Raw genomic sequence first — 57,671 nt, forward strand, 5'->3', positions numbered from 1 at the left:
GCATCGGCGCGGCCCGGGACGTCATCCAGAACCACCTGCTGCAGCTCCTGGCCCTCACGGCGATGGAGGAGCCGATCTCCTTCGAGGCGGCCGACCTCCGCGCCGAGAAGGAGAAGATCCTCGCCGCGGTGCGCCTGCCCGAGGATCTCGCGACGGGCACCGCCCGCGGCCAGTACGCGGGCGGCTGGCAGGGCGGCGAGCAGGTCGTCGGCTTCCTCGACGAGGACGGCATGAACCCCGAGTCGACGACCGAGACCTACGCGGCCGTGAAGCTCACGATCGGCACGCGCCGCTGGGCCGGCGTGCCGTTCTACCTGCGCGCCGGCAAGCGGCTCGGCCGCCGGGTCACCGAGATCGCCGTGGTCTTCAAGCGCGCGCCGCAGCAGGTGTTCGCCGACAGCCAGACCTCGGAGCTCGGCCAGAACGCCCTCGTGATCCGGGTGCAGCCCGACGAGGGCGTGACGATCCGATTCGGCTCGAAGGTGCCGGGTGCCGGCATGCAGGTGCGCGACGTAACGATGGACTTCGGCTACGGTCACGCCTTCACGGAGGCGAGCCCCGAGGCGTACGAGCGGCTCATCCTCGACGTGCTGCTCGGCGACCCGCCGCTCTTCCCCCGCCAGGAGGAGGTCGAGCTCTCCTGGAAGATCCTCGACCCGATCGAGCGCTTCTGGGCGACCCAGGGTCGCCCCGAGCAGTACCGACCCGGTTCCTGGGGCCCGAGCTCGGCCGACGAGCTGCTCGCCCGCGACGGACGCAGCTGGAGGCGCCCATGATCGTCGATCTGCCCGACACCACGACCAGCCAGGTCTCCAAGGCGCTCGTGAAGATCCGCGAAGAGGGTGGCGTCGTCGCGCTCGGCCGGGTGCTCACCCTCATCATCGCGACCCAGGCCGGGCGCGAGGAGGAGGCGATCGAGGCGGCGAACGACGCCTCCCGCGAGCACCCGATGCGCGTCATCGTCGTCGCTTCGGAGCCGGGCGCCGACGGCGCGGGCGTCGCCCCGCGGCTGGATGCCGAGATCCGCGTCGGCGGCGACGCCGGTGCGAGCGAGGTCATCGTGCTGCACGCCTTCGGCGAGGTCGCGAGCGACGAGGAGAGCCTCGTGATGGCGCTGCTGCTGCCCGACGCGCCCGTCGTCACCTGGTGGCCGGGCAAGGCCCCGGAGATCCCGGCGCTCGCCCCGCTCGGTCGCATCGCGCACCGGCGGATCACGGATGCCTCGGCCCAGCCCGACCCGCAGGCGGCCCTCGCGGCGCTGGAGCGCAGCTACCGCCCGGGCGACGCCGATTTCGCCTGGACCAGGCTCACCCTGTGGCGTGCGCAGCTCGCCGCCGTGCTCGATCAGCCGCCCTACGAGTCCGTGACCCGCGTGCACGTCTCCGGCGCGGTCGACTCCCCCTCGACGACGCTGCTCGCCGCGTGGCTGAAGCTCCAGCTGCAGGCCGAGACGAGCTGCACGCTCGCGGGTCCGGACAGCGGACTGCACGGCATCCACGGCGTCGAGCTCGAACGGGCCAGCGGCGGCATCGAGCTCATCCGCGACGTCCCCGGGGTCGCGACCCTGCGGCAGCCCGGGCAGCCGGTGCACGACCTCGCACTCCCCCGGCGGAGCCTGCGCGACTGCCTCGCCGACGAGCTGCGCCGGCTCGACCCGGACGAACTCTACGGCGACGTGATCACCGTCGGCCTGCCGCTGCTCGCCGACGGAACGGAAGGTGGACGAGGATGACCAACGACCGACGGGTGCTCGTGCACCCGGACAAGCCCGCGCTCGCGGCCGCCGTGGCCGCGCGGTTCATGACGAAGCTGCTCGACATCCTCGACGAGCAGGCGGTCGCGCACATCGTGCTCACGGGCGGCTCCATGGGCGGCGCCGTGCTCGAGTCCGTCGCGGCATCACCCGCGCGCACGAGCATCGACTGGACGCGCGTGCACTTCTGGTGGGGCGACGAGCGCTGGGTGCCCGAGCGGGATGCCGAGCGCAACGACACCCAGTCCTTCGAGGCGCTCCTCGACGCGCTCGAGCTGCCGGAGGGGAACGTGCACCCGTTCCCGGCCTCGGACTCCGGGCTGGAGCTCGATGTCGCGGCCGAGGTCTACGCCGCGGAGCTCGCCGCCCACGGCGTCGACGGCCAGCCCTACCCGATCTTCGACATCACGTTCCTCGGCGTCGGGCCGGACGGGCACATCGCTTCGCTCTTCCCGCACCGCTCCGGCATCCAGGTGACGGACCGCACCGTGATCGCGGTGCGGAACTCGCCCAAGCCCCCGCCCGAGCGACTCAGCCTCACCCGACCGGTGCTGAACTCCTCGCAGCGCGTCTGGTTCGTGCTCGCGGGGGCCGACAAAGCCTCCGCGCTCGGCCTGGCCCTCGCCGGCGCCAGCCGTGACGAGGTACCCGTCGCGGGCATCAAGGGCCGCCGCCGCACCGTGTTCTTCGTCGACCGCGACGCGGCCGCCGAGGTGCCGGAGCAGCTCATCGCGCCCGAGTACTGAACGGCGCCACGGAAACGCGAAACGGCGGGCGGATCCGAATGGATCCGCCCGCCGCTTCGTCGTGTGCGGGAGTCTGCCGGAATTACTCCGGCGCGCTCGTGCCGCGTCGCGCACGGAGCTGCTGGAGGGCCTCCTCGAGGAGGGCCGCCGCCTCTTCCTCGGTGCGCCGCTCCTTCACGTAGGCGAGGTGCGTCTTGTAGGGCTCGGTCTTCGACAGCGACGGCGGGTTCGCCTTGTCGCGGCCGGCCGGGAGTCCCGTCGAGGGGCTGTCGATGACCTCGGGGATCTCCTCGTCGGGGAGGTTCGCCGCGAAGTAGCGGATCGTCTCGTTGCCCTGCGCGTCCCAGTAGCTGATGGCGACGCGGTCGGCGTGGAAGCCCCGGTCCTGCTCGCCCATGGGGCCGGCGCCGACGCGCGAGCCGCGGATTGCACTGTTGCCCGAGACCATCAGATCCCCGCTTCGAACTTGGTGATGAGGCCGAGCACCACGATGCAGGTCACCCAGACGAGGCCGAGGATGATCGTGATCCGGTTGAGGTTGCGCTCCGCGACGCCGGACGCGCCGAGGTTGGAGGTCACGCCGCCGCCGAACATGTCGGAGAGGCCGCCGCCGCGACCCTTGTGCAGCAGGATGAGCAGGGTCAGCAGCAGGCTCGTGAGGCCGAGCAGGACCTGCAGGACGACCTGGAGAATCTCCACGGTGAAACCTTTCCGGGCACGACGGACTGGTCGGTGCCGACAATCGAGTATAGCCGGGCGGCGGCCCGGGAACGCGTCGGCGCCCCGGGCCGGGCCCGATCAGGCGCCGACGTGCTTCTTGAAGCGCACGATCGCCGAGAACTCGTCGATGTCGAGGCTCGCGCCGCCGACGAGGGCGCCGTCGACGTTCGGCTCGCGCAGGAACGCGGCGATGTTCGCCGCCTTCACGGAGCCGCCGTAGAGGATGCGCGTGGACTGCGCGACCTCGTCGCCGGCGAGCTCCGCCAGCACCGAGCGGAGCGCCGCGGCCACCTGCTCGGCCTGCGCCGGGGTCGCCGCCTGTCCGGACCCGATGGCCCAGACCGGCTCGTATGCGACGACGAGCCCCTTCGTGGCATCCACGCCCTCGAGCGCACGACGGAGCTGCGCGACCGGCACGGCGCTCGCGCCGTGGGCCTCCAGGTCTTCCGCCGTCTCGCCGACGCAGAGCACCGGCACGAGGCCGTGGCGGTGCGCGGCGATCACCTTGGCGTTCACGTCCTCGTCGGTCTCGGCGTGCAGGGTGCGACGCTCCGAGTGCCCGATGATGACGTAGCCGCAGTCGAGCTGCTTGAGGAATGCGCCCGAGATCTCGCCCGTGTACGCGCCGGAGTCGTGCTTCGACAGGTCCTGCGCGCCGTAGCCGATCGGCAGGGAGTCGGCCGTGACGAGCGTCTGCACCGAGCGGAGGTCGGTGAACGGCGGGAACACCGCCACCTCGGCATCCGCGTAGTCGTGCTTCGCGTCGGCGAGGCTCCAGGCGAGCTTCTGGACGAACGCGATCGCCTGCAGGTGATCGAGGTTCATTTTCCAGTTGCCCGCGATGAACGGGGTGCGCTTCACTGCCATCCGAGGACCTCCAGTCCGGGGAGTTGCTTGCCTTCCAGGAACTCGAGGCTCGCGCCCCCGCCCGTGGAGATGTGACCGAACTGAGCGTCGTCGAAGCCCAGCTGCCTGACCGCGGCCGCCGAGTCGCCGCCGCCGACGACGCTCAGCCCGTCGACCTCGGTGAGCGCCTCGGCCACGGCACGCGTGCCGGCGGCGAAGGGCGCCAGTTCGAACACGCCCATCGGGCCGTTCCAGAACACCGTCTTCGAGGCGCGGATGCGGGCGGCGAAGTCGGCCGCCGTGGCGGGGCCGATGTCGAGGCCGAGGCCCGCGGCGCCGAACGGCGTCTGCTCGATGGCGTCCGCCGCGGTCACCACGTGCTCGGCGTCGGCCGAGAAGGAGGCCGCCACGACGACATCGCTCGGCAGCACGAGTTCGACGCCGCGCTCGGCGGCCTCGGCGAGGTAGCCGCGGACCGTGTCGAGCTGGTCGGCCTCGAGCAGGCTCGAGGCGACCTGGTGCCCCTGGGCCGCGAGGAACGTGAACAGCATGCCGCCGCCGACGAGGAGCGTGTCGACTCGCGGCAGCAGGTGCGCGATCACGCCGAGCTTGTCGGACACCTTCGAGCCGCCGAGCACGACCGTGTACGGGCGCTCGGGCGTCTCGGTGAGCCGGTCGAGCACGTCGAGCTCCGCGGCGATCAGGAGGCCGGCGGCGCTCGGCCGCAGCTGCTCGAGCTCATAGACGCTCGCCTGCTTGCGGTGCACGACGCCGAAGCCGTCGGAGACGACGACGTCGGCGAAGGCCGCGAGCTGCTCAGCGAAGGCGCGGCGCTCCGCGTCGTCCTTCGCGGCCTCGCCCGGGTTGAAGCGGAGGTTCTCGAGCACGAGCACCTCGCCCTCGCCGAGGGCGGCGACCTTGGCCTGGGCGTCGTCGCCGACCGTGTCGGCGGCGAAGCCGACCGGCGCGTCGAGGAGCTCGCCGAGGCGGGCGGCCACGGGTCCGAGGCTGTACTTCGCCTCGGGCTCCCCCTTCGGCCGGCCCAGGTGGGAGATCACGACGACGCGGGCACCCTGCGCGAGCAGGGCGTTCAGCGTCGGCAGCGAGGCCCGCACGCGGCCGTCGTCCGTGATGGTCTCGCCGTCCAGGGGGACGTTGAGATCGCATCGGACGACGACGCGCTTGCCGGCGAGCTCACCGAGGGAATCGATGGTTCGCAGAGTCACTGTGCTCCGTTTCGGTCGCCGGCGGTTCGCCGGATCAGAGACGCTCGCCGACGTACTCGGCGAGGTCGACGAGGCGGTTGGAGTAGCCCCACTCGTTGTCGTACCAGCTGGAGAGCTTCACCTGGTCGCCGATGACGCGCACGAGGCCGGCATCGAAGATCGACGAGTGCGGGTCGGAGACGATGTCGCTCGAGACGATCTCGTCTTCCGTGTACTTCAGGATGCCCTTCATGGGCCCCTCGGCGGCGGCCTTGTACGCGGCCTTCACCTCGTCGACCGTGACCGGGCGCGACGCGGTGACCGTGAGGTCGGTGATGGAGCCGGTGGGCACCGGCACGCGGAGCGCGAAGCCGTCGAGCTTGCCGACGAGTTCGGGCAGCACGAGGCCGATGGCCTTCGCGGCGCCGGTCGAGGTCGGCACGATGTTGATCGCGGCGGCGCGGGCGCGGCGCAGGTCCTTGTGCGGGCCGTCCTGCAGGTTCTGGTCGGCCGTGTAGGCGTGGACCGTGGTCATCAGCCCGCGCTCGATGCCGAAGGCGTCGTTGAAGACCTTGGCGAGCGGGGCGAGGCAGTTGGTCGTGCACGACGCGTTGGAGATGATGTGCTGCGTCTCGGGGTCGTAGTCCTGCTCGTTCACGCCGATCACGAAGGTGGCGTCCTCGTCGGTCGCGGGCGCCGAGATCAGTACCTTCTTGGCACCGGCCTCGAGGTGCTTGCGCGCATCGGCGGCCTTGGTGAAGAAGCCGGTCGACTCGATGACGATGTCGACGCCGAGCTCGCCCCAGGGCAGGTTCGCGGGGTCGCGCTCCGAGAAGGCCTTGATCTTGGTGCCGTTGACGATGAGGTTCTCGTCGTCGTACTCGACGGTGGCGTCGAGGCGCCCGGTGATCGAGTCGTACTTCAGCAGGTGGGCGAGGGTCTTGTTGTCGGTGAGGTCGTTGACCGCGACGATCTCGAGGTCTGCGCCCTGGGCGAGCGCTGCGCGGAAGAAGTTGCGGCCGATGCGGCCGAATCCATTGATGCCGATCTTGACGGACACGGGAAGGTCTCCTGATTGGACTGGGCGCGAACGCGCCGTTTGGGAAGGATGAGGCACGGACGGCGGTGTCCCCGGACCAGGTCCGGGGACACCCATCCGCTACGACAGTAGCAGCAGGCCCGCGGTCTTCTCGGTGGCCGCCTGCCAGCGCTTCTGCACGTTCGCCCAGTCCACGATGGTCCAGAACGCCTTGACGTAGTCGGCGCGCACGTTCTGGTAGTCGAGGTAGTAGGCGTGCTCCCACACGTCGAGCATGAGCAGCGGCACGATGCCCGCCGGGAAGTTCGCCTGCTGGTCGAAGAACTGCACGATGATCAGGCGCTGCCCGATCGAGTCCCACGCGAGCACGGCCCAGCCGGAGCCCTGGACGCCGAGCGCCGTGGCGGTGAAGTGCTTCTGGAATCCGTCGAAGGAGCCGAAGTGATCGTCGATCGCCGCGGCGAGCTCGCCGGTCGGCTTGTCGCCGCCCTCGGGCGAGAGGTTCGTCCAGAAGATCGAGTGGTTGACGTGACCGCCGAGGTTGAACGCGAGGTCCTTCTCGAGCTTGTTCACGTTGGCGAGGTTGTCCGTCTCGCGCGCCTCGGCGAGCTGCGCGAGCGCGGTGTTCGCGCCCGTCACGTACGCCTGGTGGTGCTTCGAGTGGTGCAGCTCCATGATGCGACCGCTGATCGCCGGCTCGAGCGCCGCGTAGTCGTACGGAAGATCGGGGAGGGTGTAGTCAGCCATTGCTTCTCCTTGTCAGATGCCGGGGTCGTCCGGGCCTCTGCCTGGTCCAACCTCGGCCTCTCCGAGTCTATGCCCGAAGGCCCGGCCGGGGCCGGGCCTTGACGTCACACCTCGTCGAGGTCGGCGGGCAGGCTCGCCTCGGTGCCGGGCACGCCGAGATCGGCCGCACGCTTGTCGGCCATGGCCAGGAGACGGCGGATGCGGCCGGCGACGGCGTCCTTCGTCATCGGCGGATCGGCGTGGTGGCCGAGCTCGTCGAGGCTCGCGTCGCGGTGCGCGAGGCGCAGCTCGCCTGCGTACTTCAGGTGGTCGGGGATGTCGTCGCCGAGCAGCTCCATGGCGCGCTCGACCCGCGCGCACGCGGCGACCGCGGCCTGCGCGGAGCGCCTGAGGTTCGCGTCGTCGAAGTTGACGAGCCGGTTGGCGGTGGCGCGCACTTCACGCCGCTGGCGGAGCTCCTCCCAGTTGCGCACGGTGCCGCTCGCGCCCATCACCTGCAGCATGGCGCTGATCGCCTCGCCGTCGCGGACCACGACCCGGTGCACGCCGCGCACCTCACGGGCCTTCGCGGCGATGCCGAGGCGTCCGGCCGCGCCCACGAGCGCCATCGCGGTCTCGTTGCCGGGGCAGGTGATCTCGAGGGCCGCCGAGCGGCCGGGGTCGGTGAGGCTGCCGCTCGCGAGGAACGCCCCGCGCCAGACCGCCGCGACCTCGTCGCGTGAGCCCGTGGTGAGCCGGTTCGGCAGCCCGCGCACCGGCCGGCGCCGGGCGTCGAGGAGCCCGGTCTGCCTCGCGAGCGTCTCCCCGCCCTCGAGCACCCGGACGAGGTACTGGTTGCCGCGGCGCACGCCGCCGGCCGCCGAGACCGAGACGTCGGGGCGCACGCCGTAGAGCTCGGCGAGGTCGCGGGTGACCCGGCGCACGAGCGTCGGCGAGTCGAGCTCCGCCTCGATCGCGATGCGACCCGAGATGATGTGCAGCCCGCCCGCGAAGCGCAGGATCGTGGCGAGCTCAGCGGCCCTGACGCTCGTCTTCGCGACTTCGACGCGAGCCAGCTCTTCCTTCACATCAGCCTTCAATGCCACGTGGTTCCCAATCTTCCGTTGTTGCCGCCGCTCCCCCGAGGATCATTCTCGTCCGAGGTCGCGGTCTTTGATACTGACGGCGACCCCTGGCAGTTGCCCGAGCCGCCCGGCGATCTCCCGCACGATCGCGACCGAGCGGTGCTTGCCGCCGGTGCAGCCGATCGCGACCGTCGCGTGTCGCTTGTTCTCGCGCTGATACCCCGCCATGACGGGCGCGAGCGCCGCCGCGTAGGCGTCGATGAACTCCATGGCCCCCGGCTGGCCGAGCACGTAGCCCGACACCCGCTCGTCCTCCCCCGTGAGCGCCCGCAGCTCGGGCTCCCAGAACGGGTTCGGCAGGAAGCGCGCGTCGGCCACGTGGTCGGCGTCGGTCGGGATGCCGTACTTGAAGCCGAAGCTCAGCACCGTGACCCGGAGCCCGGCCCGATCGGCCTCGGCGAAGGTGTCGGTGACGAGCGTCGCGAGCTGGTGGATGTTCAAGTCGGAGGTGTCGACGACGAAGTCGCTCGACTCCCGGATCGCCGCGACCCTCGCCCGCTCCGCGCCGATGCCGTCGAGCAGCGTGCCGTCGCCCTGCAGCGGGTGCGGGCGGCGGACGGCCTCGAAGCGCCGGACGAGCGCGGCGTCGGTGGCGTCGAGGAACATCACCCGCACGTTCACGCCCGTGCGGAGCGCCTGGATGATCTCCTGCAGCTCCGAGAAGAAGTCGCGGCCGCGGATGTCCACGACCGCGGCGATGCGGGGAAGCGAGTTGCCGGCCCGCTCGACGAGCTCGACCAGCGGCCGGAGCATCTGCGGCGGGAGGTTGTCGACGACGTACCAGCCGAGGTCTTCGAGGGCGTTCGCGGCGGTGGATCGACCGGCTCCGCTCATCCCGGTGACGATGAGCATCTCCTGGTGCTCCGTCTCGTCTGCCATCAGCCGGCCGCCCCCTTCGTTTCTGAAGCTCCAGCCTACCGGGGTGCGGGGGCGCGCACGGTCTGCAGATGGCCGTGCACGGTCTCGGCGAGGACCGGTCCGATGCCCTTCACCTCGGCGATCTCGCTCGGCGTCGCTCCCTTCAGGCGCGCCACCGAGCCGAAGTGCCGCAGCAGCTCCTTCACGCGGGCGGGCCCGAGCCCCGGGATCTCGGCGAGCACCGTGCCGATGTCGCGCTTGCGGCGCTGGCGCTGGTGCGTGATCGCGAAGCGGTGCGCCTCGTCACGGATGCGCTGGAACAGGAAGAGCGCGTCGCTGTTGCGGGGCAGGATCACCGGGAAGTCGGACTCGGGGGTCCAGATCTCCTCCAGGCGCTTCGCGATGCCGCAGAGGTAGATGCCCTCCACGCCCGACTCGCGCAGCGCCCGCTCGGCGGCGGCCACCTGGGGCTGCCCGCCGTCGACGACGAGCAGATTCGGCGGGTACGCGAACTTCTTGCGCCGCGCGGGCTCGACGACGGCCTCGGCATCCGTCGGATCGGCGGCGACCCCGGCGCCGGAGCCGGCGACGACGACGGACGGATCGTCTGCGGCATCCGCCGTCGGCTCCCCCGTGTCGCGCAGGTAGGCGAGGCGGCGGGTGAGCACCTGGTGGATCGAGTCGGTGTCGTCGGTCGAGCTCGGGATCGTGAAGCGCCGGTACTGGTCTTTGCGCGGCAGCCCGTCTTCGAACACGACCATCGAGGCGACGATGTTCGTGCCGCTCAGGTGCGAGACGTCGTAGCACTCGATGCGGAGCGGGGCATCCGCCATGCCCAGCGCCTCCTGGATGTCCTCCAGCGCACGCGAGCGCGTCGTGAAGTCGGCGCTGCGACGCGTCTTGTAGAGCATGAGGTTCTGCTTGGCGTTCTGCTCGGCGGTCGCCAGCAGCGCGGCCTTGTCGCCGCGCTGCGCGGCACGCAGGCGCACCTTGCGGCCGGCGTGCTCGGCGAGCCATGCCTCGACCGCCTCGGCGTCGTCGGGCAGCACCGGCACCACGACCTCGCCCGGCGGACGGAGGTCGTCGGCGTAGGCGTTCTGGAGGACGACATCGACGAGTTCGCCGAGCGGCACGTCGAGTTCCTTGTCGACGGTCCACGAGCGCACGCCGCGCACGCGTCCCCCGCGCACCGCGAACATCTGCACGGCCGCCTGCAGCTCGTCGTGATCGATGCCGAAGACGTCGAGGTCGACCTTCTCGCCGAGCACCATCGCGCTCTTCTCGAAGAACTCCCGCGCCGCCTGCAGCTGATCCCGTCGACGCGCGGCGGTCTCGTAGTCCTGCGCGGCGGCGGCCTCGCGCATCTCCCGCTCGAGATCGCCGAGGATCGCCGTGTCCTGGTTCTGCATGAAGGCGACGAAGCGGTCGACGTTCTGCCGGTGCTCCTCGATCGTGACCTTGCCGGAGCAGGGCCCGAAGCAGCGGCCGATCTGGCCGGCGAAGCAGGGCTTGCCGCTCGCCATGGCGCGGCGGTAGTCGCTGTCCTTGCACGTGCGGATCGGGAACAGCTTCGTGAGGATCTCGAGCGTCTCGCTCACGGCCCAGACCTTGGGGTACGGACCGAAGTACTTGGCACCCGGGATGCCTCGCTTGCGCGAGACCATCGCCCGCGGCGCCTCGTCGCCGAGCGTCACCACGAGGTAGGGGTAGGACTTGTCGTCCTTGAAGCGCACGTTGAACGGCGGCTTCCACTCATTGATCCAGGTGATCTCGAGCTGCAGCGCCTCGACGTCGCTGCGGACCACGGTCCACTCGACCGAGGCCGCCGTCGTCACCATGCGCCGGGTGCGCTCGTGCAGGGTGTGCAGCGGCGCGAAGTAGTTCGACAGCCGCGCTCGCAGGTTCTTGGCCTTGCCGACGTAGAGCACGCGCCGCTCGGCATCGCGGAAGCGGTACACGCCCGGCGAGGTTGGGATCTCCCCGGCCTTCGGCCGGTACGGGACGGTGCCGGACATCGCCTAGCCGGCCACCCGCCGAGCCGCGGGCTGCTCGGCCGCGGCCTGCGCGTCGAAGATCTCGCGCAGGAAGAAGCCGGTGTGGCTCTCCTCGACGTCGGCGACCTGCTCGGGCGTGCCCGTGGCGACGATCTGGCCGCCGCCGGAGCCGCCCTCGGGGCCGAGATCGATGATCCAGTCGGCGGACTTGATGACGTCGAGGGAGTGCTCGATGACGATCACCGAGTTGCCCTTGTCGACGAGCTTGCCGAGCACCTTCAGCAGCTTGCGCACGTCTTCGAAGTGCAGGCCTGTGGTCGGCTCGTCGAGGACGTACACGCTGCGGCCGTTGGAGCGGCGCTGGAGCTCGGTGGCGAGCTTCACGCGCTGCGCCTCGCCGCCGGAGAGGGTCGTCGCGCTCTGGCCGAGCTGCACGTAGCCGAGGCCGACGTCGACGAGGGTCTTCAGGTAGCGGTGGATCGCCGAGATCGGCTCGAAGAACTCGGCCGCTTCGCTGATCGGCATCTCGAGCACCTCGGCGATGTTCTTGCCCTTGTAGTGCACCTGCAGCGTCTCGCGGTTGTAGCGCTTGCCGCCGCAGACCTCGCACGCGACGTAGACGTCGGGCAGGAAGTTCATCTCGATCTTGATGGTGCCGTCGCCCGAGCACGCCTCGCAGCGCCCGCCCTTGACGTTGAAGCTGAACCGGCCGGGCAGGTAGCCGCGGGCCTTGGCCTCGGCCGTCTCGGAGAACAGCGTGCGGATGCGGTCGAACACGCCGGTGTAGGTGGCGGGGTTGGACCGGGGGGTGCGCCCGATCGGCGCCTGGTCGACGTGGACGACCTTGTCGAGGTGCTCGAGCCCGCTCACCCGGCGGTGCTTGCCCGGCACCTTGCGCGCCCCGTTCAGTCGGTTCGCGAGCACCCGGTAGAGGATGTCGTTGACGAGCGAGGACTTGCCGGAGCCGCTGACGCCGGTGACCGCGGTCAGCGTGCCGAGCGGGAAGCGCACGTCGACGTTGCGAAGGTTGTTCGCCGCGGCGCCCTCGACCGTGATCATGTGCTCGGGGTCGACCGGCCGGCGGGACTCGGGGATCGCGATCTCCTTGCGGCCCGAGAGGTAGTCGCCCGTCAGCGAGTCAGTGTTCGCGAGCAGCTCGGCGTAGCTGCCGGAGTGCACGACCGTGCCGCCGTTGACGCCGGCGCCGGGGCCGATGTCGACGATCCAGTCGGCCGTGCGGATGGTGTCCTCGTCGTGCTCGACGACGATGAGCGTGTTGCCGAGGTCGCGGAGCGCGATGAGCGTGTCGATGAGTCGTCGGTTGTCGCGCTGGTGCAGGCCGATGCTCGGTTCGTCGAGCACGTAGAGCACGCCCGTCAGGCCGGAGCCGATCTGCGTCGCGAGCCGGATGCGCTGCGCCTCGCCGCCGGAGAGCGTGCCCGCGGCGCGAGCCAGGTCGAGGTAGCTCAGCCCGACCCGGATCAGGAAGTCGAGGCGGAGCTTGATCTCACGGAGCACCTGCGCGGCGATCGCCTGCTCACGGTCGGTGAGCTCGAGCTTGTCCATGAAGGCGCGCGCGTCGGTGAGGCTCAGCCGGCACACCTCGGCGATGCTGCGCTCGTGGATGTGCACGGCGAGCACCTCGGGCTTCAGCCGGTTGCCGTCGCAGACGGGGCACGGCACCTCGCGGAGGTACTCGGCCCAGCGGGCGCGCTGCTGATCGGTCTCGGCCTGCACGTACTGCCGCTCGATGTAGGGCACCACGCCCTCGAAGCCCGAGGTGTAGCTCATCTCGCGGCCGTAGCGGTTGCGCCAGCGCACCTTGACCTCGAAGTTGTCGCCCCGCAGCACCGCGGCGCGCGCCTCGGGCGCCAGCTCCTCCCACGGGGTGTCGAGCGAGAAGTCGAGGTCTCGGGCGAGGCCGGACAGCAGCTTCTCGTAGTAGTTGTAGAGGCTCTTGCCCTGCGAGGTCCACGGCAGGATGACGCCCTCGGCGATGGAGAGCGCCGGGTCGCCGAGCAGCAGCTCTTCGTCGACCGACATGCGGGTGCCGAGGCCGGAGCACTCGGGGCAGGCGCCGAACGGTGCGTTGAACGAGAAGGTGCGCGGCTCGATCTCGGTCAGCTGGATCGGGTGCTGGTTGGGGCAGGAGAGCTTCTCGGAGAACGTCTGCCAGGCCTCGGGCCCGTCCTCGTCGACGTAATTGACCTGCACGAGCCCGTCGGTCAGCCGCAGCGCGGTCTCGAGCGAGTCGGTGAGCCGGCCCAGGATGTCGGGCGAGGAGACGAGCCGGTCGACGACGACCGAGATGTCGTGCTTGATCTGCTTCTTGAGCTTCGGCGGCTCGTCGAGGCGGATGACCTCGCCATCGACGACCGCGCGCGAGAAGCCCTGTGCGGCCAGCTCGCGGAACAGGTCGACGAACTCGCCCTTCTTCTTCGACACGACCGGGCTCAGCACCTGGAAGCGCGTGCCGTCGGCGAGCTCCATGAGCTGGTCGGCGATCTGCTGCACGGTCTGACGCTGGATGCGCTCACCGCAGACGGGGCAGTGCGGCACGCCGATGCGCGCCCACAGCAGCCGCATGTAGTCGTAGATCTCGGTGATCGTGCCGACGGTGGACCGCGGGTTGCGGTTGGTCGACTTCTGATCGATGGAGACGGCCGGGCTCAGCCCCTCGATGAAGTCGACATCGGGCCGGTCGACCTGCCCCAGGAACTGGCGGGCGTACGCGGACAGCGACTCGACGTAGCGGCGCTGCCCCTCGGCGAAGATCGTGTCGAACGCGAGCGACGACTTGCCCGAGCCGGAGAGCCCGGTGAAGACGACCATGGCGTCGCGCGGGATCTCGACATCGACGTCGTGGAGATTGTGCACGCGGGCACCACGAACGCTCAGTCGGGAGTGGGCATCGAGACGTGAAACTGGCACCCTACGAGTCTAGGGACGCCCACCGACACTCCTCCCCCGAGGGCTGCGCTGTGGGCGAACACACGTTCGAATCCCGCGCGGGTGGGCCGCGCACTCAGCCGAGATGCCCGGCCTTCTCCATCTGCCGCAGCTCGCGCTTCAGCTCGGAGACCTCGTCGCGCAAGCGTGCGGCGAGCTCGAACTTCAGCTCCCCCGCGGCCTCGAGCATCTGCCCGTTCAGATCGCGGATCAGGCTCTCGAGGTCGTTCGCGCCCTCGGCGGCGATGCCCTCCCGACGCAGGTTCGGCACAGGCGAGGTCTTCTTCGCGTCACGGCCGGCGAGGAGGGCCGCGGTGTCGGCCTCTTCGCGCGCGAGCACCTGGGTGATGTCGGCGATGCGCTTGCGGAGCGGTGTGGGGTCGATGCCGTTGACCCGGTTGTACTCGATCTGCTTCTCGCGGCGCCGGTTGGTCTCTTCGATGGCGTTCGTCATGGAGTCGGTCATGACGTCGGCGTACATGTGCACCTGGCCGGAGACGTTGCGCGCCGCGCGGCCGATCGTCTGGATGAGCGAGGTCGACGAGCGCAGGAAGCCCTCCTTGTCGGCGTCGAGGATCGCCACGAGGGAGACCTCGGGAAGGTCGAGGCCCTCGCGCAGCAGGTTGATACCGACGAGCACGTCGTAGACGCCGGCCCGCAGTTCGGTGAGCAGCTCGACGCGCCGGAGCGTGTCGACGTCGGAGTGCAGATAGCGCACCCGCACCCCGGCTTCGGTGAGGAAGTCGGTGAGCTCTTCCGCCATCTTCTTCGTGAGCGTTGTGACCAGCACGCGCTCGTCGCGTTCGGCGCGCACCCGGATCTCTTCGAGCAGGTCGTCGATCTGCCCCTTCGAGGGCTTCACCACGATCTCGGGGTCGACGAGGCCGGTCGGGCGGATGATCTGCTCGACCACGCCGTCGGCGATGCCGAGCTCGTAGCGCCCCGGCGTCGCGGAGAGGTAGACCGACTGGCCGATGCGGTGCTTGAACTCGTCCCACTTCAGCGGGCGGTTGTCGAGCGCGCTCGGGAGACGGAAGCCGTGCTCGACGAGTGTGCGCTTGCGCGAGGAGTCGCCCTCGTACATGGCGCCGATCTGCGGAACGGTCACGTGCGATTCGTCGATCACGACGAGGAAGTCGTCGGGGAAGTAGTCGAGCAGGCAGTGCGGCGGTTCGCCCGCCGCGCGCCCGTCGATATGCCGCGAGTAGTTCTCGATGCCCGAGCAGAAGCCGATCTGCTCCATCATCTCGAGGTCGAAGGTGGTGCGCATGCGCAGCCGCTGCGCCTCGAGCAGCTTGCCCTCGCGCTCGAGTTCGGCGAGTCGCTCGTCGAGCTCGTCTCGGATCGTGCCGATCGCCCGTTGCATCACGTCGGTCGAGGCGACGTAGTGCGAGCCGGGGAACACGGGCACCGCGTCGAGCTTCTGGATGACCTGCCCCGTCAGCGGGTGCAGGCTGTAGAGCGCCTCGATCTCGTCACCGAACATCTCGATGCGGATCGCGTGCTCTTCGTAGACCGGGATGATCTCGATCGTGTCGCCGCGCACCCGGAAGTTGCCCCTGGAGAAGTCGACGTCGTTGCGCTGGTACTGCATCGAGACGAACTTGCGGATCAGCCAGTCGCGGTCGACCCGCTGGCCGACCTGCAGCGGCATCATCGCGTTGAGGTACTCCTCGGGCGTGCCGAGGCCGTAGATGCACGACACGGTGGAGACCACGACCACGTCGCGCCGCGAGAGCAGCGAGTTGGTCGTGGAGTGGCGCAGCCGCTCGACCTCGGCGTTGATCGAGGAGTCCTTCTCGATGAAGGTGTCGGTCTGCGGCACGTAGGCCTCGGGCTGGTAGTAGTCGTAGTAGGAGACGAAGTACTCGACCGCGTTGTGCGGCATGAGCTCGCGGAACTCGTTCGCCAGCTGCGCGGCCAGGGTCTTGTTGTGCGCGAGCACGAGCGTCGGCCGCTGCACCTGCTCGATCAGCCAGGCGGTCGTCGCCGACTTGCCGGTGCCCGTGGCGCCGAGGAGTACGACGTCGGTCTCACCGGCGTTGATGCGGGCCGCGAGCTCGGCGATCGCCTGCGGCTGGTCGCCGCTCGGCTGGTATTCGCTGACGACCTCGAACGGGCGCACGGAGCGGGTGGATTCCATGCCGTCAAGTCTAGGTTCGGCCACCGACACGACGGCCGGCTCGAGGCATCCCTTCGCGCAGGGCGAACCCGGTCAGCGCGCCGCGAGCTCCGAGGCGACCCGCGACCAGAGCGCGTCCGCCTGACTCATCGTGTGGCCGAGCGAGCCGTCGGTGTCGATCACGACGTCGGCGACCTTCAGCCGCGCCTCGCGGTCGATCTGCGCGTCGACGCGGGCCTCGGCCTGGAGCGGGTCGAGGCCCCGCTGCTCGACGAGACGCTTGACCTGCGTGCGCTTCGGCGCGTCGGTCACGACGATGAGGTCGAAGGGGTGGTCCACGTTCGCCTCGACGAGGAGCGGCACGTCGTAGACCACGACGGCATCGGGGTTCTCGGCCTCGGCCTTCGCGATGAGGCGGCCCGACAGCTCGCGCACCGCGGGGTGCACGATGGCGTTCAGCTTCGCCCGCGCGGCGTCGTCGCCGAAGACGATGCGGCCGAGACGCTCGCGGTCGAGCGAGCCGTCGGCGCGGAGCACCTCGGCACCGAAGGTCTCGACGATCGCCGCGAGCGCCGGAGTGCCGGGCTCCACGACCTTGCGCGCGAGCTGGTCGGCGTCGAGATGCACGGCGCCGTGCTCGTAGAGACGCCGGGCGACGGTGGACTTGCCGGACGCGATGCCGCCGGTGAGGCCGATCAGGTACACAGCCTCACTCTAGCCGTGCGAGACTCGTGCCGGCGGAAGGAGCCCGCATGCTGGAACTGCTGACGGCCACGGGGCTGGCGCTCGCGGCCGGCCTCAACGCGTGGATCCCGCTCGTGCTCCTCGGCGCCCTCGACCGGTTCACGGGCCTCGTCGAGCTCCCACCCGGCTGGACCTGGCTGGCGAACGAGTGGGTGCTGCTCATCCTCGTGGTCCTGCTCGTCGTGGAGTTCCTGGCCGACAAGGTGCCGGGACTGGACACGGTCAACGACGTCGTGCAGACCGTCGTGCGCCCCACCGCGGGCGGGATCGCCTTCGGCTCGGGCCTGGGCGCGACCACCGTCGCCGTCACCGACCCCGAGACCTTCTTCGCCACGCAGCAGTGGGTGCCGATCGCGGTGGGCGTCGCGCTCGCGCTGCTCGTGCATCTGCTGAAGGCCGGGGCCCGCCCGATCCTGAACGCGGCGACCGCGGGGGTCGCCGCGCCGATCGCGAGCACGGCCGAGGACGCCGGCAGCGTGCTCATCGTCGTCGCGGCCGTGCTGGCGCCGATCCTCGTGCTGCTGGCGATCGCGGCCGCAGTCGCCGCGACGGTCTGGCTCCTCCGCCGTCGGCGTCGTCGACGCGCGGTGGCGGCACCCGACGCATCCACCTGAACCAGGCCCGAAACGGCGGAAGGCCGGCTCCCTCGGGAGCCGGCCTTCCGGTGATCGCAGGAGCGATCAGTTGTTGCTCGAGAGCTTCTCGCGGAGCGCCGCGAGCGAAGCGTCGTCGGCGAGGGTGCCCGCGCCGGCGGTCTCGCTCGAGTAGGACGCGCCACCGGCCGAGAACGAGTCGTCGGCGGCCTGAGCGGCGAGCGAAGCAGCAACCTGCTTCTTGTGCGCCTCCCAGCGAGCCTGGGCGGCAGCGTAGTCCTGCTCCCACTTCTCGCGCTGGGCCTCGAAGCCTTCCTTCCACTCGTTCGTCTCGGGGTCGAAGCCCTCCGGGAACTTGTAGTTGCCCTGCTCGTCGTACTCGGTGAGCATGCCGTAGAGCGCCGGGTCGAACTCGGTGCCCTCGGGGTCGACGCCCTCGTTCGCCTGCTTCAGCGAGAGCGAGATGCGGCGACGCTCGAGGTCGATGTCGATGACCTTGACGAAGACCTCTTCGCCCACCGAGACGACCTGCTCGGCCAGCTCGACGTGCTTGCCCGACAGCTCCGAGATGTGCACGAGGCCCTCGATGCCGTCGGCGACGCGAACGAACGCACCGAACGGAACCAGCTTCGTGACCTTGCCCGGTGCGACCTGACCGATCGCGTGCGTGCGGGCGAAGACCTGCCAGGGGTCTTCCTGCGTCGCCTTGAGCGAGAGCGAGACGCGCTCGCGGTCGAGCTCGACGGAGAGCACCTCGACGGTGACCTCCTGGCCGACCTCGACGACCTCGCTGGCGTGCTCGATGTGCTTCCACGAGAGCTCGGAGACGTGCACGAGGCCGTCCACGCCACCCAGGTCGACGAACGCACCGAAGTTGACGATCGAGGAGATGACACCCTTGCGGATCTGGCCCGGGTGCAGGTTGGCGAGGAAGGTCGAGCGCGACTCCGACTGGGTCTGCTCGAGCAGCGCACGGCGCGACAGGACCACGTTGTTGCGGTTCTTGTCGAGCTCGAGGATCTTCGCCTCGAGCTCCTGGCCGAGGTACGGGGTGAGGTCGCGCACACGGCGGAGCTCGATGAGCGACGCCGGGAGGAAGCCGCGGAGGCCGATGTCGACGATCAGGCCACCCTTGACGACCTCGATGACCGAACCGGTCACCACGCCGTCGGACTCCTTGATCTTCTCCACGTCGCCCCACGCGCGCTCGTACTGCGCACGCTTCTTCGACAGGATCAGGCGGCCTTCCTTGTCCTCCTTCTGGAGAACGAGGGCCTCGACGGTGTCGCCGACCTCGACGACCTCGCTGGGGTCGACGTCGTGCTTGATGGAAAGCTCACGGGAGGGGATGACACCCTCGGTCTTGTACCCGACGTCGAGGAGGACCTCGTCGCGGTCGATCTTGACGACAGTGCCCTCGATGAGGTCGCCGTCGTTGAAGAACTTGAGCGTCTTCTCGACCGCGGCGAGGAAATCGTCAGCAGATCCGATGTCGTTGATCGCGACCTGCTTGGGCGCCTTGGTCGTTGCGGTTGTCATGAAGTAAATGCTCCGAATGGACAATATCGGGCCCGTCGCGAAGGTAGAGCGTGTGTGTGTTCCGCGATGGGCATGCGGACAGGAATGTCACACGAGTGACATCCCATCCTAACCGATTTCGGAGGAGCGGGGCAATGCGACCGTCTCGCTCCCGGCCGAGGAAGCCGGACGCTCCCCCGATCACGCCGCGGCCGCCGCGGCCGGGCTCGGTCGTCACCCGAGCAGCGCCGAACGCAGGGTGTCGAGCCCGACGCCGCCGAGCGCGAGCGCCCGGCTGTGGAAGCGGCGGATGTCGAAGTCGGCGCCCTCCCGGCGGCGCAGCTCGTCGCGCAGCTGCTCCCAGATGCGTTGGCCCACCTTGTAGGACGGCGCCTGCCCCGGCCAGCCGAGGTAGCGGTTCACCTCGAAGGTGACGAAGCCGTCGTTCATCGCGACGTTGCGCCCCATGAACTCGAAGGCGTACTCGCCGGTCCACACGCCCTGGCCGTCCGGGCGCTGCTTGCCGAGGTGCACGCCGATGTCGAGCACGACCCGGGCCGCGCGCATCCGCTGCCCGTCGAGCATGCCCAGCCGGTCGGCCGGGTCGTCGAGGTAGCCGAGCTCCTCCATGAGGCGCTCCGCGTAGAGCGCCCAGCCCTCGGCGTGCCCGGAGGTGCCGGCCAGCTGCCGGCGCCAGAGGTTCAGCGTGCCCCGGTTCACGACCGCCTGACCGATCTGCAGGTGGTGTCCGGGGACGCCCTCGTGGTAGACGGTCGTGAGTTCGCGCCAGGTGTCGAACTCGGTGACGCCCTCGGGCACCGACCACCACATCCGCCCGGGCCTGGAGAAGTCGTCGGTGGGACCCGTGTAGTAGATGCCGCCCTCCTGGGTCGGCGCGATCATGCACTCGAGGGTGCGGATCTCCTCGGGGATGTCGAACTGGCTCGCGCCGAGCTCCGCCACGGCGCGGTCGCTCGTCTCCTGCATCCAGCGCTGCAGCGCCTCGGTGCCGACGAGCTTGCGGCTCGGGTCGGCCTCGAGCGCGGCGATCGCCTCGCGCACCCCGCCGCCCGGCACGATCTCGCGGGCGATCGACTCCTGCTCGGCGACCATGCGAGCGAGTTCCTCGATACCCCACTCGTACGTCTCGTCGAGGTCGACGACTGCGCCGAGGAACTGCCGGGACTGCAGCGCGTAGATCTCGCGGCCCACCCCGTCGGCCTGGCCGGCGGCAGGGGCGAGCTCGCCCTCGAGGAACTCCGCGAGCCCGCGGTACGCCTCGGCCGCGGCGCCCGCCGCTCGCTCGAGGTCCTGCTGCAGGGAGGCCGGCAATGTGGCACCGTCGGCGTTCGCCGAGGACGCGAAGTCCGCGAAGAAGCCGTCGCTCGCCGCGGTGCGGCGCGCCTGCGCGGCGACCTCCCGCACCTGGCGCACGGCGGGCACCACCCCACGGCGGATGCCCTCGCGCAGCGTCTCGGCGTAGCCGCCGATCGCCTCGGGCACCGCGGCGAGGCGGGTCGCGATGCGCGACCAGTCGTCGACGGATGCGGTCGGCATCAGGTCGAACACCTCGCGGATCTCCTGCGCCGGGCTCGCGATGACGTTGAGGTCGCGAAGGTGCAGCTCGGCGGCGTCGCGCTCGAGCGAGAGCTCCAGCTCGCTGCCCAGGTCGTCGCGGGTGACCCGGTCCACTTCGTCGACGACGGGCGCGGCCCGCAGCGCGGACAGCGCGGCCCGCGTCGCCTCGCTCGCCCGCTCGTGGCCCGCGGGCGAGTAGTCGGGCAGCCGGTCGTCGGCCTCAGTGCGGCCGATGTAGGTGCCGACGGTCGGGTCGAGGTCGACGAGCGTGTCGACCCAGCCCTCAGCGAGGCGATCGATCTCGGTCTGCGCGCGTTCTGCCATGGGCCGAGCCTAGCCGCCGCCCGGCCGCCCGCGCAGGCAGCGACACCCGGGCGAGGGCCCGGCTGCCGCTGCGCGGCGGTCAGTGCGCGGCGTCGTCCCAGTTCGCGCCGCGCCCGACCTGCACGTCGAGCGGGACGAGCAGCTCGGCCGCGTTCGCCATGCGGGCGCGCACGATGCCCTCGAGCTCGTCGCTCTCGCCGGCCGCAACCTCGAAGATGAGCTCGTCGTGCACCTGCAGCAGCATGCGCGAGGCGAGCCCGCGCTCGCGTGCGTCGCGCTCGATGCCCGTCATCGCGACCTTGATGATGTCGGCGGCGGAGCCCTGGATCGGCGAGTTGAGCGCGGCCCGCTCGGCGTTCTCGCGCAGCACCCGGTTCGGGCTGTTCAGATCGGGGAACGGCCGGCGACGACCGAAGATCGTCTCGGTGTAGCCGTCGATCTTCGCCTGCTCGACGACGCCGCGGAGGTAGTCGCGCACGGCGCCGAAGCGCTCGAAGTAGTCCTTCATCAGCTGAGTCGCCTCGGCGCGGTCGATGCGAAGCTGCTTGGAGAGGCCGAAGGCGCTGAGGCCGTACGCGAGCCCGTAGGACATCGCCTTGACCTTGGTACGCATGAGCGGGGTGACGTCGGCCGGGTCGACGGAGAAGATGCGCGCGCCGACGAAGCGGTGCAGGTCTTCGCCCGCGTTGAACGCCTCGATCAGCCCGGCGTCGCCGGAGAGGTGGGCCATGATGCGCATCTCGATCTGCGAGTAATCGGCCGTCAGCAGCTCGGTGTACTCGGCGCCGTGACGGAACGCGACGCGGATGCGCCGGCCGTCTTCGGTGCGGATCGGGATGTTCTGCAGGTTCGGGTCGTTCGACGACATGCGACCGGTCGCCGCGCCGATCTGGCCGTAGGTGGTGTGGATGCGCGCGTCCGCGGCGATCGACTTGTCGAGCGACTCGACGATCTGCCGGAGCTTCGTGGCGTCGCGGTGTTCGAGCAACAGGCCGAGGAACGGATGCGGGTTGGACTCCTGGAGGTCGGCGAGGGCGCCGGCGTCGGTCGTGTAGCCCGTCTTCGTGGCGCGGGTCTTCGGCATGCCCAGCTGGTCGAAGAGCACCTCCTGCAGCTGCTTCGGCGAGCCGAGGTTCACCTCGCGGCCGATCTCGGCGTAGGCCGCTGCGGCGAGCCCGGCGGCCCGCTCCCCCAGCTCGGCCGACAGGGCGGCGAGGGCCTCGTGGTCGACCGCGACGCCGCGGAGCTCCATCGCGGCGAGCACCGGCACGAGGGGCATCTCGATCTCGGCGAGCACCCGGCGCGGGCCTTCGTCGAGCGCCGCGAGCACGAGCGGGGCGAGGCGCACCGTGTACCAGGCGAACTCGGGCGCACCGGAGTCGCTGCCCTCTTCGGGGACGAGCTGAGAGGGGTCGCCGACGGGCACCGTCTCGCCGAGATAGCGGTCGACGAGCTCGATCAGGTTCTTCTCGGTGAGGTTCGGCCGCACGAGCCAGGCGGCGAGCAGGGGGTCGACGACGAGTCCGTCGACGGAGAGCCCGCCGCGGATGAGCGCTTTCAGCTGCGCCTTCGCGTCGGTCATGATCTTGGGCGCGTCGCTCGCGAGCCAGGCCTCGAACGGGGCGAACTCGGCGCGACCCGCCTGCCACGGCAGCTCGATCGACGCCTCGGCCGTGGCGATGCCGATCGTCGCCACCTCGCCGCCGACGGTCTCGACGTGCAGCCCGAGACCCGCTGGCGCAGCCTGCTGCGCCTGCTGCAGCCAGGCCGCCAGCTCCTCACCGACGGGTCGCGTGGGTGTCGGCGCCGCGACGGCGGCCTCGCGCTCGACGGGCGCGGCGGCGCGCGCGCCACCGTTCGCCTCGCCGCGGGCGATCTTCATGACCCGGTCGAGCAGGGTCTTGAACTCGAGCCGGCCGAACAGCTCGTGCACGGCGTCCTCGTCGATCGGCCGGGCTGCGAGATCGGCCAGCTCGAGCTCGAGCTCGACGTCGGTGACGAGTCGGTTGAGCTTGCGGTTGCGAATCGCGTTCTCGCGCTCGCGGCGCAGGTTGTCGCCGACGACGCCCTTGATCTCGTCGATGTGGTCGAAGATGCCCTGCAGGTCGCCGTAGAGCTTCAGCCACTTGACCGCGGTCTTCTCGCCGACCTTCGTGATGCCGGGCAGGTTGTCGCTCGTCTCGCCGACGAGCGCGGCGATCTCGGGGTACTGCTGGGGCGGCACGCCGTAGCGCTCGATGACCGCCTCGGGGTCGTAGCGCTTCAGCTGCGACACGCCCTGGGTGTTCGGGTACAGCAGGGTGACGTCGTCGTTGACCAGCTGGATCGTGTCGCGGTCGCCGGAGACGAGCAGCACGCGGTAACCCTCGGCCTGGCCGCGTGCGGCGAGCGTCGCGAGGATGTCGTCGGCCTCGAAGTCGTCCTTCTCGAGCGTCGTGATGTTGAGCGCCTTCAGCGCCTCCTGCAGGATCGGCACCTGCCCCTTGAACTCGACCGGCGTCTCGCCGCGGTTGCCCTTGTACTCCTCGTACTCGCGGGTGCGGAACGAGACCCGCGACTTGTCGAAGGCGACGGCGAGGTGCGTGGGCTTCTCGTTCTGCAGCAGCAGGAGCAGCATCGAGAGGAAGCCGTGGATGGCGTTCGTGTGCTGCCCGTCACGGGTCTGGAAGCTGTCGACCGGCAGGGCGTAGAAGGCTCGGAAGGCCAGCGAGTGGCCGTCGACGACGAGGAGGGTGGGCTTTGCTGCGTCCGTCACTCGGACAGCCTACAAGCGGCCACCGACACCCGAGGTCCGGGGTCGTGCGGCGAAGCCGCGATCACGGGGAGACGGCGGATGCCCCGTCGGCGCACGGCCGGCGGGGCATCCTGAGTCGGAGGGAACGACCGGCCGTCGACCGGCGCTCCGGCGTCACTTCTTGGCGGAGAGCTGCTCGATGATCGCCTGCGAGACGTCGCGCATGGTGAGGCGGCGGTCCATCGAGGCCTTCTGGATCCAGCGGAACGCCTCGGGCTCGGTGAGGCCCATCTTCTCGTTCAGCAGGCCCTTCGCACGGTCGACGAGCTTGCGGGTCTCGAAGCGCTCGACGAGGTCGCCGACCTCGGCCTCGAGCGCGATGATCTGCGCGTGGCGGGCCAGGGCGATCTCGATCGCGGGCAGCAGGTCGTTCGGGGTGAACGGCTTCACGACGTAGGCGAGGGCACCGGCCTCGCTGGCGCGCTCGACGAGCTCCTTCTGGCTGAACGCGGTGAGCAGCACGACCGGGGCGATGTGCCCCTTCGAGAGCCGCTCGGCGGCCGAGATGCCGTCCAGCTGCGGCATCTTCACGTCCATGATGACCAGGTCGGGCCGCAGCTCCGTGGCGAGCTGCACGGCGGTCTCGCCGTCACCCGCCTCGCCGACGACCTCGTAGCCGTTGTCCCGCAGGATCTCGACGATGTCGAGGCGGATGAGCGACTCGTCTTCGGCCACGACCACGCGACGCGGTGCGGGCTGGGTTGATTCGGTGTCAGTCACGCCAGAAAGCCTACGGTATTCTGAGCGAGGCCTCTGGCCGGTGTGGCGGAATGGCAGACGCGGAGCACTCAAAATGCTTTGCCCGAAAGGGCGTGTGGGTTCGACCCCCACCACCGGCACCAGTGCGCGGTCGCCCGCCCGCCGGGCGCGTCGCGCGGCTCAGCCGAGGTCCCCGGCGGCCCGTTCCGCGGCGGCGGCGACGTGCCGGTTGCGCTCCTCGAAAAGCCGCAGCAGATGCCGGCGGAGCACGGGCTCGGCGAGGCGCCCGAGCGGCCCCCGGAACACCACGTGGTCGCGCATCAGCGTGCCGCCGTCGAGCGGCTCGAAGCGGTGCTCGTGGCGGAAGAGCGCGAACGGTCCGCGCAGCTGCTCGTCGACGAATCGGCTCGGCCGCTCGAGCGCATCGATTCGAGGTGCAGGTCGATGTCGCACGAGGCGTCGAACGCCGCCGCGGGCGGGGCCGCGATGCGGGTGGCGCACTCGAACTCGACGGTCACGGCGCCATCCTCGCACGGCCCGCGGACCGATCGCCGCCGCGCACATGCAGCGGCGGCCCGATCCGAGGGATCGGGCCGCCGCAGCGCCGTCGGGGTTAGAGGACCTCGCCGACCTTGTGCACGCGCACGTCGTTCGTGGTGCCGGGGATGCCGGGAGGGGAACCGGAGACGATGACGACCGTCTCGCCCTCTTCCGCCCGACCCGACTTCGCCAGCGCCTCGTCGACCTGCTCGACCATCTGGTCGGTGTGGGTGACGCGCTCGACGACGAAGGTGTCGACGCCCCAGTAGAGCGCCATGCGACGGCGGATGGCCTGATCCGGCGTGAACGCGAGGATCGGGATGTCGCTGCGCAGGCGCGCCATGCGGCGGGCGGAATCGCCCGACTCGGTGAAGACGCACAGGTACTTCGCGTCGACGAAGTCGGCCACCTCGACCGCGGCCGCCGTGATGGCGCCGGACTGGGTGCGCGGCTTCGTGCCGAGCGGGGGCACGCGCTCGAGCCCGTGCTTCTCGGTCGACTCGACGATGCGCGCCATGGTCTGCACCGTGATGACGGGGTACTCGCCCACGCTCGTCTCGCCCGACAACATGACCGCGTCGGCGCCGTCGAGCACGGCGTTCGCGACGTCGCTCGTCTCCGCGCGCGTCGGCACGGGGCTGTGGATCATCGACTCGAGCATCTGCGTCGCGACGATCACCGGCTTCGCGAGACGACGGGCGATCTCGACCGCCCGCTTCTGCACGATCGGCACGGCCTCGAGGGGCAGCTCGACGCCGAGGTCGCCGCGGGCGACCATGATGGCGTCGAAGGCCTCGATGATGCCTTCGAGGTGATCGACCGCCTGCGGCTTCTCGATCTTCGCGATGACGGGCACGCGCCGGCCGACCTCGTCCATGATCTCGTGCACGCGGACGATGTCGTCGGCGTTGCGCACGAAGGAGAGGGCGATCAGGTCGGCGCCGAGCTCGAGGCCCCAGCGCAGGTCGGCCTCGTCCTTCTCGGACAGCGCCGGCACGTTCACAGCGACGCCGGGAAGGTTGATGCCCTTGTTGTTCGACACCGGACCGGCGACGACGACCTTGGTCGTCACGACCACGCCGTCGGTCTCGACGACCTGCACCCGGACCTTGCCGTCGTCGATCAGCAGGAAGTCGCCGGGGGCCACGTCCTGCGGCAGGCCCTTGAACGTCGTGCCGACGAGCTCCTTCGTGCCCACGACGTCCTCCGTCGTGATCTTGAAGATGTCGCCCTCGGCGAGCTCGTAGGGTCCGCCCTCGAACTTGCCGAGTCGGATCTTCGGGCCCTGGAGGTCGACCAGCACCGCCACGGCGCGACCGGAGTCGTTGGCCGCCTTGCGGACGTTCTGGTAGACGGCCTCGTGCACGTCGTACGTGCCGTGGCTCAGGTTCATGCGGGCGACGTCGACGCCCGCATCGATGATCGCTCGGATCTGTTCATAGCTCGATGTCGCCGGCCCGAGGGTGGCGACGATCTTCGCTCGTCTCATATTCGTATGTGCTCCCAGGTGTTCCGCGCGAACGCGGTGCGGTGCCGGCGGCTCGCGCCGCCGACGCTCAGACGGAGAAGGCGCGGGCCGTCGCAGCGATCGGGCTCGGCAATCTCGTGTCCCCTTCAAGGTACCGGTCGACGGCCGCCGCCGCCGCCCGGCCCTCGGCGATCGCCCACACGATGAGCGACTGCCCGCGACCCGCGTCGCCGGCGACGAAGACGCCCGGCTGCTCGGTCGCATACTGCGCGTCGCGGGCGAGGGCGCCGCGATCGGTGACGTCGAGCTCGAGCTGCGGCTGGATGGTCTCCGTCTCGGGACCGGTGAAGCCGAGGGCGAGCAGCACGAGGTCGGCCGGGATCTCGCGTTCGGTGCCCGACTTCGGCACGCGGCGCCCGTCGACGAACTCGGTCTCGGCCACCCGCACCGCGCGGAGCTCGCCAGCGTCGTTCGCGAGGAACTCGACGGTCGACACGAGGTACTCGCGCGTGCCGCCCTCCTCGTGCGCGCTCTGCATCTCGAAGAGCGTCGGATGCATCGGCCAGGGCTGACTCGAGCTGCGCACCTCGCCCGGCTGACGGCCGATCGCGAGGTTCGTGACGCTCAGCGCGCCCTGACGGTGGGCCGTGCCGATGCAGTCGGCGCCGGTGTCGCCGCCGCCGAGGACGACGACGTGCTTGCCCTCGGCGCTGATCTGGTCGAAGACCGGGTCGCCGGCGACCGCGCGGTTGCCCTGCACGAGGTACTCCATGGCGAAGTGCACGCCCGGAAGGTCGCGACCGGGGATCGGCAGGTCGCGGGGCACCATCGCGCCCGTCGCGACCACGACGGCGTCGTAGCGCGACCGCAGCTCGTCCCAGCCGATGTCCGTGCCGATGTCGACCCCGGCGCGGAAGCGCGTGCCCTCGGCGGTCATCTGCGCGAGGCGCTGGTCGAGGTGGCGCTTCTCCATCTTGAAGTCGGGGATGCCGTACCGCAGCAGGCCGCCGATGCGGTCGTCGCGCTCGAAGACCGCGACGGTGTGCCCCGCGCGGGTGAGCTGCTGCGCCGCGGCGAGACCCGCGGGGCCCGAGCCGACGACGGCGACCGTCTTGCCGGTCAGGCGGCCCGGCGGCTGCGGCTGCACCCAGCCGTTGCCGAAGGCCTGGTCGATGATGGAGACCTCGACCTGCTTGATCGTGACGGCGGGCTGGTTGATGCCCAGCACGCACGCGGACTCGCACGGGGCCGGGCAGAGCCGGCCCGTGAACTCCGGGAAGTTGTTCGTGGCATGCAGCCGCTCGATCGCGGCACGACCCTCGCCGCGCCACATGAGGTCGTTCCACTCGGGGATCAGGTTGCCGAGGGGGCAGCCCTGATGGCAGAACGGGACGCCGCAGTCCATGCACCGGCCGGCCTGCCGACGCAACTGGGCGGAATCGCCCGGCTCGTAGACCTCTTTCCAGTCCATGATCCGCACCGGAACGGGGCGCCGCTTGGGCAGCTCCCGTTCGGTGACCTTCAGAAAGCCCTTCGGGTCAGCCACCCGTCACCTCCATAGCGCTCGTGTTGCCGTTCGGATCGGTGTTCGCGGTCGCCTCAGCCACCCGTCACCTCCAGGATGCGGGTCCAGACCACGTCGCCGTCGGGGTCGAGGCCCTCGTCGACGGCGGTCTGCCGCGTCTGCAGCACGGCCGCGTAATCGCGCGGCAGCACCTTGGTGAAGCGATCGAAGGCGGCCTCGCCGTGCTCGAGAAGGGAGGCCGCGACCGCGGAGCCCGTCTCGGCCAGGTGCTGCTCGAGCAGGTCGCGCACGATCTCGCGGTCGGCCGAGCCGAGCTGCAGGAGCTCCAGCTCGCCGCTCGCGAGGGACTCCCGGTTCACCATGGCCTCGTCGAGGCCCAGCACGTACGCCGTGCCGCCCGACATGCCCGCGCCGAGGTTGCGGCCGGTGTCGCCGAGGATGAGCGCGAGCCCGCCCGTCATGTACTCGAGCGCGTGGTCGCCCACGCCCTCGACGACGGCGGTGGCGCCGGAGTTGCGCACCAGGAAGCGCTCGCCCACGATGCCGCGGATGAACATGCTGCCCTGGGTCGCACCGTAGCCGATCACGTTGCCGGCGATGACGTTGCGCTCGGCGGCGAAGCTCGCCGTCGGCGCGGGGCGCACGACGATGCGTCCGCCCGAGAGCCCCTTGCCGACGTAGTCGTTCGAGTCGCCCTCGAGCCGCAGCGTGATGCCGGCCGGCAGGAACGCGCCGAGCGACTGCCCGGCGGAGCCGGACAGCGTGATCTCGATGGCCCCCTCGGGGAGGCCGTTGGCCCCGTGCCGCGCGGTGACCTCGTGGCCGAGCATCGTGCCGACGGCACGCTCGGTGTTCTTGATCGGCAGCTCGATCTCGACGTGGCCGCCCTGCTCGAGCACCTGCCGGGCCCGCGCGATCAGCTCGTTGTCGAAGTGCTCGTCGAGCTCGTGGTCCTGCGCACGGGCGTGCTTGCGCGGTTCGGCGTCGGCGAAGTCCGGGCCGATGAGCACGGGCGTGAGGTCGAGCCCCGAGGCCTTCCAGTGCGAGACCGCCCGGTCGACGTCGAGGAGCTCGCGCCGGCCGATGATCTCGTCGATGGAGCGGAAGCCGAGCGCCGCGAGGTGCTCCCGCACCTCCTCCGCGATGAACTCGAAGAAGTTCACGACGAACTCGGGCTTGCCGGTGAATCGCTTGCGCAGCTCCGGGTTCTGCGTCGCGACGCCCACGGGGCAGGTGTCGAGGTGGCAGACGCGCATCATGATGCATCCCTCGACCACGAGCGGCGCCGTGGCGAAGCCGAACTCCTCGGCCCCGAGCAGGGCGCCGATGATGACGTCGCGCCCGGTCTTCAGCTGCCCGTCGACCTGCACCACGACGCGGTCGCGCATGCCGTTCAGCATGAGCGTCTGCTGCGTCTCGGCGAGGCCGAGCTCCCAGGGGGTGCCGGCGTGCTTGAGCGAGTTCAGCGGGCTCGCGCCGGTGCCGCCGTCGTGGCCGGAGACCAGGATGACGTCGGCGAGGGCCTTCGCCGTGCCGGCGGCGACCGCGCCGATGCCCGACTGGCTCACGAGCTTCACGTGCACGCGCGCCTTCGGGTTCGCGCGCTTCAGGTCGAAGATGAGCTGCTTCAGGTCTTCGATCGAGTAGATGTCGTGGTGCGGCGGCGGCGAGATCAGGCCGACGCCGGCGGTCGCGTGCCGCGTGCGCGCCACCCACGGGTAGACCTTCGTGGGCGGCAGCTGACCGCCCTCGCCCGGCTTCGCGCCCTGCGCGAGCTTGATCTGGATGTCGTCGGCGTGCGTGAGGTACATGCTCGTCACGCCGAAGCGGCCGGAGGCGACCTGCTTGATCGCGCTGCGCCGCTCGGGATCGAGCAGCCGCTCGAGGTCCTCGCCGCCCTCCCCCGTGTTCGACTTCGCGCCGAGGCGGTTCATCGCGATGGCGAGCGTCTCGTGCGCCTCCTTCGAGATCGAGCCGTAGCTCATCGCGCCGGTGGAGAAGCGCTTGACGATCGACGAGATCGGCTCGACCTCGTCGAGCGGCACCGGCGGACGCACCCCGCTGCGGAGGGCGAACAGGCCGCGGAGCGTCATGAGCTCCTCGGCCTGCGAGTCGACGAGCTGGGTGTACTCCCGGAACACGTCGTAGCGACGGTTGCGCGTGGAGTGCTGCAGGCGGAACACCGTCTCCGGGTTGAACAGGTGCGGCGAGCCGTCGCGGCGCCACTGGTACTCGCCGCCCGTCGCGAGCCGCTCGTGCGCGCGCACCGCGACGTCCTCCGGGTACGCCTCGGTGTGCCGGCTGAGGTTCTCGGCCGCGATGACGTCGATGCCGACGCCGCCGAGCTTCGAGGTGGTGCCGGTGAAGTACTCGTCGATGAACTCCTGCGACAGGCCGATCGCCTCGAACGCCTGCGCCCCCGCGTAGGAGGCGATGGTCGAGATGCCCATCTTCGACATGATCTTCAGCACGCCCTTGCCGAGCGCCTTGATCACGTTGTGCACCGCGTCCTCGGGGGTCACCCCGGAGATCACGCCGGAGCGCACGAGGTCCTCGCACGTCTCCATCGCGAGGTACGGGTTCACCGCGGAGGCGCCATAGCCGATGAGGAGCGCGACGTGGTGCACCTCGCGCACGTCGCCCGCCTCGACGATGAGTCCCACGCGCATGCGCGTCTCCGCGCGGATCAGGTGGTGGTGCACCGTCGAGAGCATGAGCAGCGACGGGATCGGCGCGAGGTCCTTGTTGGAGTCGCGGTCGCTCAGCACGATGAAGGACGCGCCCGCGGCGATCGCCTCGTCGACCTCGCGGCAGATCGCGGCCAGCCGGTCGCGCATCGCGTCGGGGCCCTCGTCGAAGCGGTACGTGCCGCGGATGGTGACCGTCGTGCGTGAGCCCGGGGTCGGGTCGATGTGCACGATCTTCGCGAGCTCGTCGTTGTCGATCACCGGGAAGTCGAGCGAGACCTGCCTGGCGTGCTCCGGACCGGCCGTCAGCAGGTTCCGCTCCGGGCCGAGCCCCGTGCCGAGCGAGGTCACGACCGCCTCGCGGATCGAGTCGAGCGGCGGGTTCGTGACCTGCGCGAACTGCTGGGTGAAGTAGTCGAAGAGCAGACGCGGACGTTGCGCGAGCACGGCGATCGGGGTGTCGGAGCCCATCGCTCCGAGCGGCTCCTGCCCGGTGCGCGCCATCGGCGCCAGCAGGATCCTCACTTCCTCCTCGGTGTAGCCGAAGGTGCGCTGGCGACGGTTCACCGAGGCCGGCGGGTGCACGATGTGCTCGCGCTCGGGAAGCTCGGCCAGCCGGATGCGGCTCTGCTCGAGCCACTCGCCCCACGGCTGGGCCGCGGCGAGCTCGCGCTTGATCTCGTCGTCCTCGATCAGGCGGCCGGCTTCGGTGTCGACGAGGAACATGCGGCCCGGCTGCAGTCGGCCCTTGCGGACGACCCGCGAGGGCTCGATGTCGAGCACTCCGATCTCGCTCGCCAGCACGACGAGGCCGTCGTCGGTCACCAGGTAGCGGCCGGGGCGCAGGCCGTTGCGGTCGAGCGTCGCGCCGACCAGGGAGCCGTCGGTGAAGACGATCGCCGCGGGGCCGTCCCACGGCTCCATGAGCATCGAGTGGTACTCGTAGAAGGCGCGGCGCTCGGCATCCATGCCGGCCTGGTTCTCCCAGGCCTCGGGCACCATCATCATCACCGCGTGCGGCAGGCTGCGCCCCGAGAGGGTGAGCAGCTCGACGACCTCGTCGAACGACGCGGAGTCGCTCGCGCCCGGGGTCACGATCGGCAGGATCGGGTCGAGCTCGCCGAGCAGCTCGGACTCGAGCTGCGACTGGCGGGCCCGCATCCAGTTGCGGTTGCCCTGGATCGTGTTGATCTCGCCGTTGTGCGCGATCATCCGGAACGGCTGCGCGAGCGGCCACGACGGGAAGGTGTTCGTCGAGTAGCGCGAATGCACGAGCGCCAGCTTCGACGCGAAGCGCTCGTCGGAGAGGTCGGGGTAGAACGGCTCGAGCTGGAGCGTCGTGACCATGCCCTTGTAGACCATGGTGCGCGCCGACAACGAGGCGAAGTACAGCTCGAGCTCCCGCTCGGCGCGCTTGCGCAGGCGGAAGGTGAGCCGGTCGAGCGCGATGCCCGCGACGGCGGGCGCTCCCTCGGCGACCGCCGCGCGCACGTACAGCTGCTGCACGGCGGGCATCGCCTGCCGCGCGAGCGTGCCGAGCTGCTCGGGCCGCACCGGCACCTCGCGCCAGCCGAGGACGGTCAGGCCCTCCTCCGCGGCGAGCCGGGCGAGCGACTGCTTGATGCGGCTGCGCGAGGTTGGGTCGACCGGGAGGAAGGCGTTGCCGACCGCGTACTCCCCCGCCGCGGGCAGCGGGAACTCGGTCACCGCGCGCAGGAACTCGTCGGGGATCTGGGTGATGATGCCCGCGCCGTCACCGGTGCCGGCGTCGGAGCCGATGGCCCCGCGGTGCTCCAGGTGGCGCAGCGCGTCGAGCGCCGCGGTGATGATGTCGTGCCCGGCGGTGCCGCGGAGCGTCGCGACCATCGCGAGCCCGCAGGCGTCTTTCTCGGCGGCTGGGTCGTACAGGCCCTGTGCGGCCGGCACGGTGCCGAACCGCGAGAAGGGAGGGGTGAGCGACACGGGAACCGTCCTCTCAGCAAGCGGAAAAGGAGGGGACGCCGTCGGCCCTTCGCAAGGGATCTGCACGGCACGAGGTGCGGCGCCGCTGCGGGAGAACGGGGACTGACTCCTAGACGGAGGACGAGCGGCCTGGGCTTGTGGCGGCCGACTCAGGGGCGTTCTCGGACTCGACGCCGTCGTCGAGCGAGTCCGATTCGGACTCGATTTCGTCAGAGTCTACAACAGCATCGGGCCGCTGCCATTCACGGCCCGGCGCGTAGACGCTCGGCTCGAGTCCGGTGTGCCGGCGCGACTGCACGATCAGCAGGATGACGCCGATGACGACGGCCGCGAAGGAGGCCCAGACGTTCGAGCGGATGCCGAGGAGCATCTCGCTCGGGTCGACGCGGATGGACTCGAGGAACGCGCGGCCCAGGCCGTACCAGATGAGGTAGACGGCGAAGGCCTTGCCCCAGCGGAGACCGCCCTTGCGCTCGAGCAGCAGGATCACCGCGACACCGGCGAGGTTCCAGATGATCTCGTACAGGAACGTCGGGTGGAACAGCGTGCCCTCGGGCAGGCCCTGCGGCCACGCCGGGTTGGAGTACTCGATCTCGAGACCCCAGGGCAGATCGGTCGGCGAACCGAACAGCTCGTGGTTGAACCAGTTGCCGAGCCGGCCGACGGCCTGGGCCACGAGGAGGCCCGGCGCGAGCGCGTCGGCGAAGGAGAGGAAGCGCAGGCCGGTGATGCGGCAGGCGATGAGCACGCCGACCGCGCCGCCGATGAGCGCGCCGTAGATGGCGTTGCCGCCCTCCCAGATCGCGAAGGTCTTCCACCACTCCTGGCCCGCGAAGTAGTCGTTCGGGTGGGTGAAGACGTGGTAGAACCGGGCGCCGATGATGCCGAGCGGCACCGCCCAGAGCGCGATGTCGAGCACGATGCCCGGCTCCGCGCCGCGCTTCGTGAGCCGGCGCGAGGTGATGACGACCGCGAGGATGATGCCGAGCAGGATCCACAGCGCATAGGTGTGGATGTTGAGCTGCCACCCGAAGAGGTTGAGCTCGAAGACCTGCCACGAGTAGTCCGGGCTCGGGATGCTGAACGGTGCGATCACGCCGTCGACTGCCTTTCGTCAGGTGGTGCGGCCGCCACGGCGGCCCACATGAGCGTACTTCACTGCGGGCGCGTGCCGCGCGCGAGCTCGGCCGCGAGCCGGCCGGCGGCCTCGGCGCCGCCCTCGGCGACCGCCGCGACGAGCGCGGAGCCGACGATGGCGCCCTCGGCGTACTCGAGCACCTCGGCGACCTGTGCCGCGGTCGAGATGCCGACGCCGACGCAGGCCGCCTCGGCGCCCGCCTCGTGCAGGCGCGAGACCAGCGTGCGCGCGGCGCGGTCGACGTCGGAGCGTGCGCCCGTGATGCCCATCGTCGAGACGGCGTAGACGAAGCCGCGGCTCGCCTCGACGGTTCTCGCGAGGCGGGCGTCGGTCGACGTCGGCGCCGCGAGGAACACCCGGTCGAGGCCGGTGCGCTCGGTGGCGGCGAGCCAGTCGGCCCCCTCGTCGGGGATCAGGTCGGGGGTGATGAGCCCGGCTCCCCCGGCGGCGGCGAGCTCGTCCGCGAAGCGGTCGACCCCGTACTGCACGACGGGGTTCCAGTACGTCATGATCAGCACCGGGGCATCCGTGCGCTCCGTGATGCGGCGCACCGCCTCGAAGCCGTCAGCGATCCGGAAGCCGTTCTGCAGCGCCTGCTGTGTCGCGGCCTGGATGACGGGCCCGTCCATGACGGGGTCGGAGTACGGCAGCCCGAGTTCGAGCACGTCGACGCCGTTCTCGACCAGCGCCACGGCCGCCTCGACGCTCTCGTCGAGCGTCGGGAAGCCGACCGGCAGGTAGCCGATGAGCGCGCCGGCCGCCTCGCGATTGCGCCGGGCGATGACGTCGCCGACCGTCCGCATCACGCCTGCTCCCCGTCGTAGAGGCCGAAGTACTCCGCGGCCGTGTCCATGTCCTTGTCTCCGCGGCCCGAGAGGTTCACCAGGATGACGGCGTCAGGGCCGAGCTCGCGACCGAGCTCGAGCGCGCCCGCGAGGGCGTGGGCCGACTCGATCGCGGGGATGATGCCCTCGGTGCGGGTGAGCAGCCGCAGCGCCTCCATGGCGGCGGCGTCGGTGACCGGGCGGTACTCGGCCCGGCCGAGCGCCGCGAGCCACGAGTGCTCGGGGCCGACGCCCGGGTAGTCGAGGCCGGCGGAGATCGAGTGCGACTCGATGGTCTGGCCGTCCTCGTCCTGCAGCAGGTAGCTGCGCGCGCCGTGCAGCACGCCCGGGCGGCCCTTCGTGATCGTCGCCGCGTGCCGGGGCGTCTCGGCGCCCTCGCCGCCCGCCTCGAAGCCGATGAGCCGCACGTCGACGTCGTCGAGGAAGGCGTGGAAGATGCCGATCGCGTTCGAACCGCCGCCGACGCACGCCGCGACGGCGGTCGGCAGGGCGCCGGTCAGCTCGAGCACCTGCGCCCGCGCCTCCTCGCCGATGATCTTCTGGAAGTCGCGCACCATCTCGGGGAACGGGTGCGGACCGGCGACCGTGCCGAAGACGTAGTTCGTCGTCTCGACGTTCGTCACCCAGTCGCGCATCGCGTCGTTGATGGCGTCCTTCAGGGTGCGCGAGCCGGTCTTCACGGCCACGACCTCGGCGCCGAGCAGGCGCATGCGGGCGACGTTGAGCGCCTGGCGCTCGGTGTCGACCTCGCCCATGTAGATCGTGCAGTCGAGGCCGAACAGCGCGGCCGCGGTCGCGGTGGCGACGCCGTGCTGGCCCGCGCCGGTCTCGGCGATGACGCGCGGCTTGCCGATGCGCTTGGTGAGCAGCGCCTGACCGAGCACGTTGTTGATCTTGTGCGAACCCGTGTGGTTCAGGTCTTCGCGCTTCAGGATGATGCGGGCGCCGCCCGCGTGCTCCGCGAAGCGGGGCGCCTCGGTGATGATCGAGGGGCGCCCGGTGTAGCTGCGCCCGAGCTCGGCGAGCTCCTCGTGGAAGGCCGGGTCGAGCTTCGCGAGCTCGTACGCCTCGGAGAGCTCGTCGAGGGCGGCGACGAGGGACTCGGGCACGAACCGCCCGCCGAAGTCGCCGAAGTACGGACCGTGGGCGTCTCGGAGCGCCATGTCACACCGCCAGGAATGCAGAGAGGGTGGCCACCGGATCGCTCGTGACGAGCGCCTCGCCGACGAGCACGGCGTCGGCGCCGGCCCGGCGGTAGTGCGCCACGTCGTCGGGCGAGAGCACCGCGGACTCCGCGACGCGGATCGCGCCGTCGGGGAAGCGGTCGACGAGCCGGCCGAACAGGTCGCGGTCGAGCTCGAAGGTGTTCAGATCGCGCGCGTTCACGCCGATGAGCTTCGCGCCGAGCGCTGCGGCGCGGTCGAGCTCCTCGGCCGAGTGCGCCTCGACGAGCGCCGTCATGCCGAGTTCGGTGATGAGCGCGTACAGCTCGGCGAGGGTCGCGTCGTCGAGGGCGGCGACGATCAGCAGGGCGAGGTCGGCACCAGCCGCACGGGCCTCGAACACCTGGTACGGCGTCGAGAGGAAGTCCTTGCGCAGCACCGGCAGCGCGACCGCCTCGCGGACCGCTTCGAGGTCGTCGAGCGAACCGCCGAAGCGACGGCCCTCGGTGAGCACGCTGATCGCGCTCGCGCCGCCGAGCTCGTAGTCGCGCGCGAGCGCGGCCGGGTCGGTGATCGTGGCGAGCGCGCCCCGCGAGGGGCTCGAACGCTTGATCTCGGCGATGACCTTCACCCGGTCGGCCGGTCGCAGCGCCTCGAGCGCGTCGATGGCGGCCGGGCGCGCCAGCGCGGCGCGCTCGACCTCGGCGAGCGGACGAGTCTGCCGGCGCGCCTCGGCGTCGGCGACGGCGTTGGCCGTCAGCTCGGCGAGCACGGTCAGTGCGAGCTGACGGAGCTCTTGGCCCCGCCGACGCCGTAGCCGGCCTTGGCCAGCACCCAGCCGACCAGCGCGCCGACGACGAGCAGGCCCGCCGAGGCCCAGACGAGCCACTCGAGCTCGAAGAAGAACGCGACCGTGCCGATCGTGAACGCGACGAGCATGATCACGACGGCCGTCCACGCCGCGGGCGAGTGTCCGTGGCCGGGGTCTGCGTGCTCAGTGGTCATGGTGCTCCTTCGTTGCGGGGTCTCGGCAAGTCTACCGGTCGGCCGCGCCGGGCTCGTCGCCCCGCGCGGTCGGTCGGTCGGGGTGGTCTTCGGGGTCGGCGGACGCCGCCGCGGGCGCCTCGCTCTCCTCGGTGGGGTCGTCGCCGCGGGTCAGTTCGTCCCACTCCTCGACGGCGCGGTCGCGGCTCGACACGGGTGCCCCGCCGTCCTGGCGGAGCTTGGTGCTGCCGTAGCGGCTCGAGGAGGCCGGCCACTTCGCGCCCGTGACGAAGACGAGGAGCGCGGAGAGCACGAGCAGGGCGCCGCCGGCGAAGGCGGCGAGCGGCCAGATGCTGGTATCGACGCCCGCCACGAGCGCGGCCGTCGGCTCGGCGCCGGCCACCCCGGTCGCTTCGGTCACCGCGGGCGCCACCGCGCCCACCGGGTCGGCGAGGGTCAGCGAGGCGGCCAGGACGACGCAGCCGCCCAGCAGGAACTCGAGCGCGCCGAGCACGATGCGCAGGCCCGGGCCCGCGAGCGCGAGGGCTGCGGACAGCGCGAGGGCCGCGAGGCCAAGGGCCGCGAGCGCGGGCGAGGCGAGCTGTCCGCTCACCGCGATGGCCGTGCCGTCGCCACCGGCTCCGGCCACGAGGTGCAGCTCGAACCAGGTCTGGCTCCAGCTGAGCATCGCGAGGCCGCCGCCGAGGATCGCGCCCAGGATGGCGGTGAGCTTCAGCCGTCCCGGCGTCATGCGCCCACCCGCTGCATCGCGTTCGCCACCGCGACCGCCTTGAGCGGCGCCGCGGCCTTGTTCACGGACTCCTGGAACTCCGCCTCGGGCACCGAGTCGGCGACGAGGCCGCCGCCGGCCTGCACCCGCGCGACGCCGCCCTGGATGAGGGCGGTGCGGATCGCGATCGCGAGGTCCGCGTCGCCGCCGAAGCCGAAGTAGCCGACGACGCCGCCGTAGACGCCGCGTTGAGCGGGCTCGAGCTCGTCGATGATCTCGAGCGCCCGCGGCTTCGGCGCGCCCGAGAGCGTGCCGGCCGGGAAGGTCGCCCGGAACACGTCGACCGCGTTGCGCCCCTGCGCGAGGTCGCCCTCGACCGAGGACACGATGTGCATGATGTGGCTGAAGCGCTCGATGCGCATGAACTCGGTGACCTCGACGGAGCCGGCGACGCACACCTTCGCGAGGTCGTTGCGGGCGAGGTCGACGAGCATCAGGTGCTCGGCGCGCTCCTTCGGGTCCGCCTCGAGCTCGGCCTCGAGGGTGGCGTCCTCCTCCGGCGTCGCACCCCTCGGGCGGGACCCCGCGATCGGGTGCGTGTAGACGCGGCCGTCCTCGACCTTCACGAGCGCCTCGGGCGAGGAGCCGACGATCCAGTACGGCTCCCCTGCGGTGTCCTCGAGGTGGAGCAGGTACATGTACGGGCTCGGGTTGAGGCTCCGCAGCACCCGGTACACGTCGACCGGCTCGGCGGTGACCTCCTGCTCGAAGCGCTGCGAGATCACGACCTGGAAGACGTCACCGTCCCGGATGTACGCCTTGGAGCGGTCGACCGCGGCGAGGAAGTCCTCGCGATCGGTGCGGTGCCGGGGCGCTGCGGCGAGGCCGAGGTCGACCTGCGCCAGTCGCGCCTCGGCCGGCTGCGCCAAGCCGCCCTGCATGCGGTCGAGCCGCGCCTGCGCATCGGCCCAGAGCGTCCCGGCGTCGTCGACGCCGTCGTTCAGCGCCGAGGCGACGAGCTGCACGGTGCCCGTGCGATGGTCGATGACGACGAGTTCGGAGACGAAGGCGAACGCCTGCGAGGGGACCCGGAAGTCCGCGGGCGGCTGGTTCGGCAGTCGCTCGATCTGGCGGATCGCCTCCCAGCCGATGAAGCCGACGAGTCCGCCGGTGAGGGGCGGCGCGCCGGGCACGTCCTCCGTGGCCCAGCGCTCGTACAGCGCCTCGAGGGCGGCCAGCGGCGCGAGCTCCGCCGCGTCGCCGAGCGCCCGCTCCCTCGGCAGCCCGTAGTCGAGCCACTCGACCTGCCCGTCGCGCTCGGTCAGCACGCCGTGCGAGGCGACGCCGACGAAGGAGTAGCGCGACCAGATGCCGCCCTGCTCGGCGGATTCGAGCAGGAAGCTGCCGGGCCGCCCCTCCGCGAGCTTGCGGTAGATGCCGACCGGGGTCTCGCCGTCGGCGAAGAGCTCGCGTACCACGGGCACCACGCGGCGCCCGCCGAGCAGCTGCTGGAAGCCCTCGAACGTGGTCGTCGCCGTGCTCGTCATGCGTCGCCTCCCGAGGCATCCGGCGCGTCGCCGACGACCACTGGCACCGGGTCGCCGTCGAAGCAGGTCCTGGTTCCGGTGTGGCATGCGGTGCCGATCTGCTCGACGCGCACGAGCAGGGTGTCCGCGTCGCAGTCGAGCGCGGCGGACTTCACGTACTGCGCGTGGCCCGAGGTGTCGCCCTTGCGCCAGTACTCCTGACGCGAGCGGGACCAGAAGGTGACCCGGCCCTCGCTGAGCGTGCGGCGCAGCGCCTCGCGATCCATCCAGCCGAGCATGAGCACCTCTCCGGTGTCCCACTGCTGGATGATCGCGGGCAGCAGCCCGTCGGCGTTGAACGCGGCCCGCTCGATCGCGGCATCCGTGGTGCTCGTCATCGTACGGTCCTCCCGTCGGCGGCCAGGGCCGCCTTCACCTCGCCGATCGTGATCTCGCCGGTGTGGAACACCGAGGCCGCGAGCACCGCGTCGGCGCCCGCGGCGATCGCCGGCGCGAAGTCCGAGACCCGCCCGGCCCCGCCCGACGCGATCACCGGCACACTCGACAGCTCGTGCATGAGCGCGGTGAGCTCGAGATCGAAGCCGGCCTTGGTGCCGTCGGCGTCGATCGAGTTCACGAGCAGCTCCCCCGCACCGAGCTCGATCGCCCGGCGGGCCCAGTCGAGGGCGTCGAGCTCGGTCTCGGTGCGGCCGCCGTGCGTGGTGACGACGAAACCGGAGGGCGTGCGCCCCGAGCGCTTCACGTCGAGCGACAGCACGACGACCTGCGCGCCGAAGCGGTCCGCGATCTCGGCGACGAGCTCGGGCCGGGCGATCGCGGCGCTGTTGACGCCGATCTTGTCGGCGCCGTGACCGAGCAGGCGCGCCACGTCCTCGGCGGAGCGCACCCCGCCGCCGACCGTGAGCGGGATGAAGACCTGCTCGGCGACCCGCTGCACCATGTCGTACGTCGTCGCGCGGTCGTCGACCGTCGCGGTCACGTCGAGGAAGGTGAGCTCGTCGGCGCCCTGCTCCGCGTAGCGCGCGGCGAGTTCGACCGGATCGCCCGCGTCTCGCAGGTTCTGGAAGTTGACGCCCTTCACGACGCGGCCGGCGGCCACGTCGAGGCACGGGATGACCCGGACGGCGAGGCTCATCGCGCCGCCCTCACAACCGGGCCGCGTGGATCGCCGAGACGAGGATGGCGCGGGCGCCGATCTCGTACAGCGCGTCCATGACGTGGTTCATGTCGGTGCGCGGGATCATCACCCGAACGGCCACCCAGTCGGGGTCGTGCAGCGGCGAGACCGTGGGCGACTCGAAGCCGGGGGCGGCCGCGGTGGCCTGCTCGAGGTGCGCGACGGGGACGTCGTAGTCGAGCAGCACGTACTGGCGGGCGACGAGCACGCCCTGCAGGCGGCGCACGAGGGTGCTGGTGCCGGGCTTGTCGACGCCGGAGCCGATCAGTACGGCCTCGGACTGCAGAATGACCGGCCCGAAGATCTCGAGGCCGGCCTTGCGCAGCGTGGAGCCGGTGGACACGACGTCGGCGACCGCGTCGGCGACGCCGAGCCGCACGGCCGACTCCACGGCGCCGTCGAGCTTCACGAGCTTGGCGGTGACGCCGTGTCGGGCGAGGAAGTCGCCCACGAGGCCCGGGTAGCTCGTGGCGACCCGCACCCCCTCGAGGTCCTCGAGCGTCGAGAAGCCGCCGGCGGGCGCCGCGAAGCGGAACGTCGAATCGCCGAAGCCGAGCGAGGCGATCTCGGCGGCGTCGGACCCGGAGTCGAGCAGCAGGTCGCGACCGGTGATGCCGACGTCGAGCGCGCCCGAGCCGACGTACGTCGCGATGTCACGCGGGCGGAGGTAGAAGAACTCGACGCCGTTGCGCGGGTCGGCGGTGTGCAGGTCGCGCGGGTCGCGGCGACCGGTGTAGCCGGCCTCCCAGAGCATCTGGGCGGCGGTGTCGGAGAGCGAGCCCTTGTTGGGCACGGCGATGCGGAGCATGTGCTGGCTTTCGTGTCGACGGTCGGGATCGGGCATGCGCGCGATCACAGATGTCGGTACACGTCGGCCGGCGCGAGGCCTTTGGCCAGCATGAGCACCTGGAGGTGGTAGAGCAGCTGCGAGATCTCGCCGGCCGTCTCTTCATCGCTCTGGTACTCGGCAGCCATCCAGACCTCGGCCGCCTCCTCAACGATCTTCTTGCCGATGGCGTGCACGCCGGCGTCGAGCTCGCGCACGGTGCCGGATCCCTCTGGGCGGGTCCTGGCCTTCTCGCTGAGCTCGACGAAGAGGTCGTCGAAGGTCTTCACCCTCCTAGGCTACCGGTGCGCGTGACCGTGCGACGACGCCGCCGCCCGCAGCGCCGCGATCTGCTCCTCGGGAACCCCGCGGAACACCGCGGAGCCCGCGACGAAGGTGTCCGCACCGGCCTCGGCCGCGATGCCGATCGTGTCGACGGTGACGCCGCCATCGACCTGCAGCCAGACGTCGAGGCCCGCGGCGCGCACGGCGTCGGCGACGCGGCGCAGCTTCGGCATCGTCTCGGGCATGAACGCCTGACCACCGAAGCCCGGCTCCACCGTCATCACGAGCACCTGGTCGAACTCGGGCAGCAGCTCGAGGTAGGGCTCGGCCGCGGTGCCGGGCTTCAGCGCGATACCGGCGCGGGCGCCGATCTCGCGGAGCCGGCGGGCGAGCCCCACGGGGTCGGCGACGGCCTCGGCATGGAAGGTGACGCTCGCCGCGCCCGCCTCGGCGTAGCCCGGCGCCCAGCGGTCCGGGTCGTCGATCATGAGGTGCACGTCGAGCGGGATCGGGCTGACCTGCTGCAGCCGCTCCACCATCGGCAGCCCGAAGGTGAGGTTCGGCACGAAGTGGTTGTCCATGATGTCGACGTGCACGAGATCGGCCGTCGCGATGCGTCCGAGCTCGCGCTCGAAGTTCGCGAAGTCGGCGGCCAGGATGCTCGGGTTGATGCGCGTCGTCATGGCTCGAAGCCTAGCGAGCGGCGGGGCGGCTCAGGCGACGCGGCGCACGAGAGCGATGAACATCGCGTCGGTGCCGTGGCGGTGCGGCCAGAGCTGCACGGTCTCGGCATCGCCGGCGAGGTCGAGCTCGTCCCGCGCCACGGACGCGACGACGGAGCGGGTGTCGACCGGCTCGATGACGCCGTCCCACCGGCGCATCGCGGCGGCGAGCGTGCCGTGGGTCTCGCCCGTGTGCGGCGAGCACGTCACGTAGGCGAGCAGCCCGCCCGGCGCGAGCAGTTCCACGGCGTGATCGAAGAGCTCGCCCTGCAGGGCAGTGAGCTCGGCGACGTCGCCCGGCTGCTTGCGCCAGCGCGCCTCGGGGCGGCGACGGAGCGCACCGAGCCCGGTGCACGGCGCGTCGAGGAGGATCCGGTCGAAGCCGGCGGGCGAGTCGAGCTCGGCGGCCGCCACGGACCGGCCGTCGCCGACCCGTACGGGCACGTCGAGCGGCACGCCGGCGACGGCCTTGCGGACGAGTTCCGCGCGCGCCTCGCCGAGCTCGTTCGCGACGAGCACCGCGTCGGCCGCGAGCGCTTCGGCGGCCAGCACGGCGGTCTTGCCGCCGGGACCCGCGCAGAGGTCGAGCCAGCGCTCTCCCGGCTCGACCGGGCGCGCCCGGCTGAGGGCGAGCGCCGCGAGCTGCGACCCCTCGTCCTGCACCCGGATCCGGCCCTCATGAGCGGCGATGAGCTCGAACGGGCTCGCGGCCGTGAAGCCGATCGGCGAGAAGCGGTTCGGTGCGCCGAGCTCCGCCACCGACTCGTCGCCCAGCCCGGGCAGCGCGACCAGGTTGACCCGCGGCGCGGCGTTGTCGGCGGCCAGGAGCGACTCCAGCTCCTCGGCGCGGCCCTCGCGCTCGAGCGCCTGCGCGAAAGCCCGCACGATCCACTCGGGATGGCTCTCGAGCACCGCCAGCCGCTCGAGCTCGCCGCCCGTCGTCTCGTCGGCGACCCAGCCGCGCCACTCCTCCGGCGTCGAGCGCGAGATGGTGCGCAGCACCCCGTTCACGAAGCCGCCGGCCGCCGGGGCGAGCCGCTTCGCGAGCACGACCTGCTCATTGACGGCGGCGTGCACGGGCACCCGGGTGGCGAGCAGCTGGTGGGCGCCGAGGCGGAGGATGTCGAGCACGACGGGGTCGATGGCCGTGCGCTCGCGCTCGGAGACCAGCTCGATGATGCGGTCGTAGTACCCCTGCATCCGCAGGGTGCCGTAGGTGAGCTCGGTCGCGAGGGCGGCGTCGGCCGGGCTCAGCTTCGAGCGCTCGATCCGCTTCGGGAGCAGCAGATTGGCGTACGCCTCGTCGTCGCGCACCGCCTCCAGCACCTCATACGCGACGATCCGCGCGGGCGACACCCGCACCTGACGGGGCGCCGTCCCCCGCTCGCGTCCACCGCTGCGCTCCTGCTTCCTGACCACCCGTCAACTGTACGGGCCCCGGCGCACGCCGAGCGACGGAGGGCAGCCGCCGCCGATCAGCGCTCGAAGCGCGCGCCCGGCGGAAGCCCCCGGCCCCAGTCAGCCGCCGACATCGCGCCACGACCGGCCGGTTGGACGCGGACAAGCTCGATCGCCGCATCCGCCGTGCCGACGAGGAGCCGCCGGCGCTCCGGCGCCAGCTCCCCCGGGGCGAGCGGCGCGGGCGCGTCCTGCGCGCCGCCCTGTTCGGCGCGGCGGGCCTCGAGCACCTTGACCCGCACACCGTCGAGCATCGCCCACGCGCCCGGCTCCGGCGTGACGCCGCGGTAGCGGTCGAGCACCCGGGCCGCGGGCTGCGTCCACTCCAGGCGCCCGTCGTCGAGCGAGAGCTTCGGGGCGAAGCTCGGCTCACCCAGCTGCGGCCGGGCCACCGCGGTGCCGTCGGCCAGCGCGTCGACGACGCCGGCCAGCAGTCCTGCGCCCTCGACGGCGAGCCGCTCGAGCGTCTCCCCCGCGGTCGCCAGCCGGTCGGCGGGCCGGCGGAGTTCGGCGAACACCGCGCCCGCGTCGAGCTCCGGGACGAGCTGGAACACCGCCGCGCCGTGCTCGGCGTCGCCCGCGATGATCGAGTGCTGCACGGGCGCGGCACCCCGCCAGGCCGGGAGCAGCGAGAAGTGCAGGTTGATCCAGCCGAGCCTGGGCGCGCTCAGCAGCGGCTCGCGGACGAGGCCGCCGTAGGCGACGATCACGCCGAGATCTGGCTCGAGCGCGGCGATCGCCTCGCTCGCCGCAGCGTCCAGACGGGCCGCCTTGATCGTGGGCAGGCCGAGCTCCGCAGCCGCGTCGGCGACGGGAGACGGGGTCAGCACGCGCTTCCGCCCGAGCGGCGCATCCGGACGCGTCACCACGCCGACGAGCTCGTGCCGGGAGGCGGCGAGCGCTCGGAGGCTCGGGACGGCGACGGCCGGCGTGCCGGCGAAGACGAGGCGCAGAGAAGTCACCCCGCCATTCTTCCGGATGCCGGCGGCGCCTCGTGCGGGCGGGACCGGCTCAGGGCACCTCGGGGTCGTCGAATCGGACCCGCAGGATCGGCCGCTTCACCTGCCGACCCGCCACCGGCTTGCGCCGCTCGGTCGCCGCACGGATCATCTCCGCCTCGAGCGTGCGGGCGACCGCGGCACCCTGCGCGTAGTCGAAGCGCACCAGCGCGCGTTCCAGTCCGTCCTCGACCGGCACCGGCCCGAGCACATCGACGCCCGGCACCGCCTCCGTCACGGCGTCGAGCGCCCGTGCGAGCCGCTCGCGCCCGCTCGTGACGCTCGCCACCCGGACCGCGGGCGGGAAGCGCAGGGTGCGCCGCGTCGCGAGCTCGTGCGCAGCCCACTCCGGCTGCCGCCACGTCGCGAGCGCCGACGCGAGCTCTCCGGCGACGCCGACGAGGAACACCGGGGCGCCGGGCGCGGCCAGGGCAGCGGCGTTCGACCACCAGCGCAAGCAGTCCTCGGCGACGCGCAGCGTCTCGCGCAGCAGCATGCGCTCGCCGTCGAGCAGCAGCACCGCCCGGTAGCCGCCCTCAGCGAAGGGCTCGGCCCCCCGCGTGGCGACGATGAGCGCAGGTTCCGGCCCCACCCGCAGGATCGGCCGTTCACCGTCGGACAGGATGACCCGCGTGCGCGGGAACGCCCGCCCGAGCTCCTCGGCCGTGCGGCTCGCCCCCACCGTGGCCGCGCGCAGCGTCGTGCCCTCGCAGACCTGGCAACGCCATGCGCTCGCCGCGGTGCCGCAGAGCGTGCACACCGCCACGCCGCCCGCGCGGGGAATCGCGAGCGGACCGCTGCACGCGCCGCACTTGGCCGGTTCGCGGCAGCGATCGCACACGAGCAGCGGCGCGTTGCCGGGCCGGGCGACCTGCACCAGTACCGGGCCGAGGGCGGCCGCCTCCTGCGCCTCGCGCCAGGCGGCGGAGGGGATGCGCGCCGAGCCCGGTTCGGTCTGCGCCTGCCGCTCGGTGACGACGATGCGCGGCCGCACGGGCTTCTGCAGCGGCACCTCGTGCACCCAGCCCAGCTCGACCAGGCGCTGCACCTCGACGCTCCGGGTGTGGCCGGCGAAGAGGAGGGCGGCGCCCGACTGCTCCTGGCGGATGAGCGCGGCGTCCCTGGGGTGCACACCGGGCGAGAGCGGCTCGTTCATGAGCCCGTCGCCGTCGTCCCAGAACGCGATGAGGCCGAGCCGGGCCGCGGGGGCGTACACGGCCGAACGATTGCCGACGATGATGCGCGCGGCCTCGCCCGTCGCGTCGAGGAAGGCCCGGTAGCGCGCGGGACCGGTCTGCCGGGCGTCGGTGCGGAGCACGCGCCGCGGGTCGACGAGGGCCCCGAGCGCCGCCTCGAGCTGCTCCTGGTCGCGGTAGTCGGGCACCACCAGGATGGCGCTGCGATCCGTCGCGAGCACGTTCGCCGCCGCCAGGGCGAGTTCGCTCGCCCACGCGCCCACCCAGGTGCCGTCGGGAAGCCGCACGGGTCGGGCATCGGCGGCGAGGGCCATCCGCGCGCCGGAGGCGAGGCCGCGTGCGAGCGCACCCTCCGGGCCGCCAGGAGGGGCCGGGGGGTCGACGGGCCGCGGGCCGGGATCGGGCTCCGCGGCGAGCCAGGCGCGCTCGGCGCGCACGTACCGCCCCGGGATCGCGAGTCGCAGGATGTCGCTCGCATTGCCCGCGGCGCGGTCGGCCGCGGCGCGCGCCAGCCGCCACACCTCTGGCGTGAGCATCGGCGCCTCGGACACGACGTCGTCGAGCTCGCTCAGTCGGCCCGCGAACTCGCTGTGATCGCCGAGCTCGACGAGCCAGGCGTTCGCGATGCGCCCGCCGGTGCGCAGCGGCACGCGCACCCGCATGCCGGCGCGCACGACGTCGCGCAGCCGTTCGGGCACCCGGTAGTCGAAGAGCTGGTCGAGCTGCGGGAGGGGCGAGTCGACGAGCACCCTGGCGACGAGGTCGCCCGCCATCTCAGAGCCCGGCGGCGGAGCGGAGCGCGTCGACGCGATCGAGCCGCTCCCAGCTGAAGTCGGGGAGCTCGCGGCCGAAGTGGCCGTACGTCGCGGTCTTCGCGTAGATCGGCCGCAGCAGCTCGAGGTCGCGGATGATGGCGGCCGGCCGGAGGTCGAACACCTCGCGGATGGCCCCGATGAGGCGCTCCTCCGGCACGTGCGCGGTGCCGAAGGTCTCGACGTAGAGCCCGACCGGCGCCGCCGCGCCGATCGCGTAGGCGACCTGCACCTCCAGCCGGTCGGCGAGCCCCGCCGCGACGGCGTTCTTCGCGACCCAGCGCATGGCGTAGGCGGCCGAACGGTCGACCTTCGAGGGGTCCTTGCCGCTGAACGCACCTCCGCCGTGCCGGCTCGCGCCGCCGTAGGTGTCGATGATGATCTTGCGGCCGGTGAGCCCGGCGTCGCCCTGCGGGCCGCCGATCTCGAAGCGGCCGGTCGGGTTGATGAGCACGCGGAGCTCGGGCCGTGCCAGCTCGACCGTGTCGAGGACCGGTCGGATGACGAGCTCCTCGACCTCGGCGCGGAGCTGCTCGGTCGAGATCTTGGGCGAGTGCTGCGTCGACAGCACGACGGTCTCGATGGTGCGCGGCGTCTGCCCCTCGTAGCCGACCGTGACCTGGGTCTTGCCGTCGGGCCGAAGGTAGTCGAGTTCACCGGCCTTGCGCACGTCGGCGAGCCGCTCGGCGAGGCGATGGGCGAGCCAGATCGGCACGGGCATGAGCTCGGGCGTCTCGCGCACCGCGTAGCCGAACATGATGCCCTGGTCGCCGGCGCCCTGGCGGTCGAGTTCGTCGTCGCTCGCGTGCTCGCGCGCCTCGAAGGCGTGGTCGACGCCCTGGGCGATGTCGGGCGATTGCCCGCCGATCGAGACCGACACGCCGCAGGAGCGGCCGTCGAACCAGACGTCGGAGGAGTCGTAGCCGATCGAGGTCACCCGCTCGCGCACGATCGCCGGGATCTCGACGTAGCCGGAGGTCGAGACCTCGCCGGCCACGTGCACGAGCCCGGTCGTGACGAGCGTCTCGACGGCCACGCGGGCGTTGGGGTCGACGGTGAGCAGCGCATCGAGGATGGAGTCGGAGATCTGGTCGCAGATCTTGTCCGGGTGCCCCTCGGTGACCGATTCGGACGTGAAGAGGCGGAGTGCGCTCATGTTCAGCTCGTCGTTCCTTCTGGAGTGCGTGCGGCGTGCGCCGCGGGGTTCAGCTTCGAGACAACCACGTCGAGGATGGCATCCGCCACCGACGCCTTGCTTCCGTGTGCTTGTGTGACGACCGCGTCGTCGGGGCCGATGACGACGACCCGGTTCTCGTCGGCGGCGAAGCCCTCGCTCCAGCCCACCCGGTTCACCACCAGCAGGTCGGCGCCCTTCGCGCGCCGCTTGCCGCGGCCGAGCTCCAGCAGGCGCGCCTCGTCGGGCTCGGTCTCGGCGGCGAATCCGACGAGCAGCGTGCCGTCGTGCGGTGCAGCGCCGAGGCCCGCGAGGATGTCGGGGTTGCGCACGAGCTCGAGGGTGAGCCCGGAGTCCGAGGCGTCCTTCTTGATCTTCTGCTCGCTGACCGCCGCGGGGCGGTAGTCGGCGACGGCGGCGGCCATGACGACCACATCGGCCCCAGCGGCGGCCTCGACGAGCTCGCGCTGCAGTTCGAGCGCCGTGCTGACCTCGCGGACGTCGCAGCCCTCCGGGCGCGGCACCTCGAGGTTCGCGGCCACGAGCGTGACCTCGGCGCCTCGTGCGCGGGCGGCCTCGGCGATGGCGATGCCCTGCTTGCCGCTCGAGCGGTTGCCGAGGAAGCGCACGGGGTCGAGCGGCTCGCGCGTGCCGCCGGCGCTCACCACGACGCGGCGCCCGGCGAGATCGCCCGACGCTCGTGCTGCGGAGACGCGCGCGAGGGCGGCCTCGACGATGACCTCGGGCTCCTCCAGTCGGCCGGCCCCGCGGTCGCTGCCGGTCAGCTGCCCCTCGGCCGGGCCGACGACGGTGACGCCGCGCTCGCGCAGCAGCGCCACGTTCGCCTGCGTCGCGGGATGCTCCCACATCTCGGTGTGCATCGCCGGGGCGATGACGAGCGGGGCACGGCTCGCGAGCACGGTGTTGCCGAGCAGGTCGTCGGCGAGCCCGGCCGCGAGCTTCGCGATCGAGTTCGCCGTCGCCGGGGCGATGACGATGAGGTCGGCGGCCTGCCCGATGGCGACGTGCCGGACCTCGGCGACGCCCTCGTACAGCTCGGTGTGCACCGGGTTGCGCGAGATCGCCTCGAGCGTCGGCCGGCCCACGAAGCGGAGCGCCGCCTCGGTCGGGACGACGTGCACGTCATGACCGGCCAGCACGAGCTGGCGCACGACGGCGACGGCCTTGTACGCGGCGATGCCGCCGGTGATGCCGACGACGATGTTCAGTCGGCCGGTCGTGCTCGCCACGCCGGCGGCTTACTCGCTGATGGGGCGCAGGCGCAGCTTGTCCTCGTTGATCTCGTGCATCGCCACGGTGAGCGGCTTGTCATCGATCGACGAGTCCACGAGCGGGCCGACGTTGTCGAACAGGCTGCCCTCGTGCAGATCGGCGTAGTAGTCGTTGATCTGGCGGGCGCGCTTCGACGCGAAGATGACCAGCTGGTACTTCGAGTCGACCTTCGACAGCAGGTCGTCGATGGGCGGGTCGATGATGCCGGACAGCTTCTCAGCCATGGAGTGACTCCTCGCTTCGGTGATGCGCACGAGGTGTGCGCGAAAGATCGTGGCCCGGTCGCCCGAACTGCGGGCAGCTCAATGACGACCCTTGCGGGGCCGCATCAAGTCTACGACCTTTTGCGCGGCCTCGGAGACCTCGTGGTTCACGACCTGGTGATCGAACTCATCGGCGGAGGCCAGTTCGACCTTCGCGGTCTCGAGTCGGCGCTGCTGTTCGGCCGGTCCCTCGGTGCCGCGACCGACGAGCCGTCGGACCAGCTCGTCCCAGCTCGGCGGCTGCAGGAAGACGAGCGTCGCCTCCGGCATGGCGCGCCGCACCGAGCGTGCGCCCTGGATGTCGATCTCCAGCAGCACGCTGTCGCCGGCGGCGATCGCCTGCTCCACCGGGCCCCGGGGCGTGCCGTAACGCGAGGCGTTGTGCACGGTCGCCCACTCCAGCAGCTCGCCGGTCTCGATCAGGCGGTCGAACTCGGCGTCGTCGACGAAGAAGTAGTGCTCGCCGTCGATCTCGCCCGGGCGCGGCGCGCGGGTCGTCGCGGAGACCGAGAGCTTCACCTCGGGGTAGTGGTCGCGGATGTACCCCGCGACCGTGCCCTTGCCGACGGCGGTGGGCCCGGCGAGCACGACGAGCCGGTCGCCCGTGCCGCCGTGCGCCGCGACCCACTCGGCGACGAAGCCGCGCAGGCGCCGGCGCTGCAGCCGGCCGAGGCCGCCGAGGCGCTTGGCCGGCGAGATCTGGAGCTCGTCCATGATCCGCTCGGTCTTCGTGCGGCCGATCGCCGGGATCGCCCCGAGGAACTCCGTGACCCGGAGCCGGCCCTCGACGCCGTCGGGCTCGTCGAACGCGACGCGGAGCACGTCGAGCGGGCTCCTGGCGCCCTCGGCGACCTCCTGCTTCACGATCGCGCGGGCCCGGCGCGCCGCGACGGCGGCCCGGGACGCGGCGACTCGGTCGACCTCTGGCGGGGTGGTGGGGGTCCGATCAGACACCGAGCGATCCTACCTCCCCGGCGCGGCGCCGGACGGCCTCGCCGATCTCGTCGGGGCCGGCGGCGAGCACCGAGCGGGACTCGTTCACGATGGCGCCGGCGGCCAGGCGGCCGAACAGCTCGCCGAGCTGGGCGGCGTCGCCGCCCTGGTGGCCGAAGCCCGGAGCTAGCACCGGCAGACCGGGCGTCTCCCCGTACGCGTCGGGGTCGATGCCCACGGCGCGGAGGTCGACGGTGGCGCCGATCACGACGCCCGCGTCGCCGAGGGTGCGGGTCGAGGCATCCGGGCGCGCGCGGTTCCACGCGTCGACGCCGTCGACCATCGCGGAGGCGATCGTGCGCCCGGCCCGGCTGGACTGCCGGAGCTCGGCCGTCTGCACGGGCCCCGACTCCGGGTTCGAGGTCGCGGCGAGCACGAACACGCCCTTGCCGACCGCCGCCGCGCGCTCCATGACCGGGGCGAGCGTGGCGAGCCCCTGGTAGGGGTTCAGCGTGAGGGCATCCGCTTCGAGCGTCGAGCCCGGGCGGAGCCAGGCATCCGCGTAGCCCGCGAGCGTCGAGCCGATGTCGCCGCGCTTCGCGTCGGCGATCACGATGAGGCCCGCGTCGCGGGCCTCGGCGAAGACCCGCTCGAGCGCCGCGTAGCCGGCCGCGCCGTGCCGCTCGTAGAACGAGACCTGCGGCTTCACGATGCCGATCTGCCCGGCCGCCGCGTCGACGACGCGGAGGCCGAACTCGCGGACGCCCTCGCCGCTGTCGGGCAGGCCCCAGCTCTCGAGGAGCTGCGCGTGCGGGTCGATCCCCACGCAGAGCCGGCCGTACGCGGCGAAGGCCGCCGCGAGGCGGTCGCCGAACGCGACAGGCTCGCTCACGCGGCCCCCTCCCGGCGGCGCTGGTACTCCTGCAGGCTCGTCACGTCGAAGCCGTCGGCGACCACGTCGAGCGAGGCGACGGCGGCGGAGAGCTCCGCGATCGTCGTGAACAGCGGGATGCCGGCGGCGACCGCCGCGGCGCGGATCTCGTAGCCGTCGGCCCGGGCGGAGCGACCGCTCGGGGTGTTCACGACCACGTCGACCTCGCCCCGGTGGATGAGCTCGACGACGCTCGTCGCGTCGGCGTCGGGCTTGTCGTGGAACTTCAGCACCTCGCTCGCCCGGATGCCGTTGCGGCGCAGCACCTCCGCGGTGCCCTCGGTCGCGGCGATGTCGTAGCCGAGCTGCTGCAGACGCAGCACCGGCAGGATCGCGGCCCGCTTGTCGCGGTCGGACACCGAGACGAAGACCGTCCCGGAGGCGGGCACGCCCCCGTACGCGGCGAGCTGGCTCTTCGCGAACGCCGTCGGGAAGTCGCGGTCGATGCCCATGACCTCGCCGGTCGAGCGCATCTCCGGCCCGAGCACCGAGTCGACCATGCCGCCCTCGCGGGTGCGGAAACGGTGGAACGGCAGCACGGCCTCCTTGACCGCGACCGGCGCGTCGAGCGGCACGCGGGAGCCGTCGACCTCGGGCAGCAGCCCCTCGGCGACGAGCTCGCGGATCGTCGCGCCGACCATGACCCGGCTGGCGGCCTTCGCGAGCGGGATGCCGAGCGCCTTCGAGACGAACGGCACCGTGCGGCTCGCCCGCGGGTTCGCCTCGAGCACGTAGAGCACGCCCGCGCCGATCGCGAACTGCACGTTCAGGAGGCCCTGGACGCCGATGCCCTCGGCGATCGCACGGGTCGCCTCGCGCACTCGGTCGACCTCGGCGCGGCCGAGCGTCACGGGCGGGAGGGTGCAGCTCGAGTCGCCGGAGTGGATGCCGGCCTCCTCGATGTGCTCCATGACGCCGCCGATGTAGAGCTCGCTGCCGTCGTACAGCGCGTCGACGTCGATCTCGATGGCGTCGTCGAGGAAGCGGTCCACGAGCAGCGGGTGGCTCGGGCCGACGATGCCCTGCCCCTCGATGCGCTCGAAGTACTCGGCGAGGTTCGTGCTGTCGTAGACGATCTCCATGCCGCGGCCGCCGAGCACGTAGCTCGGGCGCACGAGCACCGGGTAGCCGATGCCCTCCGCGATCTGCTGCGCGCCCGCGAGGTCGACGGCGGTGCCGTTGCGCGGCGCGAGGAGGCCCGCGTTGTCGAGGATGCCGGCGAAGAGGCCGCGCTCCTCGGCGAGGTCGATCGCGGAGGGCGAGGTGCCGAGGATCGGCACGCCGGCCGCCTCGAGGCCCTTCGCGAGGCCGAGGGCGGTCTGGCCGCCGAGCTGCACGACCACGCCGACGAGCTCGCCCGACTGCGACTCGGCGTGGATGACCTCGAGCACGTCCTCGAGCGTGAGCGGCTCGAAGTAGAGCCGGTCGCTCGTGTCGTAGTCGGTCGAGACCGTCTCCGGGTTGCAGTTGATCATGATCGTCTCGAAGCCCGCGTCGTGCAGGGCGAACGAGGCGTGCACGCAGGAGTAGTCGAACTCGACGCCCTGGCCGATGCGGTTCGGGCCGGAGCCGAGGATGACGACCTTGCGGCGATCGCTCGCGGCGACCTCGGTCTCCTGGTCGTAGCTCGAGTAGTGGTACGGCGTGAGCGCCGGGAACTCGCCGGCGCAGGTGTCGACCGTCTTGTAGACCGGGCGGATGCCGAGGATGTGCCGCACCTCGCGGGCGTCCTGCTCGCTGCCGAAACCGCGGAGCTGCGCGATCTGCGCGTCGGAGAAGCCGTGGTCCTTCGCGAGCAGGATCGTCTCGGTGTCGAGCGCCTCGGCGGCGGCGACCGTCGCGGCGACCTCGTTGATCAGCACGATCTGGTCGAGGAACCACGGGTCGATCTTCGTGGCCTCGAAGGCCTGCTCGATCGTGGCGCCCTTGCGGAGCGCCTGCTGCACGAGCACGATGCGGCCGTCGGTCGGCGTCCGCGCCTCCTCGAGGAGCTCCTCGACGCTGCGCTCCTCCTCGCCCCAGTGGAACGAGGAACCGCGCTTCTCGAGCGAGCGCAGGGCCTTCTGCAGGGCGGTCGCGTAGTTGCGGCCGATCGCCATGGCCTCGCCGACGGACTTCATGGTCGTCGTGAGGGTCGGGTCGGCGGCCGGGAACTTCTCGAACGCGAAGCGCGGCACCTTCACGACGACGTAGTCGAGCGTCGGCTCGAAGCTCGCGGGCGTCACCCGGGTGATGTCGTTCGGGATCTCGTCGAGTCGGTAGCCGATCGCGAGCTTCGCCGCGATCTTCGCGATCGGGAAGCCCGTGGCCTTCGAGGCGAGCGCCGAGGAGCGGGAGACGCGCGGGTTCATCTCGATGACGATGACGCGCCCGTTCGACGGGTCGATGGCGAACTGGATGTTGCAGCCGCCCGTGTCCACGCCGACGGCGCGGATGATGTCGATGCCGATGTCGCGGAGACGCTGGTACTCGCGGTCGGTGAGGGTCAGCGCGGGTGCGACGGTGATCGAGTCGCCCGTGTGCACGCCGACCGGGTCGACGTTCTCGATCGAGCACACGACGACGGTGTTGTCGTGCGTGTCCCGCATGAGCTCGAGCTCATACTCCTTCCAACCGAGGATGGACTCCTCGAGGAGCACCTCGGTGGTCGGCGAGTCGTGCAGGCCGGCGCCCGCGATGCGGCGCAGCTCGGTCTCGTCGTACGCGAAGCCCGAGCCGAGGCCGCCCATCGTGAAGGAGGGGCGGACGACGAGCGGGTAGCCGAGGTCCTCGGCGGCGGCGAGCACCTCGTCCATCGTGTGGGCGATGTGCGAGCGCGCGACGTCCGCGCCGCACTCGACCACGAGCTCCTTGAAGAGCTGGCGGTCCTCGCCCTTGCGGATGGCGTCGACCTTCGCGCCGATCAGTTCGACGCCGTGCTTCTCGAGGATGCCGGCGTCGTGCAGGGCGATGGCGGCATTGAGCGCGGTCTGCCCGCCGAGGGTCGGCAGGATGGCGTCGGGGCGCTCCTTGACGATGATCGACTCGATGATCTCCGGGGTGATCGGCTCGATGTACGTCGCGTCGGCGAAGTCCGGGTCGGTCATGATCGTGGCGGGGTTCGGGTTCACGAGGATGACCCGCACGCCCTCGGCGCGGAGCACCCGGCACGCCTGGGTGCCCGAGTAGTCGAACTCGGCGGCCTGCCCGATGACGATGGGGCCGGAGCCGATGACGAGGACGGAATTGATGTCGTCGCGCTTGGGCATTAGTCGCGGTTCTCCTTGCTCGCGATGACCAGCTCGCGGAAACGATCGAAGAGGTAGTTCGCGTCGTGCGGGCCGGCAGCCGACTCCGGGTGGTACTGGACGCTGAACGCGGGGATGTCGAGGCAGTTGAGGCCCTCGACCACGTCGTCGTTGAGGTCGACGTGGCTGACCTCGACGCGGCCGAAGCCCTCGCTCGACTCGCTCACGCGGTCGATGGGGGCGTCGACGGCGAAGCCGTGGTTGTGGGCGGTGATCTCGACGCGGCCGGTGGCCTTGTCGAGCACGGGCTGGTTGATGCCGCGGTGGCCAAACGGCAGCTTGTACGTGCCGAAGCCGAGGGCGCGGCCGAGGAGCTGGTTGCCGAAGCAGATGCCGAAGTACGGGCGGCCGTCGCGCAGCGACTCGCGCAGCAGCTGCACGTGCCGGTCGCTCGCGCTCGGGTCGCCGGGGCCGTTGGAGAAGAAGAGCGCGTCGGGCTCGAGCGCCCGCACCTCCTCGATCGTGACGGTCTGCGGGAGCACCTCGACGTCGAAGCCGCGCTCGGCGAGGTAGTTCAGCGTGGAGGTCTTCACCCCGAGGTCGAGCACCGCGACCGAGCCGATCCGCTCGCCCACGGCGGGCAGCGAGTAGCGCTCCCCCGTCGACACCTCGCCGGAGAGGTTCTGCCCCGCCATCTCGGCGCCGCCGAGCACGAGGTCGAGCTGCTCGCCCGCGGTGAGGTTCGCGTCCTCGCCGGAGAAGATGCCGGCCCGCATCGCGCCGGCGTCGCGGATGCGCCGCGTGACGGCGCGCGTGTCGATGCCGGAGATGCCGACGATGCCGGCGTCCGCGAGGTCGTCGTCGAGGCTCCGCTGCGAGCGGAAGTTCGACACGACCCGGGAGGGGTCGCGCACCACGAAGCCGGCGACCCAGATCTGCTTGGACTCCATGTCCTCGTCGTTCATGCCGGTGTTGCCGATGTGCGGCGCGGTCATGAGCACGATCTGGCCCGCGTAGGACGGGTCGGTCAGCGTCTCCTGGTAGCCGGTCATGCCGGTCGCGAAGACCGCCTCGCCGAGCGTGCGGCCGAGGGCGCCGTATGCGCGGCCCTCGAAGCGGGTTCCGTCCTCGAGGACGAGCACGGCGGGGGCCGTGCGGGTCGTGGTCTCAGTCACCAGAGGCCTCGCCTTCCTGTTGCGACCGCGGCTCCTGAGCCGCGGTGATGTCCGTGACGGCGTCGATGATCCGGGCGGTGTCGCCCGGGTATCGTGCCCGAAGATAGCTGTCGATGCGCACCGGCACCTCGCCGGGCTCCGACTCGTGCGGCTGCCAGGTCAGGGCCACGAGCCCCTCGGCCTCGACGCCGCGGTCGATCGCGTGGCTCGCGGCGCCGATCCCCACGATGTGCTCGACCGGGAGGAAGCTCGCCGGCTCCCCCGCGATCCGCAGCAGCACGCCCGCGTCGTACACCTCGAGGTGGGCCGCCCCGCGGAACGCCAGGCCGTCGACCGCGAGCCGTTCGAAGGGCTCGCTCTCGGGCGTCGAGGCGACGTAGAGCACCTCGGTCTCGAGGAGGGCGGCGGCGAGCGTGGCCGGCACCGGGTAGGCCGCGAGGCGGGCGTCCCGGGCCCGTCGTCGTCGCCAGGATCGGACCATCAGCCAGATCACGACGGCGACGACGATGACGGCGACGATCGCGCCGATGAGCTTATCCATCCCCGCTCCCCGCTGCCGCGGCGAGTCCGGCGACCTCCGCCGTCTCGCGCACCTCGCCGTCGCGCACCGTCGCGTAGCCCTGGTGGAACGTCCAGCGCACGGAGCCGGGCAGCGTCTCGCCGAGGTACGGCGAGTTGGTGCTGCGGCCGGCGAGCCGGTCGAGACCGAACTCCCCCGTCGCCGAGGGGTCGTAGAGCACGAGCTCGGCGGGCGCGCCGACCTCGACCTCGCCGCCCTGGCCCGCGAGGCGGCCGATGCGGGCGGGCGCCTGGCTCAGCACCCGCGCGACGTCGGCCCAGTCGAGGCGGCCGGGCTCCACCATCGTGCGGTGCACGACGGACAGCGCGGACTCGAGCCCCACCATGCCGTTCGCCGAGGCGTCCCACTCGCCCTCCTTCGCCTCCACCGGATGCGGGGCGTGGTCGGTCGCGACGATGTCGATCGTGCCGTCCGCGAGCGCGGCGCGGAGCGCCTCGACGTCCTCCGCGCGGCGCAGCGGCGGGTTGACCTTGAAGCGCGGGTCGTAGCTCGCGACCCGCTCCTCGGTGAGCAGCAGGTGGTGCGGCGTGACCTCGGCCGTGACGTCGATGCCGCGGGCCTTCGCCCAGCGGATGACCTCGACCGAGCCGGCCGTCGAGACGTGGCAGACGTGCAGCCGGCCGCCGACGTGCTCGGCGAGGAGCACGTCTCGGGCGATGATCGACTCCTCGGCGACGGCCGGCCAGCCGGTGAGGCCGAGCTCGCCGGAGAGGGCGCCCTCGTTCATCTGCGCGCCCTCGGTGAGCCGCGGCTCCTGGGCGTGCTGCGCGATGACGCCGTCGAAGGCCTTCACGTACTCGAGCGCGCGGCGCATGAGCAGCGGGTCGTGCACGCAGAAGCCGTCGTCGGAGAACACCCGGACGCGGGCGCGGGACTGCGCCATCGCGCCGAGCTCCGCGAGGCGCTCGCCGGCCAGGCCCACCGTCACGGCGCCGATCGGCTGGACCGTGGCGTAGCCAGCGGCGCGCCCGAGGCTGAGCTCCTGCTCGACGACCCCGGCGGTGTCAGCAACCGGCGAGGTGTTCGCCATCGCGAAGACCGCGGTGAATCCGCCCGCCGCGGCGGCGCGGGTGCCAGTGAGCACGGTCTCGCTCTGCTCGTAGCCCGGCTCGCGGAGGTGGGTGTGCAGATCGACGAGCCCGGGCAGCACGACGAGGCCCGCCGCGTCGACGCGCTCCGCCCCGCGGGCGTCCAGCCCGGTGCCGAGCTCGGCGATGCGTCCGCCCTCGAGCAGGAGGTCGCGGCGTTCGCCGTTCGGCAGCTGCGCCCCGATGATCAGGTGCCGCTCGCTCATGCGGCGGCCCCCCGTTCACCGGACAGCAGCAGATAGAGGGCGGCCATTCTCACTGATACTCCGTTCGCGACCTGCTCGCGCACCGTGGACTGCGGCGAATCGGCCGCGCGGGCGGCGATCTCGAGACCGCGGTTCATCGGTCCGGGATGCATGACCATCGTAGTGTCGGGAAGCGCGTCGAACCGCGCGTCGTCGAGCCCCCACGTGCGCGCGTACTCGCGGCTGTTCGGGAAGAAGGCCCCGTGCATCCGCTCGGCCTGGATGCGCAGCATCATCACCACGTCCGGCCGGCGGCCGAGCGCCGCGTCGAGGTCGTACGACGTCGAGACGGGCCAGCGGCGCGTGTCGACGGGCAGCAGCGTCGGCGGCGCGACGAGCTCGACCT

General features: G+C 71.6%; 49 protein-coding genes and 1 tRNA gene (2 of these 50 only partly in view). 5 read left to right on the forward strand and 45 right to left on the reverse strand.

The window, feature by feature from the left end; genetic code table 11:
• The 3 genes in view from zwf to pgl are tightly spaced (each overlapping or abutting the next) and all read left to right on the forward strand, a layout consistent with a single transcriptional unit that may run on beyond the window.
• Nucleotides 1-776, forward strand: partial view of a glucose-6-phosphate dehydrogenase gene (zwf, locus tag ACFWE1_RS00345; RefSeq protein WP_376931604.1) — the 3' portion only. 766 nt of this gene lie to the left of the window's left edge; 776 of the gene's 1,542 nt are visible here — the last part of the coding sequence; the start codon falls outside the window, past its left edge; the stop codon is at nt 774-776.
• A complete protein-coding gene (locus ACFWE1_RS00350) occupies nt 773-1,732 on the forward strand; it encodes a glucose-6-phosphate dehydrogenase assembly protein OpcA (protein WP_376931605.1) in 960 nt (319 codons plus the stop codon). The genes zwf and ACFWE1_RS00350 overlap by 4 nt, the downstream gene beginning before the upstream one ends.
• Nucleotides 1,729-2,499 (forward strand): 6-phosphogluconolactonase, encoded by a 771-nt coding sequence (gene pgl / locus ACFWE1_RS00355; RefSeq protein WP_376931606.1) that lies wholly within the window; start codon nt 1,729-1,731, stop codon nt 2,497-2,499. Before ACFWE1_RS00350 ends, pgl begins: the two co-directional genes overlap by 4 nt.
• An 82-nt stretch (nt 2,500-2,581) precedes the next feature.
• Here the strand turns inward: pgl and ACFWE1_RS00360 are convergent, their stop codons facing one another.
• The 12 genes from ACFWE1_RS00360 to coaE all read right to left on the reverse strand — a co-directional run bounded on the left by ACFWE1_RS00360 (nt 2,582) and on the right by coaE (nt 16,808).
• Nucleotides 2,582-2,947, reverse strand: a complete 366-nt coding sequence (locus ACFWE1_RS00360; protein ID WP_243568281.1) for an RNA polymerase-binding protein RbpA — start codon at nt 2,945-2,947, stop codon at nt 2,582-2,584.
• The gene (secG, locus tag ACFWE1_RS00365; RefSeq protein ID WP_189084947.1) at nt 2,947-3,198 is read right to left on the reverse strand and encodes a preprotein translocase subunit SecG; all 252 of its coding nucleotides are present in this window, start codon (nt 3,196-3,198) and stop codon (nt 2,947-2,949) included. The genes ACFWE1_RS00360 and secG overlap by 1 nt, the downstream gene beginning before the upstream one ends.
• Before the next feature lie 99 nt (nt 3,199-3,297).
• On the reverse strand, nt 3,298-4,086 hold the full coding sequence (gene tpiA, locus ACFWE1_RS00370; protein ID WP_376931607.1) for a triose-phosphate isomerase: 789 nt from the start codon (nt 4,084-4,086) through the stop codon (nt 3,298-3,300).
• Entirely contained in the window at nt 4,077-5,291 is a 1,215-nt protein-coding gene (locus ACFWE1_RS00375; protein WP_376931608.1) for a phosphoglycerate kinase, read from the reverse strand. The genes tpiA and ACFWE1_RS00375 overlap by 10 nt, the downstream gene beginning before the upstream one ends.
• A gap of 34 nt (nt 5,292-5,325) precedes the next feature.
• Nucleotides 5,326-6,330, reverse strand: coding sequence for a type I glyceraldehyde-3-phosphate dehydrogenase (gene gap / locus ACFWE1_RS00380; RefSeq protein WP_376931609.1), 1,005 nt, complete (start codon nt 6,328-6,330; stop codon nt 5,326-5,328).
• Between the two features lie 99 nt (nt 6,331-6,429).
• Complete coding sequence (locus tag ACFWE1_RS00385) at nt 6,430-7,056, reverse strand: superoxide dismutase (protein WP_376931610.1); 627 nt, start codon at nt 7,054-7,056, stop codon at nt 6,430-6,432.
• A 104-nt stretch (nt 7,057-7,160) separates the two neighbouring features.
• Complete coding sequence (gene whiA / locus ACFWE1_RS00390; RefSeq protein ID WP_376931611.1) at nt 7,161-8,141, reverse strand: DNA-binding protein WhiA; 981 nt, start codon at nt 8,139-8,141, stop codon at nt 7,161-7,163.
• A 42-nt stretch (nt 8,142-8,183) separates the two neighbouring features.
• Nucleotides 8,184-9,059, reverse strand: a complete 876-nt coding sequence (gene rapZ / locus ACFWE1_RS00395; protein ID WP_243568277.1) for an RNase adapter RapZ — start codon at nt 9,057-9,059, stop codon at nt 8,184-8,186.
• A gap of 35 nt (nt 9,060-9,094) precedes the next feature.
• The gene (uvrC, locus tag ACFWE1_RS00400) at nt 9,095-11,053 is read right to left on the reverse strand and encodes an excinuclease ABC subunit UvrC (RefSeq protein ID WP_376931612.1); all 1,959 of its coding nucleotides are present in this window, start codon (nt 11,051-11,053) and stop codon (nt 9,095-9,097) included.
• Between the two features lie 3 nt (nt 11,054-11,056).
• Nucleotides 11,057-13,963 (reverse strand): excinuclease ABC subunit UvrA, encoded by a 2,907-nt coding sequence (uvrA, locus tag ACFWE1_RS00405; RefSeq protein WP_376931613.1) that lies wholly within the window; start codon nt 13,961-13,963, stop codon nt 11,057-11,059.
• A gap of 94 nt (nt 13,964-14,057) precedes the next feature.
• Entirely contained in the window at nt 14,058-16,124 is a 2,067-nt protein-coding gene (gene uvrB / locus ACFWE1_RS00410; protein ID WP_376931614.1) for an excinuclease ABC subunit UvrB, read from the reverse strand.
• Between the two features lie 72 nt (nt 16,125-16,196).
• Nucleotides 16,197-16,808, reverse strand: a complete 612-nt coding sequence (gene coaE / locus ACFWE1_RS00415; protein WP_376931615.1) for a dephospho-CoA kinase — start codon at nt 16,806-16,808, stop codon at nt 16,197-16,199.
• Between the two features lie 47 nt (nt 16,809-16,855).
• Here coaE and ACFWE1_RS00420 point away from each other — a divergent pair, with 47 nt between their 5' ends.
• On the forward strand, nt 16,856-17,461 hold the full coding sequence (locus tag ACFWE1_RS00420) for a DUF4126 domain-containing protein (protein ID WP_376931616.1): 606 nt from the start codon (nt 16,856-16,858) through the stop codon (nt 17,459-17,461).
• A gap of 66 nt (nt 17,462-17,527) precedes the next feature.
• Here the strand turns inward: ACFWE1_RS00420 and rpsA are convergent, their stop codons facing one another.
• The 4 genes from rpsA to ACFWE1_RS00440 form a co-directional block, all read right to left on the reverse strand.
• The gene (gene rpsA, locus ACFWE1_RS00425) at nt 17,528-18,979 is read right to left on the reverse strand and encodes a 30S ribosomal protein S1 (RefSeq protein ID WP_189084935.1); all 1,452 of its coding nucleotides are present in this window, start codon (nt 18,977-18,979) and stop codon (nt 17,528-17,530) included.
• A gap of 213 nt (nt 18,980-19,192) precedes the next feature.
• Nucleotides 19,193-20,860, reverse strand: coding sequence for a DUF885 domain-containing protein (locus tag ACFWE1_RS00430; protein ID WP_376931617.1), 1,668 nt, complete (start codon nt 20,858-20,860; stop codon nt 19,193-19,195).
• Nucleotides 20,861-20,939: 79 nt separating this feature from the next.
• Nucleotides 20,940-23,615: a DNA polymerase I gene (gene polA / locus ACFWE1_RS00435; protein WP_376931618.1), complete on the reverse strand. Its 2,676-nt coding sequence runs from the start codon at nt 23,613-23,615 to the stop codon at nt 20,940-20,942.
• A gap of 153 nt (nt 23,616-23,768) precedes the next feature.
• Nucleotides 23,769-24,374, reverse strand: coding sequence for an ANTAR domain-containing response regulator (locus ACFWE1_RS00440; protein ID WP_189084931.1), 606 nt, complete (start codon nt 24,372-24,374; stop codon nt 23,769-23,771).
• 36 nt (nt 24,375-24,410) lie between these two features.
• Here ACFWE1_RS00440 and ACFWE1_RS00445 point away from each other — a divergent pair.
• A tRNA-Leu gene (locus tag ACFWE1_RS00445) sits at nt 24,411-24,496 on the forward strand.
• 37 nt (nt 24,497-24,533) lie between these two features.
• Here ACFWE1_RS00445 and ACFWE1_RS00450 read toward each other — a convergent pair.
• The 29 genes from ACFWE1_RS00450 to ACFWE1_RS00590 all read right to left on the reverse strand — a co-directional run.
• A complete protein-coding gene (locus ACFWE1_RS00450; protein ID WP_376931619.1) occupies nt 24,534-24,806 on the reverse strand; it encodes a hypothetical protein in 273 nt (90 codons plus the stop codon).
• 160 nt (nt 24,807-24,966) lie between these two features.
• On the reverse strand, nt 24,967-26,382 hold the full coding sequence (pyk, locus tag ACFWE1_RS00455; RefSeq protein ID WP_376931620.1) for a pyruvate kinase: 1,416 nt from the start codon (nt 26,380-26,382) through the stop codon (nt 24,967-24,969).
• Nucleotides 26,383-26,449: 67 nt separating this feature from the next.
• On the reverse strand, nt 26,450-27,907 hold the full coding sequence (locus tag ACFWE1_RS00460; protein ID WP_376931621.1) for a glutamate synthase subunit beta: 1,458 nt from the start codon (nt 27,905-27,907) through the stop codon (nt 26,450-26,452).
• 53 nt (nt 27,908-27,960) lie between these two features.
• Nucleotides 27,961-32,535 carry a glutamate synthase large subunit gene (gltB, locus tag ACFWE1_RS00465; protein WP_376931622.1) on the reverse strand — a complete coding sequence of 1,525 codons (4,575 nt, stop codon included), beginning with the start codon at nt 32,533-32,535 and terminating at the stop codon, nt 27,961-27,963.
• A 109-nt stretch (nt 32,536-32,644) separates the two neighbouring features.
• Entirely contained in the window at nt 32,645-33,631 is a 987-nt protein-coding gene (gene lgt / locus ACFWE1_RS00470; RefSeq protein WP_376931623.1) for a prolipoprotein diacylglyceryl transferase, read from the reverse strand.
• A 59-nt stretch (nt 33,632-33,690) separates the two neighbouring features.
• The gene (gene trpA / locus ACFWE1_RS00475) at nt 33,691-34,476 is read right to left on the reverse strand and encodes a tryptophan synthase subunit alpha (protein WP_376931624.1); all 786 of its coding nucleotides are present in this window, start codon (nt 34,474-34,476) and stop codon (nt 33,691-33,693) included.
• On the reverse strand, nt 34,476-35,681 hold the full coding sequence (gene trpB, locus ACFWE1_RS00480) for a tryptophan synthase subunit beta (RefSeq protein ID WP_376931625.1): 1,206 nt from the start codon (nt 35,679-35,681) through the stop codon (nt 34,476-34,478). The genes trpA and trpB overlap by 1 nt, the downstream gene beginning before the upstream one ends.
• Nucleotide 35,682: 1 nt before the next feature.
• Nucleotides 35,683-36,453 carry an indole-3-glycerol phosphate synthase TrpC gene (gene trpC, locus ACFWE1_RS00485; protein ID WP_189084925.1) on the reverse strand — a complete coding sequence of 257 codons (771 nt, stop codon included), beginning with the start codon at nt 36,451-36,453 and terminating at the stop codon, nt 35,683-35,685.
• 2 nt (nt 36,454-36,455) lie between these two features.
• Nucleotides 36,456-36,686 (reverse strand): DUF6704 family protein, encoded by a 231-nt coding sequence (locus ACFWE1_RS00490; RefSeq protein WP_376931626.1) that lies wholly within the window; start codon nt 36,684-36,686, stop codon nt 36,456-36,458.
• Nucleotides 36,687-36,717: 31 nt separating this feature from the next.
• Complete coding sequence (locus ACFWE1_RS00495) at nt 36,718-37,416, reverse strand: Trp biosynthesis-associated membrane protein (RefSeq protein WP_376931627.1); 699 nt, start codon at nt 37,414-37,416, stop codon at nt 36,718-36,720.
• Complete coding sequence (locus ACFWE1_RS00500; RefSeq protein ID WP_376931628.1) at nt 37,413-38,942, reverse strand: anthranilate synthase component I; 1,530 nt, start codon at nt 38,940-38,942, stop codon at nt 37,413-37,415. Before ACFWE1_RS00500 ends, ACFWE1_RS00495 begins: the two co-directional genes overlap by 4 nt.
• A complete protein-coding gene (gene hisI, locus ACFWE1_RS00505; protein WP_376931629.1) occupies nt 38,939-39,319 on the reverse strand; it encodes a phosphoribosyl-AMP cyclohydrolase in 381 nt (126 codons plus the stop codon). The genes ACFWE1_RS00500 and hisI overlap by 4 nt, the downstream gene beginning before the upstream one ends.
• Entirely contained in the window at nt 39,316-40,077 is a 762-nt protein-coding gene (gene hisF / locus ACFWE1_RS00510; RefSeq protein WP_376931630.1) for an imidazole glycerol phosphate synthase subunit HisF, read from the reverse strand. Before hisF ends, hisI begins: the two co-directional genes overlap by 4 nt.
• A gap of 10 nt (nt 40,078-40,087) precedes the next feature.
• On the reverse strand, nt 40,088-40,927 hold the full coding sequence (hisG, locus tag ACFWE1_RS00515; protein ID WP_376931631.1) for an ATP phosphoribosyltransferase: 840 nt from the start codon (nt 40,925-40,927) through the stop codon (nt 40,088-40,090).
• Nucleotides 40,928-40,971: 44 nt separating this feature from the next.
• A complete protein-coding gene (locus ACFWE1_RS00520) occupies nt 40,972-41,235 on the reverse strand; it encodes a phosphoribosyl-ATP diphosphatase (protein ID WP_230763413.1) in 264 nt (87 codons plus the stop codon).
• Between the two features lie 9 nt (nt 41,236-41,244).
• Nucleotides 41,245-41,913 carry a ribulose-phosphate 3-epimerase gene (gene rpe, locus ACFWE1_RS00525; protein WP_230763411.1) on the reverse strand — a complete coding sequence of 223 codons (669 nt, stop codon included), beginning with the start codon at nt 41,911-41,913 and terminating at the stop codon, nt 41,245-41,247.
• Between the two features lie 30 nt (nt 41,914-41,943).
• Nucleotides 41,944-43,314 carry a transcription antitermination factor NusB gene (locus ACFWE1_RS00530; protein WP_376933042.1) on the reverse strand — a complete coding sequence of 457 codons (1,371 nt, stop codon included), beginning with the start codon at nt 43,312-43,314 and terminating at the stop codon, nt 41,944-41,946.
• A gap of 113 nt (nt 43,315-43,427) precedes the next feature.
• Complete coding sequence (gene fmt, locus ACFWE1_RS00535; RefSeq protein ID WP_376933043.1) at nt 43,428-44,363, reverse strand: methionyl-tRNA formyltransferase; 936 nt, start codon at nt 44,361-44,363, stop codon at nt 43,428-43,430.
• 58 nt (nt 44,364-44,421) lie between these two features.
• The gene (locus tag ACFWE1_RS00540) at nt 44,422-46,377 is read right to left on the reverse strand and encodes a primosomal protein N' (RefSeq protein ID WP_376931632.1); all 1,956 of its coding nucleotides are present in this window, start codon (nt 46,375-46,377) and stop codon (nt 44,422-44,424) included.
• A gap of 1 nt (nt 46,378) precedes the next feature.
• Nucleotides 46,379-47,572, reverse strand: coding sequence for a methionine adenosyltransferase (metK, locus tag ACFWE1_RS00545; RefSeq protein ID WP_376931633.1), 1,194 nt, complete (start codon nt 47,570-47,572; stop codon nt 46,379-46,381).
• Between the two features lie 2 nt (nt 47,573-47,574).
• Nucleotides 47,575-48,819, reverse strand: a complete 1,245-nt coding sequence (gene coaBC / locus ACFWE1_RS00550; RefSeq protein WP_376933044.1) for a bifunctional phosphopantothenoylcysteine decarboxylase/phosphopantothenate--cysteine ligase CoaBC — start codon at nt 48,817-48,819, stop codon at nt 47,575-47,577.
• Between the two features lie 30 nt (nt 48,820-48,849).
• Nucleotides 48,850-49,107, reverse strand: a complete 258-nt coding sequence (gene rpoZ, locus ACFWE1_RS00555) for a DNA-directed RNA polymerase subunit omega (RefSeq protein WP_189084914.1) — start codon at nt 49,105-49,107, stop codon at nt 48,850-48,852.
• A gap of 78 nt (nt 49,108-49,185) precedes the next feature.
• A complete protein-coding gene (gene gmk, locus ACFWE1_RS00560; protein WP_376931634.1) occupies nt 49,186-50,100 on the reverse strand; it encodes a guanylate kinase in 915 nt (304 codons plus the stop codon).
• Complete coding sequence (pyrF, locus tag ACFWE1_RS00565; protein ID WP_376931635.1) at nt 50,093-50,971, reverse strand: orotidine-5'-phosphate decarboxylase; 879 nt, start codon at nt 50,969-50,971, stop codon at nt 50,093-50,095. The genes gmk and pyrF overlap by 8 nt, the downstream gene beginning before the upstream one ends.
• Nucleotides 50,968-54,258, reverse strand: a complete 3,291-nt coding sequence (gene carB / locus ACFWE1_RS00570) for a carbamoyl-phosphate synthase large subunit (RefSeq protein ID WP_376931636.1) — start codon at nt 54,256-54,258, stop codon at nt 50,968-50,970. The genes pyrF and carB overlap by 4 nt, the downstream gene beginning before the upstream one ends.
• Nucleotides 54,258-55,412, reverse strand: coding sequence for a glutamine-hydrolyzing carbamoyl-phosphate synthase small subunit (gene carA / locus ACFWE1_RS00575; protein WP_376931637.1), 1,155 nt, complete (start codon nt 55,410-55,412; stop codon nt 54,258-54,260). The genes carB and carA overlap by 1 nt, the downstream gene beginning before the upstream one ends.
• Nucleotides 55,405-55,953 (reverse strand): hypothetical protein, encoded by a 549-nt coding sequence (locus ACFWE1_RS00580; protein ID WP_376931638.1) that lies wholly within the window; start codon nt 55,951-55,953, stop codon nt 55,405-55,407. Before ACFWE1_RS00580 ends, carA begins: the two co-directional genes overlap by 8 nt.
• The gene (locus ACFWE1_RS00585) at nt 55,946-57,286 is read right to left on the reverse strand and encodes a dihydroorotase (RefSeq protein WP_376931639.1); all 1,341 of its coding nucleotides are present in this window, start codon (nt 57,284-57,286) and stop codon (nt 55,946-55,948) included. The genes ACFWE1_RS00580 and ACFWE1_RS00585 overlap by 8 nt, the downstream gene beginning before the upstream one ends.
• A protein-coding gene (locus ACFWE1_RS00590; RefSeq protein WP_376931640.1) for an aspartate carbamoyltransferase catalytic subunit crosses the window boundary here: on the reverse strand, nt 57,283-57,671 show its 3' end. It continues 565 nt past the right edge of the window; 389 of the gene's 954 nt are visible here — the last part of the coding sequence; its start codon lies beyond the right edge, outside the window; the stop codon is at nt 57,283-57,285. Before ACFWE1_RS00590 ends, ACFWE1_RS00585 begins: the two co-directional genes overlap by 4 nt.

This window comes from Agromyces sp. NPDC060279, from assembly GCF_042726785.1.
In the GTDB taxonomy this organism is placed as follows: Bacteria; Actinomycetota; Actinomycetes; order Actinomycetales; family Microbacteriaceae; genus Agromyces.

Excerpts from the sequence above, each read along its gene's own strand:
- carB (WP_376931636.1), bottom strand. The coding sequence starts at position 54,258 with ATGCCCAAGCGCGACGACATCAATTCCGTCCTCGTCATCGGCTCCGGC.
- hisG (WP_376931631.1), bottom strand. The coding sequence starts at position 40,927 with ATGCTCCGCATCGCCGTGCCCAACAAGGGCTCGCTCTCCGACACCGCC.
- pgl (WP_376931606.1), top strand. The coding sequence starts at position 1,729 with ATGACCAACGACCGACGGGTGCTCGTGCACCCGGACAAGCCCGCGCTC.
- ACFWE1_RS00490 (WP_376931626.1), bottom strand. The coding sequence starts at position 36,686 with ATGACCACTGAGCACGCAGACCCCGGCCACGGACACTCGCCCGCGGCG.
- ACFWE1_RS00350 (WP_376931605.1), top strand. The coding sequence starts at position 773 with ATGATCGTCGATCTGCCCGACACCACGACCAGCCAGGTCTCCAAGGCG.
- ACFWE1_RS00495 (WP_376931627.1), bottom strand. The coding sequence starts at position 37,416 with ATGACGCCGGGACGGCTGAAGCTCACCGCCATCCTGGGCGCGATCCTC.
- uvrC (WP_376931612.1), bottom strand. The coding sequence starts at position 11,053 with ATGTCCGGCACCGTCCCGTACCGGCCGAAGGCCGGGGAGATCCCAACC.
- rpoZ (WP_189084914.1), bottom strand. The coding sequence starts at position 49,107 with ATGGCTGAGAAGCTGTCCGGCATCATCGACCCGCCCATCGACGACCTG.
- ACFWE1_RS00500 (WP_376931628.1), bottom strand. The coding sequence starts at position 38,942 with ATGACGAGCACGGCGACGACCACGTTCGAGGGCTTCCAGCAGCTGCTC.
- rapZ (WP_243568277.1), bottom strand. The coding sequence starts at position 9,059 with ATGGCAGACGAGACGGAGCACCAGGAGATGCTCATCGTCACCGGGATG.
- ACFWE1_RS00385 (WP_376931610.1), bottom strand. The coding sequence starts at position 7,056 with ATGGCTGACTACACCCTCCCCGATCTTCCGTACGACTACGCGGCGCTC.
- rpsA (WP_189084935.1), bottom strand. The coding sequence starts at position 18,979 with ATGACAACCGCAACGACCAAGGCGCCCAAGCAGGTCGCGATCAACGAC.
- metK (WP_376931633.1), bottom strand. The coding sequence starts at position 47,572 with ATGAGCGCACTCCGCCTCTTCACGTCCGAATCGGTCACCGAGGGGCAC.
- hisI (WP_376931629.1), bottom strand. The coding sequence starts at position 39,319 with ATGACGAGCACCACGGATGCCGCGATCGAGCGGGCCGCGTTCAACGCC.
- trpA (WP_376931624.1), bottom strand. The coding sequence starts at position 34,476 with ATGCGGACGGTCGGCGACGTCATCGCCCGGCGCAATCGCGAGGCGGCC.
- ACFWE1_RS00430 (WP_376931617.1), bottom strand. The coding sequence starts at position 20,860 with ATGGCAGAACGCGCGCAGACCGAGATCGATCGCCTCGCTGAGGGCTGG.
- rpe (WP_230763411.1), bottom strand. The coding sequence starts at position 41,913 with ATGACGACGCGCATCAACCCGAGCATCCTGGCCGCCGACTTCGCGAAC.
- trpB (WP_376931625.1), bottom strand. The coding sequence starts at position 35,681 with ATGGCGCTCCGAGACGCCCACGGTCCGTACTTCGGCGACTTCGGCGGG.
- uvrB (WP_376931614.1), bottom strand. The coding sequence starts at position 16,124 with ATGGAATCCACCCGCTCCGTGCGCCCGTTCGAGGTCGTCAGCGAATAC.
- ACFWE1_RS00420 (WP_376931616.1), top strand. The coding sequence starts at position 16,856 with ATGCTGGAACTGCTGACGGCCACGGGGCTGGCGCTCGCGGCCGGCCTC.
- ACFWE1_RS00585 (WP_376931639.1), bottom strand. The coding sequence starts at position 57,286 with ATGAGCGAGCGGCACCTGATCATCGGGGCGCAGCTGCCGAACGGCGAA.
- pyk (WP_376931620.1), bottom strand. The coding sequence starts at position 26,382 with ATGAGACGAGCGAAGATCGTCGCCACCCTCGGGCCGGCGACATCGAGC.
- hisF (WP_376931630.1), bottom strand. The coding sequence starts at position 40,077 with ATGAGCCTCGCCGTCCGGGTCATCCCGTGCCTCGACGTGGCCGCCGGC.
- tpiA (WP_376931607.1), bottom strand. The coding sequence starts at position 4,086 with ATGGCAGTGAAGCGCACCCCGTTCATCGCGGGCAACTGGAAAATGAAC.
- ACFWE1_RS00580 (WP_376931638.1), bottom strand. The coding sequence starts at position 55,953 with ATGGATAAGCTCATCGGCGCGATCGTCGCCGTCATCGTCGTCGCCGTC.
- ACFWE1_RS00540 (WP_376931632.1), bottom strand. The coding sequence starts at position 46,377 with ATGGCGGGCGACCTCGTCGCCAGGGTGCTCGTCGACTCGCCCCTCCCG.
- ACFWE1_RS00360 (WP_243568281.1), bottom strand. The coding sequence starts at position 2,947 with ATGGTCTCGGGCAACAGTGCAATCCGCGGCTCGCGCGTCGGCGCCGGC.